The 57,671-nt window shown below is 52.7% G+C and carries 50 protein-coding genes and 2 pseudogenes (1 of these 52 running past the window's edge); 25 read left to right on the top strand and 27 right to left on the bottom strand.

Annotated elements, in window-relative coordinates; all coding sequences use genetic code 11:
* Positions 1-297, top strand: the 3' portion of a protein-coding gene (locus P8N76_12175; GenBank protein ID MDG2382418.1) for a D-2-hydroxyacid dehydrogenase. 660 nt of this gene lie to the left of the window's left edge; 297 of the gene's 957 nt are visible here — the last part of the coding sequence; the start codon falls outside the window, past its left edge; it ends in the stop codon at positions 295-297.
* A 16-nt stretch (positions 298-313) separates the two neighbouring features.
* On the opposite strand, the gene nadC is transcribed toward P8N76_12175, so the two are convergent.
* Positions 314-1,240: a carboxylating nicotinate-nucleotide diphosphorylase gene (gene nadC / locus P8N76_12170; GenBank protein MDG2382417.1), complete on the bottom strand. Its 927-nt coding sequence runs from the start codon at positions 1,238-1,240 to the stop codon at positions 314-316.
* 134 nt (positions 1,241-1,374) lie between these two features.
* On the opposite strand from nadC, the gene P8N76_12165 reads away from it, so the two are divergent.
* From P8N76_12165 to P8N76_12155, 3 genes are all read left to right on the top strand, one after another.
* Entirely contained in the window at positions 1,375-1,926 is a 552-nt protein-coding gene (locus P8N76_12165; protein MDG2382416.1) for a hypothetical protein, read from the top strand.
* Entirely contained in the window at positions 1,923-2,618 is a 696-nt protein-coding gene (locus P8N76_12160) for a (5-formylfuran-3-yl)methyl phosphate synthase (GenBank protein ID MDG2382415.1), read from the top strand. The genes P8N76_12165 and P8N76_12160 overlap by 4 nt, the downstream gene beginning before the upstream one ends.
* A gap of 222 nt (positions 2,619-2,840) precedes the next feature.
* Positions 2,841-3,089 carry a hypothetical protein gene (locus tag P8N76_12155; GenBank protein MDG2382414.1) on the top strand — a complete coding sequence of 83 codons (249 nt, stop codon included), beginning with the start codon at positions 2,841-2,843 and terminating at the stop codon, positions 3,087-3,089.
* A 31-nt stretch (positions 3,090-3,120) separates the two neighbouring features.
* Here P8N76_12155 and P8N76_12150 read toward each other — a convergent pair whose 3' ends face one another.
* Positions 3,121-4,128 carry a hypothetical protein gene (locus P8N76_12150; GenBank protein ID MDG2382413.1) on the bottom strand — a complete coding sequence of 336 codons (1,008 nt, stop codon included), beginning with the start codon at positions 4,126-4,128 and terminating at the stop codon, positions 3,121-3,123.
* A gap of 154 nt (positions 4,129-4,282) precedes the next feature.
* Here P8N76_12150 and P8N76_12145 point away from each other — a divergent pair, with 154 nt between their 5' ends.
* Positions 4,283-4,585 (top strand): polyhydroxyalkanoic acid system family protein, encoded by a 303-nt coding sequence (locus tag P8N76_12145; GenBank protein MDG2382412.1) that lies wholly within the window; start codon positions 4,283-4,285, stop codon positions 4,583-4,585.
* Between the two features lie 69 nt (positions 4,586-4,654).
* Here the strand turns inward: P8N76_12145 and P8N76_12140 are convergent, their stop codons facing one another.
* On the bottom strand, positions 4,655-5,689 hold the full coding sequence (locus P8N76_12140; protein MDG2382411.1) for a hypothetical protein: 1,035 nt from the start codon (positions 5,687-5,689) through the stop codon (positions 4,655-4,657).
* A 227-nt stretch (positions 5,690-5,916) separates the two neighbouring features.
* On the opposite strand from P8N76_12140, the gene P8N76_12135 reads away from it, so the two are divergent.
* The 3 genes from P8N76_12135 to P8N76_12125 all read left to right on the top strand — a co-directional run bounded on the left by P8N76_12135 (position 5,917) and on the right by P8N76_12125 (position 8,644).
* The gene (locus P8N76_12135; GenBank protein ID MDG2382410.1) at positions 5,917-6,588 is read left to right on the top strand and encodes a hypothetical protein; all 672 of its coding nucleotides are present in this window, start codon (positions 5,917-5,919) and stop codon (positions 6,586-6,588) included.
* Positions 6,589-6,806: 218 nt separating this feature from the next.
* The gene (gene glpK / locus P8N76_12130) at positions 6,807-8,300 is read left to right on the top strand and encodes a glycerol kinase GlpK (GenBank protein MDG2382409.1); all 1,494 of its coding nucleotides are present in this window, start codon (positions 6,807-6,809) and stop codon (positions 8,298-8,300) included.
* Entirely contained in the window at positions 8,297-8,644 is a 348-nt protein-coding gene (locus P8N76_12125; GenBank protein MDG2382408.1) for a DUF971 domain-containing protein, read from the top strand. Before glpK ends, P8N76_12125 begins: the two co-directional genes overlap by 4 nt.
* Here P8N76_12125 and P8N76_12120 read toward each other — a convergent pair.
* A complete protein-coding gene (locus P8N76_12120) occupies positions 8,615-9,841 on the bottom strand; it encodes a thioredoxin fold domain-containing protein (protein ID MDG2382407.1) in 1,227 nt (408 codons plus the stop codon). The two genes, P8N76_12125 and P8N76_12120, sit on opposite strands and share 30 nt — an antisense overlap.
* An 812-nt stretch (positions 9,842-10,653) precedes the next feature.
* On the opposite strand from P8N76_12120, the gene rho reads away from it, so the two are divergent.
* From rho to P8N76_12100, 4 genes are all read left to right on the top strand, one after another.
* Positions 10,654-11,946: a transcription termination factor Rho gene (gene rho / locus P8N76_12115; protein MDG2382406.1), complete on the top strand. Its 1,293-nt coding sequence runs from the start codon at positions 10,654-10,656 to the stop codon at positions 11,944-11,946.
* Positions 11,947-12,007: 61 nt separating this feature from the next.
* Entirely contained in the window at positions 12,008-12,433 is a 426-nt protein-coding gene (locus P8N76_12110) for a helix-hairpin-helix domain-containing protein (GenBank protein ID MDG2382405.1), read from the top strand.
* 130 nt (positions 12,434-12,563) lie between these two features.
* Positions 12,564-14,630 (top strand): excinuclease ABC subunit UvrB, encoded by a 2,067-nt coding sequence (gene uvrB / locus P8N76_12105; GenBank protein ID MDG2382404.1) that lies wholly within the window; start codon positions 12,564-12,566, stop codon positions 14,628-14,630.
* Positions 14,631-14,988: 358 nt separating this feature from the next.
* Positions 14,989-15,408, top strand: coding sequence for a hypothetical protein (locus P8N76_12100; protein MDG2382403.1), 420 nt, complete (start codon positions 14,989-14,991; stop codon positions 15,406-15,408).
* Between the two features lie 100 nt (positions 15,409-15,508).
* On the opposite strand, the gene rpsU is transcribed toward P8N76_12100, so the two are convergent.
* Positions 15,509-15,706, bottom strand: a complete 198-nt coding sequence (rpsU, locus tag P8N76_12095; GenBank protein MDG2382402.1) for a 30S ribosomal protein S21 — start codon at positions 15,704-15,706, stop codon at positions 15,509-15,511.
* Between the two features lie 233 nt (positions 15,707-15,939).
* Between rpsU and P8N76_12090 the strand changes: the two genes are divergently transcribed.
* A complete protein-coding gene (locus P8N76_12090; protein ID MDG2382401.1) occupies positions 15,940-16,215 on the top strand; it encodes a hypothetical protein in 276 nt (91 codons plus the stop codon).
* An 8-nt stretch (positions 16,216-16,223) separates the two neighbouring features.
* Here the strand turns inward: P8N76_12090 and P8N76_12085 are convergent, their stop codons facing one another.
* Positions 16,224-17,912, bottom strand: coding sequence for an AarF/ABC1/UbiB kinase family protein (locus P8N76_12085; protein ID MDG2382400.1), 1,689 nt, complete (start codon positions 17,910-17,912; stop codon positions 16,224-16,226).
* 285 nt (positions 17,913-18,197) lie between these two features.
* Between P8N76_12085 and typA the strand changes: the two genes are divergently transcribed.
* Both typA and P8N76_12075 read left to right on the top strand, forming a co-directional pair.
* On the top strand, positions 18,198-20,018 hold the full coding sequence (gene typA, locus P8N76_12080; GenBank protein MDG2382399.1) for a translational GTPase TypA: 1,821 nt from the start codon (positions 18,198-18,200) through the stop codon (positions 20,016-20,018).
* A gap of 248 nt (positions 20,019-20,266) precedes the next feature.
* Positions 20,267-20,692 carry an NUDIX domain-containing protein gene (locus P8N76_12075; GenBank protein MDG2382398.1) on the top strand — a complete coding sequence of 142 codons (426 nt, stop codon included), beginning with the start codon at positions 20,267-20,269 and terminating at the stop codon, positions 20,690-20,692.
* On the opposite strand, the gene P8N76_12070 is transcribed toward P8N76_12075, so the two are convergent.
* Positions 20,682-21,749 carry an ABC transporter ATP-binding protein gene (locus P8N76_12070; GenBank protein ID MDG2382397.1) on the bottom strand — a complete coding sequence of 356 codons (1,068 nt, stop codon included), beginning with the start codon at positions 21,747-21,749 and terminating at the stop codon, positions 20,682-20,684. The genes P8N76_12075 and P8N76_12070 overlap by 11 nt on opposite strands.
* Positions 21,750-22,660: 911 nt before the next feature.
* On the opposite strand from P8N76_12070, the gene P8N76_12065 reads away from it, so the two are divergent.
* Positions 22,661-25,075 (top strand): fatty acid cis/trans isomerase, encoded by a 2,415-nt coding sequence (locus P8N76_12065; GenBank protein ID MDG2382396.1) that lies wholly within the window; start codon positions 22,661-22,663, stop codon positions 25,073-25,075.
* A gap of 310 nt (positions 25,076-25,385) precedes the next feature.
* Here the strand turns inward: P8N76_12065 and P8N76_12060 are convergent, their stop codons facing one another.
* From P8N76_12060 to P8N76_12010, 11 genes are all read right to left on the bottom strand, one after another.
* The gene (locus tag P8N76_12060) at positions 25,386-25,835 is read right to left on the bottom strand and encodes a hypothetical protein (protein ID MDG2382395.1); all 450 of its coding nucleotides are present in this window, start codon (positions 25,833-25,835) and stop codon (positions 25,386-25,388) included.
* A gap of 104 nt (positions 25,836-25,939) precedes the next feature.
* On the bottom strand, positions 25,940-28,720 hold the full coding sequence (locus tag P8N76_12055) for a M1 family aminopeptidase (protein MDG2382394.1): 2,781 nt from the start codon (positions 28,718-28,720) through the stop codon (positions 25,940-25,942).
* 266 nt (positions 28,721-28,986) lie between these two features.
* Positions 28,987-29,910, bottom strand: a complete 924-nt coding sequence (locus tag P8N76_12050; GenBank protein ID MDG2382393.1) for a CAAX prenyl protease-related protein — start codon at positions 29,908-29,910, stop codon at positions 28,987-28,989.
* A gap of 128 nt (positions 29,911-30,038) precedes the next feature.
* Positions 30,039-31,085 carry a hypothetical protein gene (locus P8N76_12045; GenBank protein MDG2382392.1) on the bottom strand — a complete coding sequence of 349 codons (1,047 nt, stop codon included), beginning with the start codon at positions 31,083-31,085 and terminating at the stop codon, positions 30,039-30,041.
* Positions 31,086-31,128: 43 nt separating this feature from the next.
* Positions 31,129-31,722, bottom strand: coding sequence for a 3-isopropylmalate dehydratase small subunit (gene leuD / locus P8N76_12040; protein MDG2382391.1), 594 nt, complete (start codon positions 31,720-31,722; stop codon positions 31,129-31,131).
* Positions 31,723-31,759: 37 nt separating this feature from the next.
* Positions 31,760-33,175, bottom strand: a complete 1,416-nt coding sequence (gene leuC, locus P8N76_12035; protein MDG2382390.1) for a 3-isopropylmalate dehydratase large subunit — start codon at positions 33,173-33,175, stop codon at positions 31,760-31,762.
* Between the two features lie 327 nt (positions 33,176-33,502).
* On the bottom strand, positions 33,503-35,119 hold the full coding sequence (locus tag P8N76_12030) for a serine/threonine-protein kinase (protein MDG2382389.1): 1,617 nt from the start codon (positions 35,117-35,119) through the stop codon (positions 33,503-33,505).
* 191 nt (positions 35,120-35,310) lie between these two features.
* On the bottom strand, positions 35,311-35,871 hold the full coding sequence (locus tag P8N76_12025) for a hypothetical protein (protein MDG2382388.1): 561 nt from the start codon (positions 35,869-35,871) through the stop codon (positions 35,311-35,313).
* A 129-nt stretch (positions 35,872-36,000) separates the two neighbouring features.
* Positions 36,001-36,681, bottom strand: coding sequence for a hypothetical protein (locus tag P8N76_12020; protein MDG2382387.1), 681 nt, complete (start codon positions 36,679-36,681; stop codon positions 36,001-36,003).
* 198 nt (positions 36,682-36,879) lie between these two features.
* A complete protein-coding gene (locus P8N76_12015; protein ID MDG2382386.1) occupies positions 36,880-37,542 on the bottom strand; it encodes a DUF1570 domain-containing protein in 663 nt (220 codons plus the stop codon).
* Between the two features lie 223 nt (positions 37,543-37,765).
* On the bottom strand, positions 37,766-38,563 hold the full coding sequence (locus P8N76_12010) for a hypothetical protein (GenBank protein ID MDG2382385.1): 798 nt from the start codon (positions 38,561-38,563) through the stop codon (positions 37,766-37,768).
* A 290-nt stretch (positions 38,564-38,853) separates the two neighbouring features.
* On the opposite strand from P8N76_12010, the gene P8N76_12005 reads away from it, so the two are divergent.
* Positions 38,854-39,855 carry a ketoacyl-ACP synthase III gene (locus tag P8N76_12005; GenBank protein MDG2382384.1) on the top strand — a complete coding sequence of 334 codons (1,002 nt, stop codon included), beginning with the start codon at positions 38,854-38,856 and terminating at the stop codon, positions 39,853-39,855.
* Here the strand turns inward: P8N76_12005 and P8N76_12000 are convergent.
* From P8N76_12000 to P8N76_11965, 8 genes and pseudogenes are all read right to left on the bottom strand, one after another.
* The gene (locus P8N76_12000) at positions 39,852-40,406 is read right to left on the bottom strand and encodes a YqgE/AlgH family protein (GenBank protein ID MDG2382383.1); all 555 of its coding nucleotides are present in this window, start codon (positions 40,404-40,406) and stop codon (positions 39,852-39,854) included. The genes P8N76_12005 and P8N76_12000 overlap by 4 nt on opposite strands.
* Before the next feature lie 157 nt (positions 40,407-40,563).
* A complete protein-coding gene (locus P8N76_11995) occupies positions 40,564-41,661 on the bottom strand; it encodes a Xaa-Pro peptidase family protein (protein ID MDG2382382.1) in 1,098 nt (365 codons plus the stop codon).
* A 21-nt stretch (positions 41,662-41,682) separates the two neighbouring features.
* On the bottom strand, positions 41,683-43,116 hold the full coding sequence (locus tag P8N76_11990; GenBank protein ID MDG2382381.1) for a DUF1501 domain-containing protein: 1,434 nt from the start codon (positions 43,114-43,116) through the stop codon (positions 41,683-41,685).
* A gap of 4 nt (positions 43,117-43,120) precedes the next feature.
* Complete coding sequence (locus tag P8N76_11985) at positions 43,121-45,475, bottom strand: PSD1 and planctomycete cytochrome C domain-containing protein (protein MDG2382380.1); 2,355 nt, start codon at positions 45,473-45,475, stop codon at positions 43,121-43,123.
* 2 nt (positions 45,476-45,477) lie between these two features.
* Complete coding sequence (locus P8N76_11980) at positions 45,478-46,974, bottom strand: arylsulfatase (GenBank protein MDG2382379.1); 1,497 nt, start codon at positions 46,972-46,974, stop codon at positions 45,478-45,480.
* Between the two features lie 85 nt (positions 46,975-47,059).
* Positions 47,060-47,266 (bottom strand): annotated as a pseudogene (locus P8N76_11975) (DUF1501 domain-containing protein).
* Positions 47,267-47,322: 56 nt separating this feature from the next.
* Positions 47,323-47,571: pseudogene (locus tag P8N76_11970) on the bottom strand (hypothetical protein).
* A gap of 178 nt (positions 47,572-47,749) precedes the next feature.
* Positions 47,750-48,544, bottom strand: coding sequence for a hypothetical protein (locus tag P8N76_11965; protein MDG2382378.1), 795 nt, complete (start codon positions 48,542-48,544; stop codon positions 47,750-47,752).
* Positions 48,545-48,968: 424 nt separating this feature from the next.
* Here P8N76_11965 and P8N76_11960 point away from each other — a divergent pair, with 424 nt between their 5' ends.
* The gene (locus tag P8N76_11960; GenBank protein ID MDG2382377.1) at positions 48,969-49,250 is read left to right on the top strand and encodes a carbon storage regulator; all 282 of its coding nucleotides are present in this window, start codon (positions 48,969-48,971) and stop codon (positions 49,248-49,250) included.
* 161 nt (positions 49,251-49,411) lie between these two features.
* On the opposite strand, the gene P8N76_11955 is transcribed toward P8N76_11960, so the two are convergent.
* On the bottom strand, positions 49,412-50,497 hold the full coding sequence (locus P8N76_11955) for an aminotransferase class V-fold PLP-dependent enzyme (GenBank protein MDG2382376.1): 1,086 nt from the start codon (positions 50,495-50,497) through the stop codon (positions 49,412-49,414).
* Between the two features lie 303 nt (positions 50,498-50,800).
* Between P8N76_11955 and P8N76_11950 the strand changes: the two genes are divergently transcribed.
* The 7 genes from P8N76_11950 to P8N76_11920 all read left to right on the top strand — a co-directional run.
* Positions 50,801-51,892, top strand: a complete 1,092-nt coding sequence (locus P8N76_11950) for a GTP-binding protein (protein ID MDG2382375.1) — start codon at positions 50,801-50,803, stop codon at positions 51,890-51,892.
* 221 nt (positions 51,893-52,113) lie between these two features.
* Positions 52,114-52,854, top strand: coding sequence for a HEAT repeat domain-containing protein (locus tag P8N76_11945; protein ID MDG2382374.1), 741 nt, complete (start codon positions 52,114-52,116; stop codon positions 52,852-52,854).
* A gap of 472 nt (positions 52,855-53,326) precedes the next feature.
* Positions 53,327-54,925: a hypothetical protein gene (locus tag P8N76_11940; GenBank protein ID MDG2382373.1), complete on the top strand. Its 1,599-nt coding sequence runs from the start codon at positions 53,327-53,329 to the stop codon at positions 54,923-54,925.
* A gap of 132 nt (positions 54,926-55,057) precedes the next feature.
* Positions 55,058-55,993 carry a diadenylate cyclase gene (locus P8N76_11935; GenBank protein ID MDG2382372.1) on the top strand — a complete coding sequence of 312 codons (936 nt, stop codon included), beginning with the start codon at positions 55,058-55,060 and terminating at the stop codon, positions 55,991-55,993.
* The gene (locus tag P8N76_11930; protein ID MDG2382371.1) at positions 55,962-56,486 is read left to right on the top strand and encodes a GNAT family N-acetyltransferase; all 525 of its coding nucleotides are present in this window, start codon (positions 55,962-55,964) and stop codon (positions 56,484-56,486) included. The genes P8N76_11935 and P8N76_11930 overlap by 32 nt, the downstream gene beginning before the upstream one ends.
* A 521-nt stretch (positions 56,487-57,007) precedes the next feature.
* Positions 57,008-57,178, top strand: a complete 171-nt coding sequence (locus tag P8N76_11925) for a hypothetical protein (GenBank protein MDG2382370.1) — start codon at positions 57,008-57,010, stop codon at positions 57,176-57,178.
* 182 nt (positions 57,179-57,360) lie between these two features.
* Positions 57,361-57,671: hypothetical protein (locus P8N76_11920; GenBank protein ID MDG2382369.1), on the top strand; the 311-nt coding region annotated here is incomplete at its 3' end.

Genomic DNA, 57,671 nt, shown 5'->3' with positions numbered 1-57,671 from the left:
AATTTACTGGTCCAATGCAAATCATCGTTGGTCTTGATCAATGCGGGACGCGGCGATTTGATTGTTGAGGCTGACGTGGCCGACGCATTGAATAATGGACTGATCGCGGCCGCAGGTCTCGATGTAGTCTCTCGTGAACCCATCACCGCAGACAATCCCCTACTTTCAGCGAAGAATTGTTTCATCACACCCCATCAGGCTTGGGCGACGCTCGAAGCGCGTCGTCGCCTGATGCAAATCACCGTGGACAACATCTCCGCGTTCGTCGCCGGACAGCCCCAGAATTTGATTACTTAAGTCAGTTCTTCTCGCGTCAACATTGCCAATCCATTCCGATATCCAGCGAGGCGGCCGAATGGGTCAACGCTCCCACACTGATACGATCGACCCCGCTGTCTGCTATCTCCCGAACGGTCTTTAAATTAACGCCTCCTGACGCCTCGAGTTGTACCTGAGGAGCGATCCGATTTCGTCGCGAGACGGCATTTGCCAACGACGACGGAGTCATGTTGTCCAGCAACACGATATCTGGCGCCTTTGGCAACACCTGATCGAGTTGTTCAAGATTATCAACTTCGATCTCGAGAATCATCTCTTCGGCTTGCGTCTTCGAGAGTGTTTCATGGAGGAACTCGCGGGCTGCGACCACCGCTTGAGCAGCAGTGAATGGCTGCCCAAGGTCACTTAATCCGAAATCCAAGTGATTATCTTTGATCAAAACGGCTTCATAGAGACCTCCACGATGATTCCTCCCACCTCCACATCGAACGGCATATTTTTCCAATCTACGGTAGCCGGGCGTTGTTTTTCGCGTATCGTAGATTTTGGCCTCCGTTCCGGCGATGGCTGCTAGGTAATCCGACGTCAACGTCGCAATGCCGGTCAATCGCCCCACCAGATTCAAAACGAGGCGTTCGGCCACCAAAAGATCACGAACGGACCCCCTCAACGAGCCAATTTCATCGCCTTGATTTAGTCGATCGCCATCTGCGGCGAGGGGCAACCACTCTAGCTCCGCATTTAACTCGTCGATAATGATCGGCACCACTTGGCAACCGGCAGCCACACCCGCCTGCCGACTCACCATCCGAGCAGCACCACGACTTTGCTCCGGGACCAGTGCAACCGTCGTCCAATCGAAGGTGCGGTCTAAATCTTCCCGAACGGCCAACCTGATCAAATGCCGACAATCATCTTCGATTGCCGCTGACCATTCAATTTGCACAAACTCTTTTGCCATCTCGGATCCTGCCCTCGAAATTTCGCTGATCGTCACCAACCTAAATGGAGCCATGCCCCATCGGTAACAAGCAGGCGATTTGCTAAAATATAAGATTCAGTTATTTCCCGCTCGCTCCGACCAAGGCCTGCGCCATGGCCCAAGTACTACTACGAAACAACCGTCGAGCTTCCATCGCACTGACAATCCTCGCCGCTCTCCCGAGTTTAGCTGGACTGTTCCTCTTGATGACCAGCCAACCAGGACCGGGAACGCTGAGGCTAATTATAGCGATCTTCGCGTGGTGCCTCCTACTGGGCGGAACTTTCTTATTGGCAAAACAGATCTGGTGGACATGTTTACCTCGTATTTGCTACGAACCGGATGAATTGCTCGTTTACTTGAAAAACGTCAAAGCAATCCGGGTACCACTCGATGCAGTCGAGTGCTTTTTTTTGGGAGAAGGTCCGAGCATGATTCCACTCTCGCTGCAGCAGGATGTAAACAGCGTCACGGTAGTTGTCCGGCTCGCGGAGCGTGCCACCGAGTGGCACCAACGTTCTGTCAACCAATCCTTGGGCAAATGGGCTGACGGCTACATTATTGTGCGGGGAACCTGGACGGAGCCCTTGAACCGAGAAGTAGTGACTCAAATGAATTCGAATTTAGCGGCGATTAAGAGAGCCAGAAAAACAACCAAAGCATGACAGAACTGCTGATTAGCGTACGATCCCCTACTGAATTCAACATCGCAGACCAAGCCGGAATTCGTTTCATCGACGTCAAAGAGCCCGAACACGGATCGTTGGGTGCCGCGTCAATCGATGTCCTGCGTACGATTGTGGCAGCGGCCAAGCCCCACCATAAAGTCAGCGTTGCTTTGGGCGAATTACTCGACGATCAAGCACTTGCCGCAGAAGAGGTTCCCGCACGAACTGATTTTGCCAAGGTAGGCTTGGCGGGCTGCTTGAATGTCAAGGATTGGCAACAACGCTTACAAAAAAAACATCAAGCACTGCACCCACACGTCGATTCAGTTGCGGTCGCCTACGCTGACTGGCAGCTCGCCAGGTCACCAAGAATTGACGACGTATTCCAGGCTGGGCTCGAACTGGGCTGTTCCGCATTCCTGATCGACACTTTCGACAAAAGCCGGGGAAACTTGTTAGCCCACCTCTCCGAGTCTGAGATTTTTCGGTGGATCGAGCGGGGACGACGGGCTAACAAAATCATGGTAGTTGCCGGATCACTCGATCAGTCAGCCATGCGGCAACTGCAACCACTAAGTCCAACAGTGATGGCCGTTCGATCCGCCGCCTGCCGCGGCGATCGCACCCAGAACATCGATGCAGACTTCGTAAGTAAGCTCTGTGAGATCTGTTCGTCACAAGCAGTTTGACGAATCCAGAAGATTCGAATTTCAAACGGACAACTTGAGACGATTGCAACCCAATTCACGGAAGATTCAGGAAATATTTTCAAGCTACGGATAAATGTTGACAGCGGCTACTCAGACTCCAATACTGGTGGCGTGAAATTCGAGGAGGGGAATTGTTCGCACGGAGGCTTCTGATTGACATGCGACTGAGTTGCATACAGCCATTTCGTGGAGGAGCAGGAAGTGCCAAAGTCCGTACTCCAAGCAATTCAATCTGGTGACTGGACCTTCGAACCCGAAACGATGCCGGAACGAGACTTTCGAGCGACTGACGCGTTGCCGGGAAGTGATGAAAAACTTGAAATTCTGGCGCGCCGTATACAGGACGGATTGCCATTGTGGCACCCGTCTGATCGACACACTTACGAAGACAATCTAAAACATCACGAAGAAGGCGCAGGGGTGCTCGGTTTGTTGACAGCAAACGACTAAACCGTGGACACTCCCATGTATCAAACATCGGTCAGGGCTGGAGTTTCATCCATGGGAAGCGTGATTTGAGCAGTTGTTGCTGAACAGCCAGCTTGAATTGTGACAACATTTCGTGATCCGTAGCATCTGCTCGCTGGATCCACCGATCGACGGTTTGCAACATCTTCATCGCCGCAAATAACGGATTCTGATTCGTGACAGAATCCGTTGAGTCTGAAGCCATGAGCAGGGGAATCAGGGGAGACGTTTTCACTCGGTTGACCTGCTCAACAACGAAATCGGCACGAGCATCGACCGGCAAAGCCCAGTGCCGCCGTGCCTGAAGATAGTACCAAGCTTCAAGAAGGAGCTCGCCATTGGCTGTCAATAAATCCGTATCTTCTGGTAGCACCGTGGAAAGTTGCCCCGGTAACGATTCAGAAACCGAATTCAATTCCCTTGTTTCAAGTGCATCAGCTAACATGCCCACCACTTGTTCGCGGGACTGCAGTGACACGTCGCTCAAGTCGTGGGTAGCAAGCCAGCGCAGAAAGCCAGCGGCTAAAGTTGAAACCACGCGAGCCGTTTCATCTTCCGACACGAGCCAAACGTTCAATTGCGTTCCAATCGCATGGGAACCCTCGTGCCAATCCGAATTGCCAGACATGGCTCGCCAGCCCTGAATCGTCCCAATTTGACGATCCAAAAACTCAGCCCGTTGATTCACCGGCAACAGATTGAATTGCTCGATCGCATCCTGAAACCAGAGATCCTGCAACACCTTACGATTCGCAGTCACACGTGATTCGTATCGAGGATCAATTTCAACACTCTCACCCAATCGCTGCTCTTCCATCAAATCTTGAAAACGTCCAACCAACGAGATTTGGATATCCCGTGGCTCCTCACTCAAATCTCGCAAAGCCATCCAACGATAGAGTTGGTCCTGATCACAAACGTCCGGGTGTGGGAGTCGATAAGGCCAAAAGGCCCAGACGGCGGCCAAAAGGCCCAGCATCACCAAGCTACCGACCACCCAACCACCCCGCTGAAATCGCATATCATGTCCTTTACCGACAAAAACCACCCGCTCAAGCTCGACTAAACGACAACCCAAGCTTTTGTTACACTCTGAAACCTAACCTCAGCAGGAACAGGTTCTTCTGAGCACCTAAAATATTGGATTTTTCAAAGAAAATCGACAGAGGTCATCCATGCCTTCGTTCAACGTAGAGGTTCCCCATTCGTTAGGTCAGGCAGCTGCTCAAGAACGAATGGCGTCATTTCTGGAGACGATGGAACGCAAATACAAAGACCAAATCAGCGACATGCAAGGCAGTTGGGCCGACAATGTCCTCACTTTTTCATTCTCCACCTTTGGAATTAAAATCGAAGGAACAATGACAGTCGAAGAAGACAAAGTCTTGTTCAAAGGCGAATTGCCATTTGCCGCCATGATGTTCAAAGGCAAAATTGCGTCCGGAATCCAAGAAGCGCTTGAAAAAGCGCTGGCTTAACAGCAAGCTCCAATGGCGCAACGCCGAGAGTGCCGGTGGCCATTTTGGACCCACGGTTCACTGCGAAAGTTACGGTTGTGTAATGCGCAGCTGATCGCCCTCGCGCCGATAGCTGAGTCCGGCTGGGGAAACGGTCGACGTGAGCAACTCAGACTCCGTCGCATTTTGAACGCGAAAGCTAATCAATTGGCCACGCTTTTCCTGGGGAATCCCCTCAAGATTCAGGCGGAACCCCAGTTGCTGGCAAAGCGACCGCAGGACACCCTCGAGTGGTTGATTTTCGACCGTTAGCGAATAGCGACGCTGAACAAGTGCTTGATCTGCAGTCGCGGAACGCTGACCGGAAAGCCATCGCTTTATTTTACGGTGGGCCTCCGTGGTTCCATTCACGAGCAACTGCATCCCATTCAGTTCCAATGATTCTAGACCAACCAGTTCTTGCAACTCCTGCAGACGATTCCGTTGCGATGGAGTTAAACGGTACGGGTGCTCGACCGCTACCTCACTTGGAATCTTCACGATGCGCCCCGAGCCATCACGATTGAGACTCACGGACAGATCAAAACCGGCGAGTAAAATCGTGATTTGATCCAAGAGCGTTGCGGCAGGCAAACTTCCTTGATCCCATAGATCATGTGGCACTCTGTTCACACCAAGCAGCTCAACTCCGGCTCGGGAAACCCATTGCTCCAGGAGTCGCCTGGGCTCGGTTAATTTAGACCAACTTCTGGAACGAGCCATTTGCCAACCTCGCCGTTGGGTCGGCTTAAGCTTCTTCAAACGGCCGCGATTAATCTCAGCGAGAGTCGAGATTTTTCCTGCGGTAGGCCGTGGTCCCAGATAAACCACTTTGCCAAGCTCACTCACTTGCCAATCATATTGATTCGCCAATTCTTCGAGGCCCAATCTCAAAGAGGAAGCGTGGATTCGAATATCCAACGGCTGGTTGGGATCGAGCCTCCGATCCAAGAAGATCGTAATGGCCTGGGACTCTGCCAATCGGAGTAACGAACGACGCAACGGAGCATTCGCCCAAGTTACCTCAACGGGTGCCTCAAGACGCTTTTCGAATGCGATCGCTGAAGTCTTTGTTTGAGCCCACACTGCAGTCGATTGGTTAAGCAACAACCACCCGGCCAACGCTGCTAGCGTTCGGGCAACTTGACATATCCGGGGCAAACAGTTCGTAAACGCTATAATCGGTACAAACCAACGAGCGTTTTTGGACGAAGATGCAACCAATGAGTTGCTGTGTTTTCCCATAGGATTTAAACTCACATTCTTGCGTACTGCACCGGCAATCAGACCATTTCCTGAGTGAGCCACACCACGTGTCCGAGCATCCCCAGTCTACCGCGCTGCTGTGCCGATTCTATTACCGATTTCTGCGTGAAGGGCGCACAGCCGATTTTATTGCGGCGACGGCCGAGCATTACACACTGGCCACGCTACACCGCTTAACACAAAGTCACAATCCGGCGACCCGTCGCAGCGCGGTTCTCGCCGTCACATTTCTGGGCGGTGAGAGTTCTCTGCCATTTGTCGGCCCTTGTCTTCGAGATACGGACCGGGCGGTGAGACTGATCGCGTCCGACGGCATTCATTCGCTTTGGACGCGTTCTGGCCCTCCGCATCATTGCCACAAGCTGCAATGCTTGTCGAGACAGAATACGACAGGTGAATTCGAAGAGGTAATCGAGGGGTGCGATAAAATCCTTGCGGAACAGCCAGCTTTTGCAGAAGCCTGGCACCAACGTGGAATCGCAGTACGATCCGAGACTAGCATATCCGAATCGATCGATGATTTCGCTCAAGCCCTCAATTGTGATCCCTTTCACTTCACATCGGCGTTGGCGATCGGCGATTGTTACCTCCAATTGGACAATCCCACACTGGCGTTACTTTACTTTCAGTGTGCGGTCGAAATTTCCCCCGATCTTGAATTCGCCCAAATCCAGATCAAACGACTGGAACGTATCATCAGTGAACGGCTTGATCACTGAGCGATTGCAAAATCTTCCCACATCGATTCTTATCAACTGAGACGCGCCTTGACAGGCCGATCGGACACTCTTGCTGGGTACTCGGCCTGTCACTTCTAAAAAACGCACTCTAGGTTCATGCACCGACCGAATGGAATCGTATACACTGTGGTGCCGATGCTTTCAGCCGCTGCAACCTCCTGTACCTTTGCCACTCAAACCCCACTTAGGTGCGATTCATGACTAAGTATGTATTGGCTTTTGATCAAGGGACCACTTCGAGTCGCGCGATGGTGTTCGACCATCAGGGACAGAACATCGGGGTGGCGCAGCGCGAGTTCAAACAGATTCTCCCGTCGCCTGGAATGGTGGAACACAATCCAATAGATATCTGGGAGACACAATACGAAGTCGCGGTAAAAGCAATCGAAAAAGCAGGTCAAACAGCGGAATCGATTGCCGCGATCGGGATCACAAATCAGCGAGAAACAACGATTCTCTGGGACCGCCAGACCGGAGAGCCGGTCGACAATGCGATTGTTTGGCAAAGTCGCATCAGCGCCGGAATTTGCGACCAGCTTCGCCGGGAAGGCTACGAGGACACCTTTCGTGAAAAAACGGGCTTACTGCTCGACTCGTATTTCTCTGGTACCAAAGTCAAATACCTGCTCGACAAACACGAAGGCCTACGAGAACGGGCGGCTCGTGGCGAAATCCTGTTCGGTACGGTCGATACTTACTTGATATGGCGACTGACCGAGGGCAAAACCCATATTACCGACATGAGCAACGCGAGTCGAACGCTGATGTTCAACCTCCACACACTGGATTGGGATGATGAACTATTAAAGATCCTTGGCATCCCCCGAGCGATGCTTCCGGAAGTCGGTCCTTCCAGCGGTAAGTTGGGGGAAGCCACAGTCTTTGGCAAGTCGATCCCGATCACCGGTTGTGCGGGAGATCAGCAGGCGGCCTTATTCGGTCAAGCTTGCTTCCATCCCGGATTGGCAAAAAATACTTATGGCACCGGCTGTTTTTTGTTGATGAACACGGGAGATCAACCTATCCAATCCGGCTCAAACCTGCTCACCACCATCGGCTGGTCAATTGACGGAAAAGTCACTTACTGCCTGGAGGGTTCCGTGTTCATTGGCGGAGCAGTCGTGCAATGGCTTCGAGACGGCTTGGGATTGATCAAGTCATCCGAGGAGATTGAACAGCTCGTTGCCAACGTATCGGATACCGAAGGCGTTTACTTGGTCCCGGCTTTTGTCGGTTTGGGCGCACCCTATTGGGATCCTTATGCCCGCGGCACCATCGTGGGTCTCTCGCGAGGCACCACCGCAGGACATTTAGGTTTGGCCGCTCTGGAATCGATGGCTTTTCAATCGCGTGACGTGCTACAAGCCATGGAGACGGCTGCGGGTGTCAAGCTGGATATGCTCAAAGTGGATGGCGGAGCGAGTGTCAACAATCGCTTGCTCCAATTCCAGTCGGATATTCTGGGTGTGACAGTGCAGCGCCCCACACTTCCCGAAACGACAGCCCTGGGCGCGGCCTATCTCGCAGGGATCGCGATCGACTACTGGGAAGGGATAGACGTCGTTGAGCAGCACTGGCAACTCGACCAAGAATTCACCCCTCAGATGGCGAGTGACGAACGGGAGACGCGTTATCATCGTTGGCAAGAAGCGGTCAAGCGTTCCATGGGCTGGCAACCACACGAAAAATGAAACCACCTACTAAGCTCCAAGCCTCGCGCGAGGCCGGCTGTCTAATGATTTCATGGCCAGACGGGCATGAATGGAGTTATCCCTGCAAATACTTACGGGAAAAGTGCCGCTGCGCCCAATGTGTGCATGAGATCACAGGCGCGTTGCTGCTCGATCCAGATTCCGTCCCTGAGACCATTCGCATTGACGACGCCAAGCTCGTGGGCAATTACGCACTCAAAATCATCTGGTCCGATGGCCACGATACGGGACTCTACACTTGGCCCCGCCTACGTGAACTCTGCGGTTGCTCGCAATGCCGAAACAGAGACAACCTACCGGAAGAGACGGTTGACGGTGCCTGATTCCATCGCCTGGCGAATCGGAGCGGCATAGCTTTCCGGCTCTTGCCAAAACCGTTGCAGATTCTCTTCCGTCGTGAATAGGAAGACGCGTTTTCGATAAACAATTCCATGGGCTCGGCGACCCTCGACCGCTTCACCGCCGTCAGCCAACAACACCGGATCAATGCCAGCAAGTACCGGACTGAAGTCGTCCGGTGTGGCCATAAATTCCTTCTTGGCAACTTCGGAGGTGAACAAGTAAGTCCGGCCACGATGGATGACACCAAATCGCGGATCACCCTTCTTCCAAACGTCACGTTTCAACAACGTTACCGGACAATAGCCATCCAAACCAAAAGGCGGCGTTTCGGAACGTGATACGGCTCGGTCAGCAGACATCGCGACTTGAGCATGACTTGTTCTCGGCGACCGACGTGTGGCAGCCATGTCGATCTGCAGAGGCAACTCCGATTCCGTTCCAGCGCGTGGATCCGACTGGGGTACTTCTCCTGAAAAGCCCGCACGAGAGGGCGCCGACTGAACTGGATCAACCGTCGTGCGACTGGCAAAGCGATTGATCACTTCCCGCGCCTCTGGCTGCGGATCCTCAGTTCGACTCCCTAATTCTGGATCATTGACGCCAATGGGGCCCACATGGTCGATCGGCTCGGATCGGTCCATCCCGATGGGAGGGTCCCCCGGAGGTGGCCCAAGTGCAGATTGATAGCCGGTAGAAGCCTGGTAGCCCGTCTCACTCAGATCGGCAAACCGCTGCTGACGAGGCTTGCGATGCGGCATCATGCCGGACCGAAACGCCACGGCACTGAGCTGAGCAACATATTGGTCTGCATCCTGCGGTGTCGTCATTCGATGCAGCTCTTTATCACCAGGCGTCAAAATAACATCTTGGGGAACGCTGCGAATCCGATAGCGAGCCGCGAGTTGCGGATCATCTTTCGCGTTTATTTTGACGGCTACGAAGAAACTCGACAACGTCCGCCCCACGTCATCACGGTTGAAAACTCGGTTTTCCAACTGCATACAGGGCACGCAATCTGGAGACCAAAAATGGAGCAGCAGCGGCCGATTCTCGGCCTTCGCCATGCGAAACGCCGCGTCCAAGTCGGTCCGCCACATTACCTCAACAGCGGAAACCGTTGAAACAGCTAAAACTCCAGCTGCAAGACAGAAAGCAACAGATCGGGTTAATCGCCGCATCTCAGCTCACCTTCCTCACCATTTCTTCGAATCAATTAGATCGAATGATCTTCCGGAGCAACTATCGGCGCGAAACAGAATCTACAGACATAAAAAATGGCGTCTAGGTCAAGATTACCGAAAAAAACGATCATTACGCCAGCAGTCCTATCACTTCAAAACGGCTAAAATCCTCCAAACAGCCAGTTTCAGACGTAGAATCGGACACAAGTCAACGAAGAATTCCGCAAAGTGGAAATGATAGCTTGACACAGCGGCCAGCATGAGTAACATGCCGTTAGTCAGAGAATATCTGCCTCAGATGTAGGCGCCATGCCCGACTCTCGGGAGTTCGCTTCTTAGCTTGAATGCGAGCGGTTTTTTACCTTGGGCATACGGCGTTTCTCGAGCTTCCTATGATGCTCGGGCCTAGTTGATTGTCGTCGGCGAAGACGATCTCATATAGCGACAATTTCATTGGCCGCTCGGCGACTTGTAGCGAGTGGCGGCGGAAGTTCTGAGCAGACCAAGCTTAAGTTGACACTGCCTTGGATGGCACCCCTCAGAGGGGATCGAGGTGATACAACCTCAGTTAGGAAGGTTTTGTGTCGGCCCAAACAATCAGGGCAGTTTCGTAACTGTTCTCTACTGTGAGTGCTGGATACAAGAGAGTTCTAAAACCCAAACCGTTCTGAAACTCGGTCATCATTTGTAGGTTCGCCGACGGCGTCAAAGACGCTTCGCGGCCTGCGGATTGGCCTATCATCGATGCCCAGAATCGCCTTGCGTTTCTGAGTACTGCTACACCACTTATAAGTCGACCAGGTGAGGAAATGGGGAAGAAAAGGAAGCCAAGAGGATCTCGACCAAACCAACGCGGTGGTGGTGGAGCAGGAGGCGGTGGCGGCCAAGGCCGACCACGAAGACGCCGTCGTCCCAATGATCAAAATGTTCGCCCGGCTCCGGCGGGAGAGATGGAACCCGTCGAGGGTGGCGAAGCGGATTCGCTTCAAGAAGGTTGTGGGATGCTCGAACTGCACCCCAATGGCTACGGATTTCTCCGCAGCTTTTCGAACAATTACGACCGCGTTCGCTCCGATCCATTCGTTCCCGGCACGATGATTGACAAGTACGGCCTGCGTGAAGGGCTGATGGTCAAGGGAATGGTCCAACGGGCCCGCAAGCAACAGGGCCCTCGCTTGCGAGAAATCACCGACGTCGACGGGATGCCACCCGCAGAATACAGCAGTGTGAAGTCATTCGATGAACTCACACCCATCAACCCAGAAAGCTGGCTGAGGCTCGAAACGGGTCCGGAACCTATCAGCACCAGAGTGATGGACCTGATTACGCCGCTCGGCAAGGGACAGCGAGCCCTGATCGTCGCTCCACCCCGTACGGGCAAAACGATGCTGATGCAGCAGATTGCTCGAGGTATTTCGGAGAACTACAAGGACCTCAAGCTGATGGTTCTGCTCATCGACGAGCGTCCTGAAGAAGTCACCGACATGCGGCGAAACGTTGATGGCGAGGTAATTGCCAGCAGCTTGGACCAGGATGTTGAGAGCCATGTCCGCATCTCGCAGTTGGTGATCGAGCGATGCCGACGCCTTGCTGAAATGGGACAGGATGTGTTCCTCCTGATGGACTCTATTACTCGTTTAGCTCGAGCGTTTAACAAATGGGTCGGAAACACCGGCCGGACAATGTCCGGTGGTGTTGACATTAAAGCGATGGACATCCCGAAAAAGCTATTTGCCACAGCGCGTGTGTTCGAAGAAGGGGGCTCCCTGACCATCGTTGGTACCGCACTCATCGATACGGGAAGCCGGATGGATGAGCTGATTTTCCAGGAGTTTAAAGGGACTGGAAATATGGAACTGGTCCTGGATCGAAAACTGGCCGATCGACGCGTCTGGCCTGCACTCGATATTTCACAGTCGGGTACACGCCGAGAGGAACTGCTGCACGACCCAGAAACATTGCATGCTGTCACCATGCTGCGACGCACACTGACCACCATGCATCATGTCGATGCGATGGAACAACTAACACGGCAACTGGGCAAATTCAAAAACAATGCCGAGTTCATCAAGCTGATCAGTGGCGCCAAAGTGCTGGACTAGCGTTTACGAGGCCGAACGACAACAAGATCTCCACGATTCATTCTTCCAAGGATGGGCAAACATGGAGAACTCTAGATCCAAGAATCCGACTCAGTCGCGATTGGCTTGGCAAACCAAAGCTCAACGCCTTTGGCTGGCAGCACTTATCTCGCTTGGCTACGTGCTGATTGCCAAATGGTGGCTTTACGAGGGTGGATTCCGCGGCAGACTTGTTGACATTAACCAAGTCGCTCCACCCCATTACCAATTCAGCATCGACCTCAACGAATGCGATTGGCCCGAACTCACAGTCTTGCCAGGAATCAGTGAAACAATGGCCAGACGCATTATCGGCCACCGCGATCGCCGAGGAGCCTTCCAGCGGATTGAACAACTCCGGGAGGTTCGAGGAATCGGCCCAAAAACTCTCCAGCGGCTACAACCTTTCTTGGAGTGTCATCCGGGGCGCCCCAAAGTGTCATCCGGGGCGCCCACCCACACTCCGTGAGCTTACCACTGAGTCAAACAAGCCAAAGTCGCACGGCCCCCTGCGGACGAAATCGCTGAAAAGGCATAGAATAGGCTCTTCTCACCAATGTCCTACCACCGATCACCTCCTATTCGATTGATACTTTCTAATGTTTCGCTTGGAAAGCCCGTTTGAACCTGCCGGAGACCAACCAGAAGCGATTCGGGCGTTGGCGGATGGAATCACCAACAAACGCCGCAGCCAAGTCTTAAAGGGGGTGACCGGATCGGGAAAGACGTTCTCAATGGCCAACGTCATCCAAGAAATGCAACGGCCCACTCTGGTGATTTCGCACAACAAGACGCTCGCTGCGCAGCTCTATTCCGAATTCAAAGAGTTCTTTCCGCACAATGCAGTTCACTACTTCGTCAGTTATTACGACTACTACCAACCCGAAGCCTACATACCTCAGCGAGACATCTACATCGAGAAAGACGCATCGATCAATCAAGAGATCGACCGCTTGCGACTCGCATCAACCAGCTCGCTCGTCAGTCGCCGAGACGTGATCATCGTCGCTAGCGTTTCCTGCATTTATGGCCTCGGCTCACCGGAGGATTACCGTCAAATGATGGTTCCTCTGATCGTGGGTGAGAGTGTCGACCGTGACGAGGTGCTCCGACAACTGGTCGATATTCAGTATGAACGCAACGATGTCTCTTTTGAACGTAGCCGTTTTCGTGTTCGTGGGGATTGCGTCGAGATCTGGCCATCCTACGAGGAGTTTGCCATTCGAGTCGAACTCTGGGGCGATGAAATCGAACAGCTCTCTCTTATCAACCCACTCACGGGCGAAGTGATAAGGCAAGAATCACAACTTTTCATCTATCCCGCCAAACACTTTGTCATGCGTGAGGATCGGATCGAAAAGGCGGTCACGGAAATCAAAACCGAGCTCGCTGAACAACTTGAGCTCTTCCAAGGCCGAGGCAAATTGCTCGAAGCTCAACGACTTAACGCAAGAACTCGATTTGACATCGAAATGTTGATGGAAGTTGGCTACTGTCCGGGCGTAGAAAACTACAGTCGACCGCTCTCAGGCCGGTCCGCCGGCTCGACACCTGACACACTGTTCAGCTTTTTCCCCAAAGACTTTCTTTTGTTCATCGATGAATCTCACGTCACGATTCCGCAAATACGCGCTATGTATGCCGGCGATCGCAGTCGCAAAACGACCCTGGTCGAGCACGGATTTCGGCTACCTTGTGCGCTTGACAACCGCCCGCTCAAGTTCGACGAATGGGAAGAACGCATCAATCAGGTTGTTTTTGTGTCAGCGACCCCCGGAGATTACGAATTAGAGCAAACGGGTGGTGAAATCGTTGAACAAATCATCCGCCCTACAGGCTTGCTCGATCCGTTGATCGAAGTTGTTCCTGCTCGCGGACAAGTGCCCCATTTGCTCGAACAAATCCGAGAACGATCAGCCGCGGGCGACCGTGTTCTCGTCACAGCCCTGACGAAACGAATGGCAGAAGATCTTTCTGCTTACTTGAATGAACAGGGAGTCAAATGCCAGTGGTTGCATAGTGAACTAAATGCGTTTGAAAGAGTCGACCTGCTGCGAGATCTGCGCGAAGGCAGTTTCGAAGCGTTAGTTGGTGTGAACCTACTACGAGAAGGCTTAGATCTGCCTGAAGTTTCACTGGTCGCAATCCTCGATGCCGACAAGGAAGGCTTTCTGCGCAGCGAAACGTCTCTGATCCAGACGATTGGTCGTGCAGCCAGAAACGTAAACGCCAAGGTCATTCTCTATGCCGATAAGATGACCAACTCAATGAATCGCGCTATCGAAGAAACAGAACGACGCCGAAAAGCACAAGAGGCCTACAACAAACAGCACAACATTACACCAGCGACCGTCAAAAAGAATATTCAAGTCGGAATCGACTCCGAGGCAGCAGCACACCGTAAGGCAAATGCAGCCGTTGGAAAAGACCAAGAAACCGAATACGTAACGCAGGAATACATCAACGAACTTGAAGCAGAAATGATGGAAGCTGCTGAAGCACTCGAATTTGAGCGGGCGGCCAATCTTCGCGACAGAATCACCCAACTGCAGGACTCCATCGGCGAAAAAATTTCAAACGTTTCGGTCAAGCCAGCCAACCAATCTCGGCGTGGAAAACGCAGTCGCAAGGGCGGCGCAAAAATACCGCGCCCGAAAAAACGGTGAGTTCAGACACCACAATCCACTGCCAGACTGGATATCTCACTTTCCCGCTGCGATCAGGCCGAGTCCGTGCCCTTCGCACCGACAAATGTGGCTGAATCCTAAGCTTGACTCACATGAAGATTCAGCCCGATGGGGCCGTTCCGCCACTCGCAAAAAGTGCCAGCGAAAATGAAACTGGCAAATCGCGACCAACGTGCGGGTACTGCCAAGAACGCCGCCTGGCAGCATGCTAGCCGCACAACCGATAAACTCAAAAAAGAGTCAAGAAGCATCCGGCGAAAGCCGCTAATCCAGATTCGCCTCAGCAACCGAATCGATTGATATCCGAAGGCTTTTATTTCCCTGTAAGGATATCGACATGCAACGGACGATTTTGCTCGCCGGCGCCCTGTTCGCCCTTTTTGCAATGAACCCACCTAGCCAAGCTCAACAAAACGCTGGCTTCTCACCGACCACGGATTCCGATCTCTTTGCGAATATCCCCAGCGATGGGAACGTGACGCCGGAGATGTGGTTCTACATGCAGGAATATCGCCGTTATTCCGATCCGAAAGAAGCCGTTCGGCGGAAGGCTGAAATGCGCGGCCAGCAGCGTTTCAATCGATTGACCGCAATGAAATGGTTTGGATTCTCAAACTCCAGGCCACAAGCCAGTCCGGTTCCTCAGATGGGAACTTATTCACCCACCTGGCAAGGCAATTCATGGAACCCTTACGGCTGGGTCGGCTCGGGTCAAACAGCAACCTATTATGTCACTCGACCGAGCAACTCAGATTAAGCACTCCGTCGCGGCGCGAGTCAGAACGGCCGGTTTCAAGCGTAAACCGGCTCAATGGGCGGGGGTGGAAGAATTCGAGACTTTTTAGCCCGTAAGGGGATTACGACGAGCCCGTAAGGGTATTACGACGAGCCCGTCGCTCAGCACGAAGGCGTGCCCGACGTTTCGTTTCACTCGGCTTTTCGTAATATTCGCGTCGACGCATCTCTTTTTTGATACCACTTCGCTCGACGAGCTTTCGGAAGCGACGAACGGCTTCCTGGATGCTCTCGCGATCTCGTAAGACCAGTTTAACCACTTTGACTCCTTAGTATCCTGTGCCTTGAGGGGGGCTCCCTCCTCCAAGCCATCCGTTGTACTGCTGAACAAGCCCATCAGTGTAACCCCTACCACGCAGGGTGTCCACCCAGGTTTACTCCGACCGCCCCCACACCTCGATTTGCCGTGGGAAACCGAACGATCAAACGGAACTTACGGCTTGCTCGCAACCAAATCGCCCGATCTTCATGCCTTAGCTCCAGGAGTTCGCGGATGCCCAACACCCAGCCCAACACCCAGCCCAACACCCTACTGGCAGACGAATCGCAAATCTCACTCCCACTGGCAAGCGAAACGGCTGGATGGGCCGAAGACGCATCGGATGAGACGGCGGCCGAAGACGATTCCGCCCTTACGCTGCTGGAACGTCTCGATCGCCGGCAAAACCAGGTCATGCAAGAGCTCGATGCGCTGGACCAACAGGTCCAGCAATTAGTCAAGGAGTGCCAATCGAAACGGCGCCAGGTTGCCACGGAAGAGGCTGCCTGACGCGCTCGCTACTGCCGCCGATCAAGACGCCCTGACTTCCCAATCGCCCTCAGCAACCGCAAGCCCAACAACAAGCTCAGCATACAGCCACCCAGGCCGAGCACGGACACATCATGCAATCCGAACATCGTTTCGGTCGGGAACAGCACCGGCGGTACCGAGCGACTAAGCATTAACGAGGATCCCATAAACAGGGCACTGGCCAACATCCCCAACACCAAGCGGTTCACGGACGGCTCTAACCCACGATGATCAAGATGAACATCAAAGCGGCCAGCTTGAACCTGCTCAAAAATATCGGTGACACGACTGGGAAGTGTTTCGAGCAGATGCTCAACTTCCACGTAAAGCCGTCGTAGTTTACGGACTCGCCGAGTCGGTGAGAGTCGCCGTAAGATGGCTTTTTTCTGATACCGTTGAATGACTTCCAACAGACTAAACTCGGGCGAAAGGAGCTTTGCGCTTCCTTCGAGCGAAATTAAAACCTTGAGCAGCATGGCGACCTGAGCGGGTAACACGATCCGGAAGCGAAATATCAACTCAATCATCTCTTCCAAGGCGTTGGAGAGATCCAATTTCGAAAGCGACTGAGAGCCGTAATGGGATACGAAGTCCGCCAACTCGTTATGCAGCGCCGATTGATCGAGACCGGCAGGCGTTGAACCAATCCTGACGATCAGGGATGTCAACAAGGAAACATCTCCATTCACGATCGCCATCAGAAGATCCTCAATTTCCTCGCGCAATCGCTCATCAATTCGTCCCACCATGCCAAAATCGAGCAGGCCGATTTTGTTTCCAGGCAAAATCAAGATATTTCCCGGGTGAGGGTCGGCATGGAAAAATCCCTCCACGAAAATCATCTGCATATACAAATCCGCACCGCGGCGAGACAACTCAGACATCTCGTAGGAATCGTCGAGTGAACGGCTGGTGTCGTTCAGCTTTAATCCGGTCAACCATTCCATCGTTAGCACGCGTGGCGTGGAAAGCTCAGTAATCGGCCGCGGAATCCTGATGTGGGGATTGTCTTGGAAGCGGGCTGAAAACTGATTCAGGTTGCGTTCCTCGCGACCGAAGTCCAGCTCGCGTCGCAGAGTTCGTTGGAACTCGGCAATCGTTTCGATCGGACGGTAGGGAGCCAATTCGGGCAATCGCTCAGCCAACTGGGCCAAGCCCCCCAAAACATCTAAGTCCTTCCGGACCGTATCCTGGATCCCCACATGCTGCACTTTGACGGCTACCAGCTCTCCTGTTTTCAAGCGAGCTCGATGAACCTGACCGATGGAAGCAGAGGCCGCAGGGCAATCATCGAATTCGATAAAAAGATCCTCGATCGGCTGCCCCAACTCGTCCTGAACCACACGGCGCACTTCTTCCGGATCATCGATCGAAACAGAATCTTGTAAGCCGCGAAGCTCATTGGCCAAAGTGGCTCCAACAAGATCGGCTCGCGTGCTGAGGATCTGCCCCAGCTTGATAAAGGTAGGCCCTAACTCTTCCATCGCGAGACGAATGCGGGTTTCCCGAGTGTGCCGAGCGAGAGCCTCACCGTCCCGATTCTTGAGCAATCCCTTGGCAAAATCCACATTCAAGCGACTGATCCCATCAGCCAGCCCGTATTTGCTCAGCACCGAAACAATCTCGGTCATCCGATTGACGTTGCGGTAGATCTGCGGAATCGTCGTTATTTTCACGTCAAATTCACGCCTGAAGGAATCTGGGGCAGAGCTTACCGATCCCTCCATCATAGCCTAGAGCCATGATCAACAAAATCAGAGCCGATCCGGGCAGCCTGGCCGATATTTCGAGTTTCGGGAATGATACACAGATGGTAGACTCTGTTGTTCTCACCTAGGGCACCGCGGTCTCGCTCGGTTGGTGCAAGAAACAAAACCTCTAAATTGTTCTTTTTTCGTCGCTTTATGATCTTTTCACATTGCGCGATCCCCGAGCAACCCGAAGCAGTTCAGGATAATCTTGTGTCGAAACGCCGTAACGATTTGCGAAACATAGTGATCATCGCCCATGTCGACCACGGGAAAACGTCTTTGGTTGATTGCTTGCTGCGACAAAGCGGTGAATTCCGCGACAGCCAGTTGCAAGGCGAGCGTATCCTCGACTCGAACGATCTCGAGCGAGAGCGTGGCATCACGATTTTGGCAAAGAACATTGCGATTCCCTACCAGGGGATCAAGATCAATGTGATTGACACTCCCGGCCACGCGGACTTCGGGGGCGAGGTGGAGCGAGTGCTACAGATGGCCGACGGTGCCGTGCTGCTGATTGACGCAGCTGAAGGCCCCATGCCTCAGACACGGTTTGTTCTTTCGAAAGCCCTGGAATGCAATCTTAAACCGATTGTTGTCGTTAACAAAATTGATCGACCAGATGCTCGGCCGCACGAAGTGGTTGATGAAACACTCGACCTACTGATTGATTTGGGCGCCGATGACGACATTGCCGACTTCCCACACATATTTGCCAGCGCCAAAGACGGCTACGCGACGGATGACCCCGAGGTCCGTACGGACTCCATGAAGCTTTTGCTGGACATGGTAATCCGTGAGATCGATGGTCCCGAAATCCAGCGTGACGACCCGATGCAGATGCTAGTGACGACCATCGATTGGTCCGAATATGTGGGTCGTATCGCGATTGGTCGAATTCGTTCGGGTGAAATCCGCAAAGGACAGAATGTGGCCCTCATGCAGCACTCCAATCAGGTTGTGCAAACAAAAGTCTCCCAGGTGTATGTTTTCGAAAACTTGGGAAAAACGGAAGTGGAGGTCGCCGAAGCCGGTGACGTGGCTGCGGTTGTTGGTCTCGACAACGTGGAAATCGGAGACACGGTAAGTGATGTCGAAACACTCCAAGCCCTGCCACGTTTGAAAGTTGATGAACCAACGCTTCAAATGGTTTTTTCCATCAACACATCTCCCTTTGCCGGCCGAGACGGGAAGTACGTCACGACCCGTCAACTGCGCGATCGCCTTAACCGTGAGCTGGAAAAAAATGTTGCGTTACAAGTCGAACCAATTGAGGGATCGGATTCTTTCGCCGTCCGTGGCCGCGGCATCCTACACCTGTCAGTATTGATCGAAACCATGCGTCGTGAGGGATACGAATTGGCTGTTGGTAAGCCACGCGTAATTCTGCGAGAAAACGAAGGTCGTCGCGAGGAGCCTTTTGAGACGCTCATCATTGAGGTTCCCGATGACAAATTAGGCCCCGTGATGGAATTGACGGGAGAGCGACGAGGTGAAGTTATCGAGATGATGCCGCGGGGTGCCTACACCCAAGTCAACTTTCGCATCCCAGCCCGTGGCTTGATCGGACTTCGGACTCGCCTGCTCAACGCCACCCAAGGTACGGCGATCATTCACCACCGATTCGAAAGCTATCGCCCCATGGAAGGTGATATTCCACGAAGGCCAAATGGTGTACTCATTTCTGCTATTGCAGGTAAAGCCGTGGCGTACGGTCTGGATGGACTCCAGGAACGAGCTGAACTCTTTGTCGCACCGGGTGACGAAGTGTATGAGGGGATGATTGTCGGTGAAAACAGTCGCTCGGGTGACATGACCGTCAATCCGACCAAAGAGAAGAAACTCACCAATATTCGCGCCGCTGGATCCGATGATAATATCCTGCTGAAACCCCCACGTGTCTTATCGCTGGAAGCGGCCCTTGAGTACATCGAGGATGATGAATTGGTCGAAATCACACCCAACTTTGTTCGCCTCCGAAAACTGACTCTGAAGGAATCGGATAGGCGTCGTGAAGCACGTAAACGGGCGTAACAGATTCTTGCGATTCGTAAGGCAAACATTCGGCCCTTGCCAACAGCATGATCGCGGATAACCATTCCTGCCCCTGAACAAAATCCGACAAACGTTTGGCGACGCGGCTTTTTTGCCAACACAGAATGATATCCGACTGGTGGTTGAGGCAAATGCTTGTCCTTTGCCACGAGTCACCATTCACGACGCGTTGACGAATCAACGGCGAGCGTTTTCCCAACTTTCAATTCGCGCCGGACGATTTCCGCATGCTGACTTCTGCTGGCACGCTGTTGTATCGACTCACCGAAAACACCTGGGAAGTGTTGTTGGTTCATCCTTCCGGTACTTACAACCGACGCGCCGCATGGAGTATCCCTAAGGGCTTGCTGGACGAAGGCGAATCATTGGAAGCGGCCGCTCGCCGAGAAACATTTGAGGAAACCGGCGTCTTACCGGGGCATTTGATCCCGTTGGGTTCGATTCAATATCGGAGCAAGCGAAAACAAGTACATTGTTTTCTCGAACATGTCGATCAATCGTGCGCTCCCACCTGTGCTTCCTGGGAGGTTGACCAGGTTGAGTTTGTTTCGCTGAAGACGGCCTACCGATTACTTCATGTTGATCAGATTCCATTTCTGGATCGTTTGGTGACGAAACTCGCGACCTTCCCCCCCGAAGCTATTACTGATTGACATTTTCGAGCCGAGACTGCTCGCTGTCACCATCAAATAGATGTATCGCTTCGGTCGGAAACGCCAATCGGACTTGCTCCCCGACTTCGCAATCCGTTGCGCCATCCAAAATCACCCACGATTGTCCGAGCACATCAACATACACAAGTCGGTCCCGCCCGAGAAACTCGATGCGTTTTATTTGTCCCGGGACTCCCTGACTTGGGTCTCGAACAATGGTGAGATCCTCCGGACGGACCCCGAGCACTACCGAGCCCTGATGAGAGAGTCCCCTTATCGGCAAAGTTGCGTCTTGCGATTGAAAGTGTTGCTTGGCAAGCTCCCCCGCGAGAAAATTCATTGGCGGATCTCCAATGAATTCTGCCACAAAACGATTGATCGGTTTTTGATAGATAATCTCCGGTGTATCGATTTGCTGAATTACGCCAGCTCGCATTACGACCAATCGGTCGCCCATCCGCATCGCCTCTCGATGATCATGAGTCACATAGATCATCGTGGCCTCACTGCGTTGTCGCAAATCGATCAATTCGCTCCGCGCCTGTTCCCGTAAAGATGGATCTAGATGGGAGAACGGTTCGTCGAACAAGCAGACATTCGGATGCCGTACAATCGCTCGCCCCAAAGCTACCCGTTGCCGTTGACCTCCGGATAGCTGGTGGGGCAACCGCGTCAACAGCGGCTCCAGTCCCAAACGTTCAACAACTTCGGCAATCAACCGACGTCGCTCTGCAGACGGAATTCGCCTCATCCGCAAACCGAAGCTGAGATTTTCCTGCACGGAACGATGCGGATACAGCGTATCGTCCTGAAAAACCATCGCGACATTTCGATCGGCCGCAGGCGTCATTGTCATCACCTCGCCACCAATCACCACTTCACCCCGCGTTGGTATTTCGAGTCCCGCAATGATGCGCAACGCCGTGGTTTTACCACTTCCGGATGGCCCAACAATGACGAGACACTCACGATCAAGTACCGAGAATCCCACATCGCGCAACGCGATCACTTCATTTGGATAAACCTTCGACACATTTTGAAGACGTACTTCCGACATTTGCACACCCGCCGACATTTGCGAAACCGACGCGTCCAAGCACCATCCCACATCACCAAGCCTTCGCTTACTATGCGTGCGGTCAGCGCAGTCGTCAACCCGACCAGCTTTTCCAGCTTGCCAAAGCTGCCCTCGATGGACTCCCAAAACACCAGACTGCGGGTTGCTAATTTTCTGGCCCTCGGCCCCGCTTTTTTAACACACCTCATGCGGATCAAGAGGAACCGATTCAATGAAAACAGAGCCGCCCCGTTCAGTACCCCACCCTTCAAAACCCGAACAGTAACGAGACGCTTGGAACGTTGCAATTTTTTCCGCGATGGCGTGAAACATACCGTTGCGGAATGAAAAGAGGCTTCTCTGGCGGCACGGTTTATTCGCCAAACTGGGTCATCAGGATCAAGCCAACGTACTTTCCAGGAGGCTGTTTCCGACAATGCGGTTGTCTGGCTTCGTTGCGCCGATCATGACATAGACCCTCGCGCTCGGCAAAGACGACCTTCCCGATACGCTAAGATGAATTGGTCGCAGCCGGAATGCGGCTCAACGTCGGTGGGCTCCACGCGCTCGGTGGAACGGTGGCCAAACGCGAAGTGGCACCGTCGCTGGAGCCCTTCCGGCCCGGGTTCAGGTCTCTCTCCAGAGGTCTTCTTTCTCGTGGTTCAAACAGGCCTCATAAAAGAAGCCGATTCTTCGGCCGAGGAAGGCTTTTTCGTGACCCGCCTTTTCTATCCCGCTCGAGGTACTTCTTCTGGCACTCTCGGGGGGGTTCACGATCCGTGAGGGCATCTGGCAGGCTCTAAATACAATTGCTAGTCTAGACTAGACTGGGGCTGCGCCTGATCCATCGGCTGTACTACTGGAATCCGCTACTTTCGCGAGCGACTTTTTGCGTCAGAGAGTTCACCTGCATGAAATCAAAATTAAAAATCGCTGTAAGTTTGATTGGTTTGACAGTCCTGGTGGCCATTCTTTGCGTGGTGGTTGTGTTCTGGGAAGTGATCGACAGTAGAACCAGCTGGAAGCCCTTTGTCTTTCACCAACCCAGTTATCCGGAAAAAACTGGTTTTGACGAAGGCTTTTATCTCAACCAAGTCCAACCCATTCTTGATCGACGCTGTATTGCCTGCCACGGATGTCTTGATTCCCCATGCCTGCTCAAAATGACGTCCTATGAGGGGGTCCTTCGCGGTGGATTGGCTAAAAACCCAGACGCCAGCCACCTGTTTGCTGAGTCTCCGATTCGACTCAACGACGCACCATCGCTCAGTGCCTGGCGGAAACGCGGCTTTTGCACCGTCATTGACCAGGAAGATCCACCAGAGCAACGTCCCGGCCGTTCCGTTCTTTTTCGCATGCTAGCAGCGGGTGCCACGAATAACCAACCCGGCTTTCCACTCTCGCCGCTCGAGAAGGTTTACAATCAGGTAGACGCTCACGTTTGCCCTTGTTCGCAAAACATCGACGACTATCTGGCCCAACGGCCCGCGGCCGGGATGCCGTTTGGTTTTCCGGCGATCAGCCAGCAAGAACTCGAGGTGTTCTCCCGCTGGATTATCGCAGGCGCTCCAGGCCCTTCAGCGGGTGAAATGGCGCGCAAGAAAGCATCTGCACATCCTGAGGTGATTCGCCAGTGGGAGGCATTTTTAAACCAGGAAGATCAGCGGTCCCCGCTGGTCAGCCGTTACATCTACGAACACGTTTTTCTTGCCACCTTGACGTTTGCAGAGGCGCCCGGCGAATTTTACCGACTTGTACGTTCCGTCACTCCCCCCGTCCCCCCCAACAATTTCAACGGCCAGTCTGATTCGAATCAGTCGCCCATTCAGGAAATCATTACGGCTCGCCCGTTTGATTCACCCTACCTTGATGGTGTCGATAAGTTCTACTATCGGCTTCAAAAAGTCACATCCTCATGTGTACAAAAATCATTTTTTGTGTGGTCGTTAAACGACCAAGCGCGGGCACGTCTCGACGAACTCTTTTACAAAACTGCGTGGCCTGACAATAAAAATACCAACCCAGGATACAGTTCTCATAATCCGTTTCTCGTCTTCGAGGCCATTCCGACTCGCAGCCGGTCTTTGTTCTTACTCGAAAACTCCAAGCTGATCGCCAGCGGAATGATCCGTGGGCCAGTCTGTGTTGGAAACATTGCGACCTATGCAATCAAGGACTACTTTTGGGTCTTTTTTGTGGACCCCGATTCTGATCCGTCCGTCAAGTTTCCAGAACTAGGGCTCAAATCATGGAACGACTTTATGAGCTACGAGATTTGGAAAGACGCCGCCTACGAAAACGCGTACGCAAAAACCCTTGACAGCTATAAACCCAAGGGCTACTCCATTTCGGATATCTGGGACGGGGAAAAGACAAACAAGAATGCATGGCTAACCATTCTGCGTAACGAAACCAACGCAACGGTCATGCACGGCCGTAAAGGAGGAACGCCGGCTACCTTCTGGTTGATGGATTACAGCGGGTTTGAGCGTCTGTACTACTCGCTCGTGGCGGACTACACCTACTGGGGTAGTGTAGAAGAAAAACTTGCAACCTGGGAATTTATGGGATACCTCCGGCAGGAATTTGAAGATAATTTTCTCCGTCTTTTACCAGAGAAAGACCGCAAAGCATATCGCCTCAAATGGACCAAGGGCCTGGGACAAGAATTATTATTCACCATGCCGTTTCCGGGAGAGGCGGCGAAAACGGCAGTCGCCGTTGATGCCCGCGATCCGCTGTCGGGGGCGCTAACCCAGCTGCAACGACACCTCACCGAAAAAGTGAGCGGTCCGCCTGACCTGATCAACGCAGTCCGCAAAACCGATATTTCTCTTAAGGAACCCCTGAAAACGACTTCGGACTGGGTGGCCGCTGCAAATCGGCTGACGATGAAAACTCATCAAAACTTTACGCAGTATCTCCCCAGTGTGACCTTCTTGCGGCTCGATTTCCCGGACCATTCGGAAGTCTACACGTTGATTGCAAACCGATCCTACGCATTCAACGATGTTGTCTTTGACGAAAATGGAGCCCGTCAACCAGAACTCGATACGCTCAGTATCTACCATGGACTGGTTGGCGATTTCCCCAACCTACTAGTGAGAATCCCGGTCGGCAGCGCCTCGGACCTGCTCAGCGACCTGCATGCTGTCGCGAGTGACAAACAATGGGAAAGCTGGCGGCAAAACTATGGAACCCTCCGCAACAGTGCCGAGTTCTGGCCGCTGTTCGACTGGTTTACAGACTGGAATTTTCAGAATCGAATTCCTGCCGCCGGTCATTTCGATCTTCGCTACTACAGCCTGCTCGGTTCCGAATATTAACTCAATTTTCTCGTGCACTTTTAGAGCGTGACACGACAGACGTTCACAACTCCGGCAAATGGAGCCTGAGTTGCATCTTCCAAGGGAAGCGTCGGCCGAGGCGCGAGCTGGAAGATCAGCAAGAGTGACAATATGACCACGCAAATGGCACCTAACAGCGGGACCCTAATACCGCGGAGGCGCAAATTGCCTTTGCAAACGAGTGAGAGCACCGCTTTGACTGAAAGGGCGAAGGTGCAAAAGGGTTCAAGCGGGGTACACAAGACGAACGCGTTTCAAGTTTCGGAAATCGGGGCACCGCAATAGAATTTCACTCGCGCGAAATCCTGGCTTCTATTGCCTCCAGTAACCGCTGAGGCTCATCGGTACCAATCCGTGCAATTCGATGGTCTCGAAGCTCAATTTCAACCGCCCCGAACCCCGAAACATTGTAAAGCCATCCGCCCGAAAACCGCCGAATCCCCCAGCCCAAATACCATGGATTGCAAACCACTCGCGCTGTCCGAACTTGATCTATCTGGAATGTTTTCCGAATCAATCCAACACCAAACCTGAGACCAATCTGTTCGTTCGTCACTCGCACCGTCAAAGAATGAAAGGTGGCAAGGGACATCAACAAGAAAACTGAAGCTCCGGCGTGAATCCAGCGGGCATTGTCCGCCGGGGCAAGCAGCCAGCCCTGAAGCCCAATGAACAACATCGCCGCCGCCAGCGCACCGCGAATTACCACCCCAGGCTGCGAATGTTCGTAGTCATCCATTTCCGGCCAACTCCCAGGCTTGCAGGCCAGTACGTTTTGTACAGGGGCACACGTGGGGCAGGAATCCAGATTCCCCCTGACTTAACCTCACTCCGAAGCACGCCTCATTCGGCATCCGCAGGATCAGCTTGCTGCGACCCCTGTTCTTTCTCAGCGTTTGCTTTCTCAGCGTTTGCTTTCTCAGCGTTTGCTTTCTCAGCGTTTGCTTTCTCAGCGTTTGCTTTCTCAGCGTTTGCTTTCTCAGCGTTTGCTTTCTCAGCGTTGACAGCCGCATCCCGACTCTCAAGCTTCGACTTAAATTCATCGAATTCAGTCCGCAGTTCTTCCGACTTCTTTTTCATTTCGGTTAACTGTTTCCGCAATTCAACCACTTCCGAAGGTGCCGAAGGCTTGGTCTCTTGCAACTGTTTGAGTGCCGACTCGGCAGCGGACGTCACTCGACTGGAAGGCCCATCTTTGACAACCATTGTTTCCAAAACAGTTTGTGCCCTCGGATCTCGCAAATGCCCAAGTGCTCGGATCGCGCCGATCCTCACCTTCTCCTTCGGATGAACGACAAAGGGCTTAATCAACTCAAGCTCAGTGCTTCGATCCTCTTCGTTTTGGCTTGTCTTCGCGAGTGCCTGTAAGGCGGCGGTCAGTACGCGAGTTTGCAACTCATCACCACGCGATTGGATCAATTCAATCAAGGCAAAACGGTGCTTCGGATCTCGCTGCATCTCGATCGCTGAAATCGCTGCTCCCATCAATTCGTCTCGAAAAGATTTCGATTTCAGATTTTCGATGAGCAATTGCCGGGATTCATCGGTACTGTAACGTCCAAGTGATCTAATGGCGGCAACTTGAATGGCCGGATTCTGCTCCTGCTCGAGCAGTTCCTGAAGCAGTTCCAAAGTCTCGGATCGATAGAACTTGCCAAGCTGTTCAACCACTTTCAAGCGAACACGAGCATCCGGCTGGTCGATGGATTTCTTCAAGGCTTGATAGGCACGGTCATCGTGAATCTTCCCAAGCGCCACGGCCGCTGCAATTCGCACTCCAAAGAAACCATCCTGATTCAATGTTGTTTGCAACTCTTCCACAGATTTCTGAGTTTTGCGAGCCCCCAAAGCTTCCACCGCCAACAATCGTCCCATCATGTCAGCTCTATTTTTCAATTGAGCCATCAACTGATCGTCGGACTTTTTAAAGTCCACGGAAGCTAAAACACTGTATTCGGGATCAAAGCGAACGATCGATGGCTGTCCCGGCAACGGCACGAAAAAGTCTTCCTTCTTTTGGCTTACCTGAATAGGAAAATCAATCACCTCGTCACCCACAACAAAGCGCAACGAAGTTGGGAATTCAAATAACAAGAAATGGTCGTCCACAGCTTGGGTCTGTTCGACGGTAACTTTCGCAAGACGATCACCGGACAACCAACGATAGCTGATTTTCAGATTTGGACTGCCTGCATGATACACCCATTGGTCGAAGAAGCGATCAAAGGTTCGTCCCGACAGACGTTCAAAGCTTTTCCGAAGGTCATCGGAAACGACACTCTGCAATTCATTGCGGGAAATGTAATCACGAATGCATTGCCGGTAGAGATCCGGACCCAACTGCGAGCGAAGCATGTGCAGAACCCAACTGCCTTTTGGATAAGCACGAAAGTCGAATTGCTCTTGCGCATTCTTGTAACCCTTAAAGACGATCGGGCGTTTATCCTTACTGCGTGGCAATACACTCCCTTTTGCATCGTTATACAACCCGTAAAGCATCGCATCGTGGCCATATTTATGGCCCTCATAGAGATGGGTGTAATAAGTAGCAAAGCCTTCGTTAAGCCAAAGTTGACTCCAATCCTTACAAGTCAACAAATCACCGAACCATTGATGAGCTAATTCATGAGCGTCAAGGCGTCGCGACTGTCGGATATTCTCTGTCGCCTCGCTGAAAATAGTGCGATGCGTCAATGTCGTTAAGGTGGTATTTTCCATACCCCCCGCGACGAAATCAAGAATCGTCACCTGATCGTATTTCTCCCAAGGAAAGGGCACGCCGATCTCACTCTCGAAAAACTTCATGATCCCAGCCGTATCACGAAACGAATTTACTGCGTGTTCAAAGAGACTTGGCTGGACATAGAACCCAAGCGGTATACCCCGATGCTGCTTCTCCAATTTTTTCAAATGCCCCGCAACGAGACAGATGAGATAATTGACGTGCGGTTTTTCCTGCAGCCAATGCACTCGTTTCAAGCCCGACTCATCAATCGATTCGGAAATGCGACGCCCATTCGAAAGAACCGTCATGTCAGTCGGAACATGACAAATCACTTCCGTTGAAGAACGTTCATTAGGATAGTCAAAACAGGGAAACCAGAATTGAGCCTCATGAGCCTCACCCTGAGTCCACACATGTGTGTCTGTCTCAGGGTAGCCCATTTCGGGCGTACGAAAGTACAGCCCACGAGTCGGTTCTGCCGAGTGATCGATATGCACAATCGCTTCCTTGCCAACTGGAATTGGATTGGCAAAACGAATGAGCAAATGCCGCCCCGTATTCGTTGTTTCAGCAACTGCATCTTCGGAACGAACTTCCCCGATCGTCAGGTCATAAGCATTCAGCTTTAGTTCTTCCAAAGGCTTTGAAATTGGCATGAATCGCAGCGTGGTGGTGCCGGATACCGTCTGTTGCTGAAAATCAGGAACCACATCCAGCTTGATGTGCTTAATGTCAACTTGGCGATCTGGGGCGTACTGCAAACCTCCCTTGTGCAGATCAATCGCGAAGGCAGAGCTGTGATCGTGAAAACGACAAATTCGCTCTTTTTCTTCCGCAAAGGCAGTCACACCGAGTAAACCAAGCAGCACGAAAGACAAGATAGACTTCAGGGCGTTCATCAACTGTTTCTCTCATTTCCGGGCGGAATCGGGTGGGGCAGGAGGGTATCTCGGACTGAAAATAATCCCAGTCTCGAGTAGCAATCAATGCGTCAGGGCGCGTCGATCCCATTGTGTACGTAAATACCCTGACGAAAGTCTACCACCTGGACACTTAAGAAAAAGTGACAAAACAGCTTGTTTGTCGCCCCACCGGCAGCCAAACAGCTGCCGACGCACCAAAGGGTTAAGCTAGAGACCGCGTCTTGGTCGAGGAAATCAATGATCTACCAGAGATACCAAGCTTCAAACTTGAAGATATAGATCCCCAGCAAGAGATTCGTAATCGAATGAGCGATCACACAGTCCCAAATGCTGCCTGTGCGTTTGTAGAGCCAGGTCACCATCGAGAACCAAACTAGTGCGGAAAGGGGTTCGGTCATATGAGCAAAAACGCCGTACAGGGTGGGAACGGCCCAGATCCACGGTTTTTGGGTTTGCCCCAGCGGCAGTTCGTCCCAGTCGGGATCTTCCACATACCGCATCAAGAAACCTCGGACGAAAAACTCCTCGGTAATCGGCACGACGAGTACGAGTCCGAAAAAACGAATCGCAATGAACTGCCACATCCAAGTGGGATCACCCTTCAACTCCTTGAGGGGTTCAAAAGCTTCCCGCGGGGGAATTAATCCGAACATCCAATCGCTTAAATGAAGAAAATTCCTGTCAAGTTCTGCAAGGGCTATCCAAACAACAACCCCTACAACTCCAACCACGAATGAGAGAAAGCTAATGCGAAAAGGTGCTCGAAAATAGCCCCAACCAAAAATCAACATCAACAACGTCGTCCCGGCGATCGTCGCTATGTAGGTGTAGGGGTAGGCGTTCTTATTGAGCGGCAGCACACCAAGGAATTTCCCATCGGGATCAATATTTTTCTCGAGTTCAGCGAGCGGTATTTCTTCCGTCGGAAAGTCACTTCCTTCATGATGCAAATCATCAAGTGTTCCTCGAATCTTACTTTCACGAAGGTTTTCAACGTAGCCGCCCATCATCGAACCGAACAAATAGAAGATAAAGGGCACGGCGACGATCCAAAACGCGAATTTCCCAAACACACGTGGACCGCGTGGGCGAGATGCATCTTGAGTGTCGGAGGCTTCCGACGGTTGATCGTCTGTTTTTTTAGATGGCTGTGATTCGTCAGTCATGACAACAATTGAAGGAGGGGATTTTGATTAATAAAATGAGGGCTCTGACATACTTACGCTAACACAAAAAAAGAAGGCTGTCAGACAGGTCGCGTTTTATTCAGTATTTTCAGGTTGTATCGAATACATCAAAGACCTGGAGCAAAGGTTAGTAGTTTCCCTTGAGGGAGGTCATTCTCCGGCACAGCTCCGAGGATCGTCACGTAAGTGGATCCATTTCCTGCCAGCGTTATTGCCGTTGGATACTGCAACGAGGCCAGTTTGACTGGTCGGACACTCGGCTTGCCGTCGACCATTGCCGCATCGAGACGAAATAAGCCTCCTTCGGTCGGCTGTTCCCAGGCTAGATCTAATGCATAAAGTTGAGCCTTATTGCTGGGCGGCAACAAGGCGCCGTAGGACAAGGCGACGATATCCCGCAGTCCCGTCTCCACGCTCAACAACCGTTCTCCGTTGGTAGGTCGAAAGAAACTGAGCCGACTGTCCGCCTCTTGCCCCAACTGCCCCATCAGACCAACTACGACTGCATTCCGCGGGCTGATAACGATACCAGCAGGCCGGCCCTTCGCCCCGGCTTGATTCGCCAGAGGGAAATAGTTCAGAGGGCCATACGACTTGGGATCGGTGGGATTCTGCTGTTCACGAATCGCTACTTTCACCAAGCCACCACGCTTCTGTGCTCCGGTACCGGTTGCAAAAATGGCTGACTCCGTCGCCACAATACCGTAAAACTCACCCAATGGGAGATTTGACTTCGCATCAGCAGCGGGCTTTAGCTTGAGCAAGTCGGTAGCGTTGAGCGCTGGTTCGCCCGTTTGCGGAACGGATGCCACGTAGATCACATCCTGTCCGGGTGGCTGCCCCGCACCGCCGATCAACAAGGTCTTGCTGTCCAAAAACGTGAGTCCGATGGGGCCTGCTTTGAACCGAAATCCATTTTCAAGTTCTCGCAAGGGAAAGCCGACGACAACCTCCTCCAGCTTGCCGTCGACAAACCGAACCACACGACCTTTGCCACTTTCCGCAACAAACACGTGGTCAGTTTGCGACTGAACAGCAACCCCACAGGGCTGATCGAGTCCCTCGAAAAGGATCTCGGGCTTCAATTCTTCGGCGAACGACGGTCGAAGCACCGCAACAACGCACCAGAACAAACATATTCGCATCTGGACCATAGTTGCATTTCCCGGGTCGAATCGTAATACCAAGTTGAACCGACTAAGCGATACCGTGATCAGCTTCGTACTGGGTGATAAGTTTTTCGCTTTGGAGCGTCATCGCAATGTCATCCAACCCCTCCAACATACGTTGTCGTCGGGCGTTGTCGACTTCAAAATCAACGCACATTCCATCGGAATCGACCACTTGAAGATTCTCGAGACTGACGGTGAGATGGTAGTCTTCCTTGGCTGCAACACGATCAAAGATGTCACTAATGACATCTTCATCTAACACCACAGGTAGCACACCGTTTTTGAAACAGTTATTGAAGAAGATGTCAGCAAAGCTGGGCGCAAGCACGACGCGAAACCCATAATCTTCCAGTGCCCACACAGCATGCTCACGACTGGATCCGGAGCCGAAATTTCTCCGAGCGACAAGAATACTCGCACCCGAAAATTCTTTGCGATTCAGTTCGAACTCAGGATTTTCCTGGCCATCATCGTCAAATCGCCAATCCCAAAACAAAAACTGTCCAAACCCAGTTCTCTCGATCCGTTTGAGAAACTGTTTCGGGATAATCTGATCCGTATCGACGTTCGCCCGGTCCATCGTAGCGACACGTCCCTTATGCATTATGAACGGTTCCATGAAATCACCTTCAATCACTTATCGATCTTATTTGCCATTATTTGAATTCCCACTCTCTCACATCGACAAAATGGCCGCTCACTGCGGCGGCGGCGGCCATCGCAGGTGAGCAGAGGTGGGTGCGTCCGCCTTTTCCTTGTCGACCTTCAAAATTCCGGTTGCTCGTCGAGGCGCAACGTTCGCCGGCTATCAATTTGTCAGGATTCATCGCGAGGCACATGCTACAACCGGCGTCCCGCCAATCGAAACCGGCCGCGGTAAAGACTTTGTCGAGCCCCTCTTCCTCAGCCTGTCTCTTCACCTGGCCGCTACCGGGCACCACCATTGCATCGACCTTTCCGGATACACGATGCCCCCGCACGACCGCTGCCGCCGCCCGCAGATCTTCGATGCGAGCGTTCGTGCAGGACCCAATGAAGACCCGGTCAACCCCGAGTTCCGTCATCGGTTTTCCTGCCTGTATTCCCATGTAGTCTAAAGCCCTTTGAGCAGTTTTTTGTTCAATTTCCTCGCTGTGCAAACTGGGATCAGGAATGGGATCAACGACCGGAATCACTTGCCCCGGATTCGTCCCCCACGTCACTTGCGGGGCGATATCCTCCGCCGCATATGCCTGACTCCGGTCATAGACTGCCCCTTGATCGGATGGTAAATCTCGCCACTCAGCGACTGCCCGTTCAAAATCCACTCCCTTCGGTACGAACTCACGCCCCTCAAGGTATTCATAAGTCGTGTCATCGGGTGCGATCATTCCAGCTCGAGCACCTGCTTCGATCGACATATTACAGACGGTCATGCGTTCCTCCATGCTCAGCGACTGAATCGCTGAACCGGTGTACTCCAGCACGTAACCGGTGCCTCCGGACGTCGAGATCTGCCCAATCAGATACAAAATCAGATCCTTGGCAGTCACACCGGCTCCCAACTCGCCATCAACTCGCAACTCAAATGTCTTCGGAGTTGATTGCAAAAGTGTTTGCGTCGCCAAAACATGCTCGACTTCGCTCGTGCCGATCCCAAAAGCCAGCGCGCCAAACGCACCGTGCGTGGCGGTATGACTATCGCCACAAACAATCGTCATCCCCGGTTGTGTCAGGCCCAACTCGGGCCCGATGATGTGAACAATGCCTTGCTTGTTATCGTTTAAGTCGTAGAGCTTAATGCCGAATTCACGGCAATTTGCTCGCAATGTATCCACTTGTTGTCGCGAAATGGGATCCGCAATCGGCAAATGCCGGTCCGAAGTTGGAATGTTGTGGTCGGGGGTAGCAACAGTGCATTCGGGCCGACGAACTTTTCGACCGGCCGTGCGGAGTCCCTCAAATGCCTGGGGACTCGTCACTTCATGCACGAGTTGTAAATCGACATAGAGAATCGTTTGCTGACCTTGTTCCGCATGAACAACATGCTTATCCCAAACCTTTTGGAACATCGTGCGAGGCGCCGTACTCATCGCCAACTAGATCCCTTCTTGTTTAGACCAACGAACGTCAATCGGTGACTGTAAGATCCGGCCCAATTGACCGGTGACTTTCCGCCCCGTTGTAGCATGGCGTTCTTTTCTACCAAATGGAATCCGTCATTATATCGACTAATGCCAGCTCTGCGAGACTGGCGGTCGTTTTCAACCCTCATTCTGCCCAACGACGCACCGCGAAGAAAAAACGCTCGAACACGAGATAATTGATTCAATCGAGCTTCCCTTCCGAGCTTCGCCCAAAGCCCTCTGCGGGACAAGGCCGGCACGGATGTTTCAAGTGGCTAACGCCGTGGATCGCCTCTAAACAGCCCGCTCGCTTTCTAACCACCAAACAGAAGCGTCTCGTCGTGTCCATTGTCCGGCATCCTGACAGAAACCAAGAGCTTGCGCCAATTCGTCGACCGATTGGAAACGATCTGCCGGGTCTTTAGCTAAACAACGTAAGAGAACAGCTTCCAGGTCATCTGGGATTCCTTTCTGCAACGCAGAAGGGGGTGTCACCGGCTGATTCGCATGAGCGAAAATCACCTTTAATGGTTTGTCACCCTCAAAGGGTGGACGACCGGTCACCAAGTAGTAGCCGACAGCACCCAACGAATAAATGTCACTTCGAGCATCCACTTCGTCGGCTCCCAACCCCTGTTCTGGCGCCATGAACCGCGGCGAACCCGAGATCAGCCCATCGGCAGACAATTCGGCCGATGAATTGCTGATTAATGGCTTGGCGAGTCCAAAATCGAGTAATTTCGCCACGTCGTAAACCCCGCCACGTTCGGCGGCAAAAATGTTGGCCGGTTTAAGGTCTCGGTGAATCAATGCCTGCCCATGAGCTTCGGCGAGCGCATCGCAAGTTTGCACCAACAGATGAATCGCACGCGAGGCGGGCAAGGGCCCATGCTTTTCTACCAAATGCTGTAAACTCATGCCTGGCAAGTATTCCATGACATAATAAAACGTCCCGTCGTTAGTCCGCCCGTAATCGTAGATGTCAACGCTGTTGCAATGCGACAGCTTCGAGATCGCCTGCACTTCACGCTCGAAACGAGCCAGCGAACGAGGATCGCCAGCCCGGTCCGATTGAATCACCTTGACTGCACAGGGTCGACGCATTAGCTGGTGCTCTGCCAGATAAACGTCTCCCATTCCGCCTCGCCCAATAAGTCTTCTCAAATGGTATTGCCCCAGCTGTCGAGCCTCGAATGCTTCGTACCGTAGCAGTCGGAGTGTTCGTACGCCCACCACAGCAATCACCGCACCCAACAGAAGAGAAAAGAGTTGGTTCGTGACGTAAGTCGAGCCTCCGTTTTGAGCCTGTTGACAGAATGGATCGGTTGCCAACAACCAGACAATAAGACCACTCGGGGCAACGACCATGACACCCAACACACACGACGCAATCCTCCAACGATTCGGGACAAGAAATGCGTAGGTAAACATCAGAAGCAGCCAGCTACTGACAACCGATGGCAGGAACCCCTGTCGGGCAGATGCGGTCATCTCAGCGTATTGCAAACAGAATAAAAATATGGCCGGTAACCCAAAAATCAAAATCTCTTTTACCCTCAAGCTGACCATCGACACGGAGCAAGAGCGACACAAGGTCAAACCAAGGGCACCTAACATCACCGTCACAAGACCGTGGAAAACCCCAAAAGAGAGGGAGCTGTTTTGACTGCCTGGCCAAAGGAGATTTCGGGCGAGAAAAATTCCAAACTCAAAAAACATCACGAAAGCGGCTAGACGCAGACGGCACTGCCGTTGATGTTGAATCTCGCCAGAAATTGCAGGCCCCGAACCGTCAATGAGAGCCACACGACGATCCAACGCTTCACTTTCATATCGTCCAGGCGAATCGATCGTGACGTCGTGTTCGTCGTGTTCGTCGTACGTGAACGAGACTCTGTTTGGATCATCCATTCAATCAACCTCGCCTGGGCAGTCAATCCGCTCCCTACGACTACCAACACGGGAAGGTTCATCCTATTTGAATGAGTCGATCACCTTTGTCGATTGCTGTTTTTTTCCAAAGCAGCAATCGCCAGTAAGCCACTGCCCCGCCATCCACTGATGGTGGGACCGCAGGAGACGCCCAAAATCCACCAAGATAGCTAGGCTGCCTTTCGTTCGCCGCGACCCGCGGTGTCGGCTAAACGTTGAATTTCATCCGGCAAGACAGGCCGATAGCTGTTTTGGTTCGCAGAATCCGGCGAGGATTGAATGAAAAGAGAAGCTTTCTCAGTCAGCATGCGCGGGACGTAGTACCAGGCGGCTTCAAGACTCCGACTCATACGATGGGAAATGATCAACAATTGCGTCCCGCCCAAATGATTCGCATAGCGGGAGAGCGCACCGGTCGGTTCGCCTGGAATCAGACGAACGCTAGCACCCATTTGCGCCAACGATTGATGCGTCCCCTTCAACGTCATGACTGCTTCATCGGCTTCACGGGCCTCGAAGAGGTCGATTCCGGTGTAACGCACCTCGTATTCGCCATTTGACGCGATTTGTGCCATCCTGATCAGTCGTTGCGATCGTTCGACATCGCGGAGCCCAATCTCGACCAGCTTTGAGATTCGCTGTTTTTTCACGACCCGGAATAACGCACGATCGCACTTGGGCTGTGAAAACCAAGTTAAATAAATCGAATCGAAAATATTCCTAGCCGACACGGCGCGTTTCCTTTGCATTTGATGACCGACACGTCCGTAGATCTATGTCGGCAAAAAAAAAGCCGCAAATCGAGAAGAAGCGAGGTGCCTGCCTTAGTTTGCCTGCTTTGCCTCGGCGCCGATGGGCGATCAAGCTGCCTTCGGCTTATCCCGCATCGACCTCGAAAGGGCCGACAACGAGGCAATCGGCACGTCACCCCAATCCGAAGCGGCGAGCGTGTCAGTTTCCGCGAGGCAGATTGTCTTCCATCCCAGTCGTCGGGCCAGCCAAAATGTCTGATTTCGTCGGGCCGCCAGAAATGTGCATCGTTCCGGACCAATGCCCGAGCAGTTTTGAATACTCATCATTGCTCGCGGATGGGGCAGTCGGAACCCGCACCCCCAATAATCTGGAAAAACAATGCGGTCGACCAAGCTCTCCAGCCGCAAACTCAAACACTTGGCCTTCTGTTCGACAAACGGCCCGTCTGCCAGCATTGTCAGCACGACCACCTGCCGTAACTCTTCCAACGCACGAACCGTTTCCGACGGCAGGAGAGCGGCAGGCTGAGAACGAATGAAACAGGTCGCAAACTCGGCAACCAACGCCTCCGAAGGCTCGCTGACAAACCGCGACAAAAGGGAGTGAAAGAAGGGAACAATTTGCCCCACCGTCGCAAGCTCCCAGCAATGATCTTGAAAGCCGAGAAGCCCGAGGCGTTCTTGGGCCAACCGATCAACGGCCGTGAAACCATTCTCTTGGAAATCGCTGCTCAGGCCGAGCGTTTCTTCCAATTCGAAGACGACGATTCGATGCGCATTTCGCCCCATGACGAATTCCTGCCTGCTTAATAAACCCGCTTTAATTCCGTTCGTCAGACAGGAATTTCGTCAGACAGGAATAATAAAGCGAAATGCAACTTTTGCTTTTTGACAGCCAGTTACTCTATGCACTTTCTGTTATCGAAAGTTTCACTCGATGTCCAGATCAATCTCCCGGGCAGGAAACGCTATCGACTTGGCATGACATCATTGAAAGTGCTCAACGAAACGTTGATTCAGGTGAGGGAGCTTGCGACCGAGCCGATCAGATAAACGGCCGGGTGGAACATGATTTTGGATATCCAGCAGATAGCTTCTCAACTCGGTTCGCACCGCATCAGGTCCATGGAGCATGAAGTGTACCCAAGCCCAGGCGTCTCGATAGTCGTCTCTTTTCATTTCCGAGAGCTCACTAAGCTGCTCGAGCCGCCGCAGATCAGGCACTTGTTTCAGTCGCATCCGCCAACGTACACTTCGGGCGTGCGGGTTCCGCTCCAAACGATCGTCCGCTGGAACCTCGAAGTATTCAGCCAAGCCTTCATCGAGCCAGAGCGGCACCATCGGCAAGAAGGAATGCAAGATCGCGTGGGTTGACTCGTGCCGCACGTCGACCGCAAATTCTTCACTCCGATAGGCAAAAACCATTCCGGGGCCACGTTCCTTGATAAACAACGCACGACGACCAGGAACTCCAGGGAAATGGTGGCCCATATATTTTTCGTAAATCTTTTCATCTGAGAAGAGATAGAGATAGACTTCATCTCGTGCCGGCTGCAGGCGTAAGCGACGAGGGATCTCAGCTTGGAGAACGGAAATCTCTTGCAGGAGCTGCTGATAGGGCTCCAGCGAAAAATTTGCGTGATACAACATTGGCCCGACTCGTTGTCGATCGGGCCAATGTGATTGAGCTGTAACAGGGCACGAGACTGCTAGCAGAACGAGCAACGTCGTGGTTCTCAGAAGGAGAACAATCGTCAGGCGACCAGGATTGAGCACTTGGCCAGGGCAGTTACGAATCCGTTTGGCAAAGCACATGGCATTCCTAGGCGGTCATTTTCGAAGTGGTCGTCATTGACCAATCACATACAGGCAATCAGGTGGAACGAGCCAGTCCAAACCAACGTCGACGAGAACGATTTTTGGGTTGTCGGCCAGCCTGCACAACCTCCCCGTCAAAGATCCGACGAGGATTAATGCAGCACAGTTGGGCGGCAGATTCCTCACCGATCAGCGAAACAATCTTGTCATAGGCACGGCTCATTTTCGGACGTCGCGCGTTGACCCCGTGTGCATCCGTGGCAACCAAGTGAATAAGGCCATCGCGCAACATCGATTCAGAAAGATGTGCCGCCTGCGGCCCAAAAGCTCCCGTCACACTTCCAGCGGTCAATTGCATCAGGCAACCAGCATCGACGAGTCCGGATACAACAGTCGGATTCGCCACAATCCCTTGATTTCGTTCGGGATGCGACAGAACTCCGGTCAGCCCTTGACGTTGAAGACGTGCAAGCAGAGGTTCGAGCGGAAAATACAACTCGTGCGGTAACTCGAGCAGCACGTACTGTTTTCGATCGGCTAGCGTCAATACACAATCATCATCGAGACGTTCGGCGATATCAGGTTCGATGCGCACATCACCACCCACGGCAAGATCCAGCTCAATCTGAGCCTCTTGCAAGCGTCTCCGAAACTCACTTGCCTGCTGCCGAATACGAGCGGCCGTATTCTGACGATAGCCGCCCAGTTGATGAGGTGTGAGAATTGAATGAGTGATCCCATCGTCAACGGCGATCCGCGCCATCTGCAGGGCTTCACTCCAATTATCAGCGCCATCATCTAGCTCAGGAAGCAAATGGCAATGAATATCGACAAAAGCTGCGTGTCTTTCCAAATCGCCACCAATGGAAGCTCGAAACAGACAGGTAGGAACGCTCGGGCCGATATCGGCAGATTCCGCCCTATCATGCTATGGGATTACCTCGCGGGCGAAGTGTATCGACGCGCCCGGATCCGGGTCAAGAGATGCTTGTGGACGTCGATTAGCGTATCGGTCTATTCAAAATTAGCTACAATAGGGCCTTTCGCTTCCAATGACGGATCAACGTGCGGCCTGTTTTCGATCAGCGAAGTCGATTTGCCGCATCATAGATATCGTGTTTTAACTTAGCGGCATTATCTGACGTGCAATACGCTTCAATCGGCCCAATCGCTGTCCATTTCCCCTCGCGGGTAGAAACGAATGAACAGCTGGCAAGTGAGTTTCCCGAATGGAATTTGGACTTAATCTATACGAAAACGGGAATTGCTCAACGATACATCGCTGCTGACGACGAATGTGCGTCCGACTTGGGTGTCAAAGCCGCCCAAAAGCTCATGGAAGAGCAAAACATCGATCCGAGTTCGATCGACTTTTTGCTGCTTTGCACCCAAACTCCCGACTACCCGCTGCCAACGACCGCCTGTTTGATGCAAGAGCGACTTGGCCTCCCGAAGCAGACAGGCGCGATGGATTTCAATCTCGGCTGCTCCGGATTTGTTTACGGCACGGCAATCGCTGACGGTCTGATTCGAACCGGCGCTGTGAAACGCGTTCTGCTGATCACCGCGGAAACCTATTCCAAATACATCGTTCGAAACGATCGCAGTCTACGCACAATTTTCAGCGACGCGGCCGCAGCCACCCTGATTGAGGCTTGCGACGAACCAACGCTCACCGGCTTTCAATTTGGAACGGACGGATCGGGAGCTGACACTTTGCTGGTGACTGAAGGGGGCGCACGTCCTCCCGAAGACGCGCACCGCCCGCGTCATCGCAAACGATGGGACAGTGCGTTGTATATGGACGGCCCGAGCCTGATGAATTTCACGATCGGAGCCGTTCCGCAGGTGATCACCGATATCCTGGCAAGTGCGCAGCTATCCCGAGACGAAGTCGAACTTTATTTGCTGCATCAGGCTACGCTAAAGATGCTGCAGCAGCTTCAGCAGCGACTTCAACTCGATGATCAGCAGATGCCAATCTGCCTGGAGAATTGCGGAAACACGGTTAGCTCGACACTGCCCATTTTAATCTCTGACTTGCGTCGCCAAAACAGAATCCGATCCCAACAGCACAACATCCTGATTGGATTTGGTGTTGGCTGGTCCTGGGCAGGATGTATCTGGACGCCCAGAGAAACCTAATTGCAGGTTGGATCAGACGGGATGTGTTTGAGACCGAGAGCAGATCGCGTGATCTCTTCACCGATCGAGCTCGTCACGGTGTCCCAGAGCGTCTCTTCTTCGATTTCAAAGATGTGACGAGCGTCAGCTTTCATTGTCAGCCATCCTCCCACTCGCATCTCTTGATCTAACTGCCCGCTGCCCCAACCCGAGTAACCACTAAAGATCCTGCAGATCGAATCATCACGGGCCACCAACGCTTCTAAAACATCCCGTTCCGTGGAAAAGAAAACGCCAGGCACCACTTCGTATCCTTCCAAGTCTGACTCCACGTGCAAGACCATTAAGGGTCCCTCGACAGGCCCTCCGACTCGCAATTGGTCTCGCATCACACATTTTGAATCACAAGCAGACTGCCAAACGTCCTCTAAACGACTCGTTCCAACTCGGTTGAGGACAAGCCCCAACGCACCATCCGATTCATGTTCAACGATCAACACAACCGACCGATAGAAATTTGGATCTGGTAGATGCGGCGACGCAATTAACAGTTGACCATCCAGCGAATTCATGGATTTGCTCCTCCGATGCCAAACATGTCTTCGACAGCGTGAAACTCAATCTATTCGATCCCCTGCCTGCGGTCGAACCCCTGGTAGAATTTTCCTCAAAAAAGCAGACCCACCGCATCGTCTGAGATCATCTTTTCGTCTCCGTATTCTGAGAATTCTAAAGCTTTAATTCACGTGGACAGTGACTCAGTTTTTCAACACCCGATTGGGTCACGACATAATCGTCCTCAACGCGAATCCCTGCTTCAAGCTGAGGATCATACAAACCGGGCTCAGCCGTAAACACATCTCCCTCTTCAAAGGTGTCATCCCAATTTGGATTTAGATGCGGTGACTCGTGGGGAAACAGGCCAATCCCGTGGCCCAAATGATGGTTAAAGGCACCGACTGGACTCGCGTCAAGGATCTCCTGCGCTTCCTGAAACAGCTCTCTTGCGCTTTTGCCAGGTCGTACAACCTGTTGAACATGCTGCAAAACCTGCTGGCAATATTCAAAGGCCTGGCATTGTGAATCAGTAGGTGATGTCACAGCAATGGTGCGCGCGTTGTCAGCAAAGTAGCCGCGATACGCCGGACCAAGATCGAGAATATAAAGTTCTCCCGCTTGCGCGGGTCGATCACGAGGTGGTCCCCCCCGCGCTCCACATCGATAATCATTCCCTGTTCCCGTCAATGGCTCACCGAACTCGCGTACGGCGGCTGACTGCAATTCGTTGAACACATCAATTTCATTCACGCCAGGTCGGATCATCTCCCGGGCCTTTTGATACATCCGGTCGGTGCCACGAATGGCCATGCGAAGACGAGCGAGTTCATCGGGATCTTTTCGTCGTCTCAACTGCCAAAGGTAAGGCTCGATGTCAAAACCCAACCCTTCCCAAGAAAAGTAGCTGGTAAAACAGCTAAACTCGTATCCCAAACGTCGTACACGGGACATCTCGAGCACATCCTGGAGGATCTGCGTCGATTCGTGACGCTGGTCATTTCGCAACGTCGAATGCCATTGAGCCTCGTAACCGATCAACTCATCTGCCGCATGAACTTCGGGCAGGCGGCGTTCGGGGGCTACCAACGTCACCCGACCATCCGCTGCCAGGGCAACCGCCGGCTGAAACATCCAACCAAATCGCGGCCCCACTAGATACTGAACGTGCTCGATCATCGTCACGATTACCAAGTCGACTTGGTGTTGATGCATCACATTCAGTAATCGTTGCTGCCGACCTCGACAGGCCGCCACATCGATATCTAACATCCTCGGACCTCTTGCTCGATTTCAGGCAAGGATTGGGTTGATCACCTCGCCGTGGACATCGGTCAAACGAAAATCGCGTCCTTGATGGCGAACGGTGAGTCGCAGGTGATCGATTCCTAACAATCGCAACATCGTCGCATGCAGATCATGTACATGCACACGATTTTCAGCCGCATGGTACCCCAGTTCGTCCGTGGCGCCATAGGTCATCCCTCCCTTGATTCCCCCCCCCGCCATCCACATCGAAAACGCACGAATGTGGTGATCGCGTCCAGGCTGCTCGCCTTTCCCCTGAAACATGGGTGTACGACCAAACTCACCGCCCCACACAATCAACGTATCCTCCAACAACCCTCGACGTTTGAGATCTCGCACTAACGCAGCACTTGGGCCATCGCAGAGCCCGCTGCAGGTTTTCATGTAGCGGACAAGATCCCCATGATGATCCCAACCTCGATGATAAAGTTGAACGAAGCGGACACCGCGTTCGACAAGTCGGCGAGCGAGTAAACAGTTCGAAGCATAACTACCGTCCGCTCCTTCCGTCCCATACATCTTGAGCGTGTCGGCAGATTCATCGGAAAAATCCATTAAATCAGGCACACTGGCCTGCATGCGAAAAGCCAATTCATACTGTCGAATTCGTGTGGCAATCTCCGGGTCACGAACCAACTGATTGCGCATCCGATCCAACTCGGAGACTCCCTGCACGATACCACGTTGCTGCTGATCAGAGACACCCGCGGGCGATCGAATGTAGTGGACCGGATCACCATTCGCATAGAACTCAACACCCTGAAATCGGCTAGGCAAGAAGCCACTGTGCCATTGCCGCGACGCGATCGGCTGGGGATTACGGCCCCCAATACTGGTCAAGACAACGAACGAAGGCAAATCGCGATTTGCTGTCCCTAGACCGTAGGAAACCCAACTGCCCATGCTCGGCCGCCCAGAAACCGAAGTTCCCGTGTTCATCACAGTGTGGGCTGGATCATGATTGATCTGCGTCGTGTGCAAGGATCGAATGATGCAGATATCATCTGCAATGGACTGAATTCCAGGCAACACATCAGAAATTTCCTGACCACTCTGACCGACACGTGAAAAAGAAAATTGAGGGCCCAAACATTTAAGCTGTTGCCCCTGCAACTGGGCGATCGGTTGGCCCTGCGTGAAGGATGACGGCATCGGCTGACCATCCATTTTGGCCAACGCAGGTTTGTAGTCAAAGGTTTCTAAATGGGATGGACCGCCCGCCATACAGAGAAAAATCACTCGCTTAGCGCGGGCAGGAAAATGCAGCGGCTTAACCACTCCTTCTGACATTTCACCAGCTCTGGCTTGCGTTCCCTGAGCTCCGAGCAGTTCAGCCAAGGCAACGGCACCGAGCCCCCATGACGACTGAGTCAAGAAACTCCGTCGAGCAAGGATATCTTTTTGATTGTCATGAGACATAGCTTTAGTTCCTTGTCAGTGTCTCACCAAGGTTCAGTATTGTGCGAGCAACCGCAGTCCAGGCCGCTATTTCGATCTGCTGCACCGGCTCAATCTCTGCCGGCACCAGTTCCGCTGCTGCTGCCGGATGTTGTTGATAATAATCCCGATTTTCCCCGAGCACTCGCCTCAGAATTTTCGTCTCCTCCGGAAGAGGCTTTCGAGAGAGAGCCTCTTGCCACATCCAGGCGATTCGGTGAAGTTCACGTTGATCGCTCACCGAATCGCCAACATCTCTTTGCCTCAAGGCACAGACGGCAAAACCAACCGCGGCCTCCACCAAACAGGGGTCATTCAAAAGCGTCAACGCTGCTTGCGGCGTATTGCTTTGACTACGTTGTGGCGTGCATTCTTCACGAGAGGGCGCATCAAATGCCTTCAACATCGGATGCAAAAACTGTCGCTGCCAGTGCATATAGACTCCGCGACGATATTGACTGGAGTTCTGGTCGGGCTCGTAACGGCGCGGGGGAAAATTCAAATGCGCATAATAACCGATAGGCTGCAGTGGCCTGGCGGAGGCTAGTTGATCGTCGAGTACTAACAGGTCACTGACTGACAAGAGTGTGTCTCGAACCAGTTCTGCCGAGAGGCGAAAACGCTCAGCCCTCGTAAAAAATCGATTATCAGGGTCGTGTGCAAGCATCGCAACTGTCGGCACCGAGCTTTGCCGATAAGTCTTAGAGAGCACGATCTGACGGACGAGATGCTTAACATCCCAGCCACTCTGGACAAACTCCGTCGAAAGCCAATCCAGCAAATCTGGATGGGTCGGCCATTCACCCTGCGATCCCAAGTCCTCCAGATCTCGCGAAATCCCAACACCAAATAACAAGCTCCAAATTCGATTTACAAATACTCGAGCGGTCAACGGATGATTGATACTGGTTAACCACCGTGCCAAGTCAAGCCGCGTCGCTCGCCGTTCCAAACGGGGCAGGTCAGGTAGCGCCACGGGAACTCCCGGAGCCACTACTTCTCCAGCATCATCCATCCAATCTCCGCGATCTAAAACGCGAATGACTCGAGGTTCGATCGCCTTGGTTACCATCGTTCGCGTGCCACGAGATTGCAATTGCTCCAGCGTTTCTTGCAGTTCGGCCAGCCGTTCATCCGCCCCATCGTCCGCGGTCTTTAAAAGCTCAATTCGTCGCAACAGATGATTCGAACGCTTACGATCCACGCGTGATAGGACGGTCAATTCGGGCAAGCGTTGCGTGGGCGTAGAATTGGATCCTCGAAATGTTTGCAGGTCATCGACGTCAGCAAAGAATGCAGCCAATCGATAGAAGTCTCGCTGCGGAAATCGATCAAATTTATGATCGTGACACTCAGCACATCCCAGCGTCGCACCCATCCAAGCCGCCGACACATTCCGCACTCGATCCGCTGCATACTTCGCCAGATACTCTGCTTGCTGAACACCCCCTTCGTGGCTCGTTTGCAGCAAACGATTGTAACCGGTCGCGACCAGTTGATCCTGGGTCGGATTCGGCAGTAGATCACCGGCAAGTTGTTCGATTGTAAACTGATCAAAGGCGAGATTTTCGTTAAACGAAGCAATCACATAATCGCGATACGGATCAATCGCATGCTCTTGATCTCCGTGGTAGCCAACCGAATTGGCAAACCGGACTAGATCAAGCCAATAGATTGCCATCCGCTCACCAAAACGCGGAGAGGCAAGTAACCTTTCGACAACCTGCTCGTAGGCTTGCGGATCTTGATTGGCAACAAAAGTGGCAACCACTTCAGGCTCAGGTGGCAGGCCGATCAGATCAAAATAGAGGCGACGGAGCAACGTAACACGATCCGCCATTTCGGATGAAGCGAGACGATTCTGTTCTTGCCGAGCGAGGACAAATCGATCGATCGAATTCGCACACCAATCAATCGCTTGAACAGTCGGAAGTGCAGGGCGTTGAGGCGGTGTCAATGACCAATGAACGTCGTATTCAGCACCTGCTTGCAGCCAACTTCTCACGCGAGTCAATTCCTCCGCTTGTAAACGTGGCTTGTTCGACTCGGCTGGTGGCATTCGATAATCATCGTCCCCACTCGTGATCCGTTGCCACAATTCACTCTCGTCCACGTCCAGCGAGAAAACGCCCGCAGCCATGGCGGCTTGTCGATCATCCAGACGCAAATCGGCTTCACGCGCCTCGGCATCCGGACCGTGACAACTGAAGCATCGATCTGCGAGTAGCGGACGAATATCTCGATTAAATTTCGGCTTCACAACTTGTTCAGCAATGACTGGAAACGCAAAAAGCCAGCCTAACAGCAGAGAAGCCAAAGCTCGATTCGAGCAACCCAGCATGATTATTTCCTCTTCCGATCGGTCGCGCCGACCCGGGCTCTGTTCTTTGCCGGTGAGCCCTTGGGTTTTGGAAATTGCCAACGGTCCGATGCTTGATACTCGGCGGTCATTTTTTGTTTCAATCGCTCAACCACCTCCGGAGACTGATCGGCGAGATTCGTGGTCTCCCCAAGATCTTTCGACAAATCATAAAGGCGCACCGGAGTCTGGAAAGGCTGTTGGATTACTTTCCATTTCCCCTCCCGCATCGCTTGAGCACCCCCGCCCTCGTAGAAGGCCCAATAAAGATGTTCGTGATCGGGTTGACTCGATTCCTGCTTCATGGCCGGAACGAAAGAAATCCCATCGATCTCTTGTGTAATTCCTTCCTCACCACCGGCCAGTTCCGCAAGAGTCGGAAGCACATCTTGAAAACCGCCAATCCAGTCATTCTCTGTTCCCGGCGTCAAGTGCCCCGGCCAGCGGACAATCAACGGAACACGAATTCCACCTTCAAACAAAGAGCGCTTGATCCCGCGCAATTCACCATTCGAATTGTGAAAATCTGGATCGTTTCCGCCCTCTCGGTGCGGTCCGTTATCAGAAGTAAAAAAGACGATCGTGTTTTGATCGATCCCCAATTCCTTCAATTTATCTAGCAAACTGCCGATATCGCGATCCATGCGGGTGATCATAGCCGCATGCCCCTTTTGAGGTTCAGGCCAGTCCATCGCGGCGTAGGGCCCCAAATCGGGTACTTCCATTCCCGCTTTCCTCGCTTCGTTGTTCGCGTGAGGAATGGTGAGAGCCAGGTAGAGAAAGAAGGGACCGTCCTTGTGATTTTCTACGAACTGCAATGCTTCGACTGCCATCAGATCATGGCTATACACTTGCTTTTGCTTTGCGACACCTTGCCCCCATCGCCCTTCGTTGGGAACCACATTCGGTAACGAGACTCGTTCTTCGTTGCGGACAAGGAAAGACGGATAAAAGTTATGCGCGTGGTGTTGATCGAGATAGCCGAAGAAGTAATCAAAGCCTTTGCGTGTCGGTAGTCCGGTCGATCCTTCGTGGCCAAGTCCCCATTTCCCTATCAAGCCCGTTTGATAGCCCGCCTGATGCAAAACCTCAGCGACGGTTAAGTCATCAGGTCGCAAGTTGTCCTTTCCATTGCCACGAATAAAGCATCGCCCCGTGTGCAAACCCGTCATCAACACGCAACGGGAAGGAGCACAAACGGTGGAACCAGCGTAGAACTGTGTGAATCGCATTCCCTCTCGCGCCAATTCATCCAACCTGGGTGTTTGAATGACTGACTGCCCATATGATCCCAGATCACCGTAACCCAAATCGTCAGCCATGATAAAAATGATGTTGGGTGGATTCTCTGCCGCAACAACTTCGGCAGCCAACCAAGCCCAACTGAAGAGCAGCAACAAAAGGCAATTCCACCGCAAATCAACGAGCGGACAAGATTCCAGTCGCAAAATTTTGCTGCCTGCCATACGCCATTTTTTCATTTCAGTTTTCTCGTCTTATTCCAGAGGAAACAATTGCCGTGTTTCGAACAAGCCCGCTACCAACCACGTTCATGGTGAATCCTGACTAGGAGAGAATCTCATGGATCACATGTCCACCGACATCAGTCAACCTCATGTCACGGCTACTAAATCGAAAAGTGTTTCGTTCATGATCAATCCCCAACAGGTGCAACATCGTGGCGTGCAGGTCATGAATCTCAAGCTTTCCCTGGACGGCCTTGTACCCCCACTCATCTGTACCCCCGTAGGAAGCTCCGCCCTCGATCCCACCGTTCCAGCGTTTTTGACTTCTACTGGAGAGAGCTTTCTTCGAGAAGGCATCTCAAATGATTCGTATCGAACGGCCGAAATTAACAGACTCTCGTCAACATTCCCCGGCACAACCGCTGGACCCGAATCGCCACCCGACAGAATGTCAGCTCCGTTGTCGAGATAGAGATTCGCGTGCAATTTTTCCGACTGCCCACTGTGACATTCGTAACAATGTTGCACCAACAAGGGACGCACCTTGCGCTCGAAAAACTCCCTACGTTGGGCCGTGACTGCCGATTCCTGAGCCGCACCCAGCGAACTCATTATCATGACCAACAAACAACCGCTGATCAAAAACTTCCAACGCGGAGGGCAAAGGGCCATTAAATGCACCCGTTCACTGAAGGATTGCGATTGGCAAATCGCGATAAGGCAGAGAATCACAACGTCCATAATCTGCTCCATTATAGCAAATTACGCGTTCAGCGATGTCAAAATGATGCTACGGCTGAGAATTCGACGCGTCCGACTTTCGACGAGATTTTGCGTGGACTCGGGCGACGTCCCACATGTAGTTGTCATTTCGATGTTTTTGGGCGGCTGTCTCAAGATATTTTCGCGACTGATCGAGTTCACCTTTCGATTCGTGATACAACCCCAGGTAGAGGTTCGCGTACATCAATCGATCGTTCAGCTGCTGAGGCGTTGGATTTCCTCGCCGTGCGGCCCGCATCACATCCTCTGGTTTGCCCTCGCCACGAAACAGACGATAAATGTCCATCATCGGAATTCTCGCGTCAAATTCGATCGGCAGCATCTTGGACTGAGCCTGTTCAAATCCAATTGAGGGAGCCAGACAGACAACGTGCCAAACTGCATTCTCCACGTCATTGCCGTGGTAAGTTTGGTAAGCACGAAACTGATCAGCACCTGCTTGAAATTGCTTCGCGTAGTAGCAGGCAATGCCTCGCTCCCATAAACGCGACGCGACCGCCGGACGCAGGATTCGATATCGGTCAAAATCGGCCACCGATTTTTGAAATTCACCAAGCCTTAACCGCTCACGTCCTCTGAGATAAAAAGCGATTGGGTCGGCTGCGCCGGTTTCGATCGCTTTCGTTGCCCAATCAACCGCCTCCTGTGATTGTCTCGCTTTGGCGGCGTCGGCCGCTCGCGTTAAAGCTTTCTGAGCATTGGAAGAGCCCCCCCGAATCGTGGCCTCATCGCCCGCTGCAGACAAAGAAAGGAAACTCAAAATAACACAGGTGGCGATCGCCGGACTCATGCGTCTTGTCATGCGGAAATCCTGTTAGTCAAAGGCATCCGACCCACGCGGACTTAACCCCGTAAACATCGGAATCTCGAGTAATCGATCGGCTCGATCCGTCCGCTCAGCGCTCGCTATCAGGGATAAAAGCCGTTCATGGCGACTGCGGGAGACACCTCCCAATCTCAAACTGAGACAAACTGTCGCTTTTTACTGCATTGTTGTTACACGGCGTCTGGATAGCAAGCACCATGCTAGCGTGCGAAAAATAGATTTTTTTTTGGCGGATTTCGCGGGATATTGACGCGGTTTCTCTAGGCGTGACCAAACGTGGCACGTTGTTTGCGAAAACACTTAAGCCGGCAGGGCGTTCGACACCAATCCAAAAGCTGTTGACGAGCCGGCATGACGAGGTTTCTTTTCTTCCCACGAGGATCATGGAGGAGGACAAAAAATGCTAGTACTAAGTCGAAAATCTGGTCAAGAGTTGGTCATCGGTGACAACGTTCGGATCACCGTCAACCGCGTCAGTGGCAATCGAGTCACGCTGGGCATTAGTGCTCCAGAAGAGGTTCGAATCGTCCGCGGAGAACTCGAACCCATCATGAAGTCTTTCGAGGTCGAAGTACCAATCGAAGACGCGGAGAGCGAAGAATCCGTAGCCACTTCTGTCGCTGCCCCTTGGGTAGCTCATGAAGGCGAGCTGCACGATCCGATGCCTCGCCAACTCCATTAGACGTCGCATGTCGCCGCACGGAAAAAGCCGCTACTCACGTGGGATCTGGTACGAGTGATCACTCATCTTCCCAAACAGTGAAGTAGCCCAAGAGCCGAGGATCGTGCGGCGACGCAATGAGTGTGTTCCACGAATGTCACTCGCTCAACCGTCTCTCTCAGTCAGCGATCCATCGCTAGGATGATCGCGTCGCGAATCGTTTTGGCCAACTCGCAGACGTGGTCGTCGTCACCCAACAAGTCGGCATGGTGCAAGAGTAGTGTGCAATCCGCCGCGATCTTGCTATTTTCCAAGTTGCCAACCGATCGACAGCGGCGGCTTGATCGACGGTAGAAGCCGCGAAATCCAGCGCCGACGGATACCCCCATCTGGCTGAGCAGCGAAATAAGCTCCTCTCGAGAAGCCGTTGGCTGGGAGAGATTGGTAACGAACCAACCGAGTTTAAAGAAAGCTGGCAGGAGGTCGTCGGTGCAACCGTTAGGCGTCCTCCACGGTAAATCTTGTAAATGAGTGCGTAGATACTGTACATTCAGCCAGCGCTTTTGATTTCGGAAATCGAGTTTTGTGAGTTGGGGTCGTAAGACGGCAGCTTGCAGTTCGCTCAGCGGATAGGCTTCATTGCCCCGTTCGTTATTGATTCGCACTCGCTGGGCAACTGCGGGAGAGTCGGTGAGCACAGCGCCCCCTCGCCCAGCCGTAATCAACTTGCTGCCACCAAAGCTCAATACACCCACATCACCAATCGTGCCAGCACGTCTTTCGCCAATCTGAGCACCCACCACCTGGCAGGCGTCTTCGATCAACCCGATCCCCAATCGTTGACAAACATTAGCAATTTCTTCTATCGGGGCGATATCGCCATGAAGGTGAGAGGCAATCACGGCCTTGGTCTGCGTGGTAACCGCTTCTTGAATTGAGTCGGCCGATAGAGTCCAACGTCCCTTTTCTAGATCAACGAGAACGGGCCGAGCACCAAGATTCTCAATCGCGCGAAAATTCCCAGGAAAATCATAACCGGCTAAAATCACTTCATCCGACCGAGTAACTCCCAAGCCCCGCAATGCGAGTTCAACCGCAATCGTTCCCGAAGAGCACAACAAGGCATGCTGGACACCGTGATACTCCGCCAAATCCCCTGCCAATCCTTCACATTCAGCACCGTGGTAACGGCCCCAGTCACCCGACGCAAAAGCTCTTTTTAACGCCTCAAGCACCTCAAGGTCGTTAATCGGCCAACCAGATGACATGAATCGTTTGCTCATTTTACCTCACGGTCGAGGAAGCGGGTCAGTGCCGAAATCAGCAGAAGTCAAGGATTCGAAGCTTTCGGAACGGTTTCATAAAGGGTCAACATCCTGCGCCGTCAATACACCATTCTTCGGGCGGAGGATTTCGAACGGCCTCTACGATCAACTCTCTAATTTAAACCAACCTGTTAAGGTCATCCTACACCTCGACGAACAAGTCGAACCCTTCTATTCTAACAATGAGGGCTGGTTCTCAGCATGGCCTATTTGACCAGTGTGTCTGGAAAGTTTCGGGAAATCTCAATGTCGCGCACCAAGTTCATCATGATTGGCGGGTTCCTTGGAGCTGGTAAAACCACAGCGATTGCTCGACTCGCCAAACATTACACCGCGCAAGGGCAAAAGGTCGGCCTCATTACAAATGACCAAGCCAATGGCCTCGTCGACACCCAGGCCTTGCGTGCCCAAGGATTCCATGTAGGGGAGGTACCCGGCGCTTGTTTCTGCTGTAAATTTGATGACCTCCTATCCACGATCGACGGCCTCAAAAAAGAGCATCACCCCGACATCGTAATTACAGAGCCCGTCGGTAGCTGCACCGACTTGGTCGCGACAGTGATTGAACCCTTGCGCCGTTTCCACGATGGCAATTACCAGATTGCGCCGTTGACGGTTTTACTAAAGCCAGAACACGGTGCAAAAATTCTGAGTGGCGATGGAGCATCGGGTTTTTCGCCTCAGGCCGCTTATATCTTCCTGAAACAAATGGAAGAGGCAGACCTGATCGCGATCAACAAGATTGACAAACTGTCGGAGGATCAAAAACAGCAGCTCAAGCGACAAGTCGAACAACGGTTCCCAGATAAAACAGTTACGATGGTCAGTGGAAAAGATGGCACTGGATTCGATCGTCTCACTCAAACGCTCGAAGAAAGCAGTCCACTACGCAAACGGATGATGGACGTGGACTATCAACGCTACGCAGAAGGCGAAGCGGAACTTGGCTGGCTCAATGCGTCCTACGAACTAACTGCAAAAAATCAAGACAGTTTCTCCATCGACCGCGTCGTTGTCGAGCTGATGCAAACCATTCGAGACAACTTGTTGGCAACCGGCGCGGAACCGGCTCACCTAAAGATTCTATGTCAGTCAAACGACAAATTTGCCGTTTCTAATCTCGTGGGGTCGGATGTCGATGTTGAACTTTCCATCGCATCTCATGCCTCAGTCCCGACTGCCACGTTGTTCGTCAATGCACGAGCTGTCGTCACCCCCAATCAACTCGAAGCAAGCATCAGTGACAGCGTAGCAACACTAGCAGAAGTCACCCCTACTCGGATCAGCCTCCAGAGCTTTTCTCCAGCTGCCCCCGTTCCCACCCATCGCGTTCAATAAAAGTCTGGCATCAGCACCCTAACTTCTCCCCGCAAACACACTCAACGCAACGCGACTTGAAATCGCTCTATCCAGATTTGATTCGGTTTGCTACAGTTCCCGCCGAAATTCCATCTATTCACACAACCGCGAGCGACTTTTGCGGGCAAGTTTGTGGCAAGTAAACCACAAGCTCAGATCGCATAGATCAAACGCCTCTCCGCTGAGACACTGAATTGACCATGTTGCGGGAACGAATTACCAAACACGTCAAATACGGCTCACTTCAGCTCGCCTTCTGTGCCATCCTGACGCTCATTGGGATTGTCGGGTGTGCCACGGATCGATTCAGCTGGCGTTCCCCCTTCAGCTTTTCCGAAGCTCCACTTCCGGGCAGCGACCAGGCTTCCATTTCAGCCAAAATCGAGCGGCTGGAAGGCTTGAAAAAGCGAGTCAGCCGAATGGAACCCGCTGAACAAAGCGAAATCGCAAGGACGATCTCTTCAGCGTATAACAAGGAACCTGAACCGGCTGTCCGCCACGCCATTGCAAAGACACTCGGACTATTTTCAACCCCGGCTGCGATTCCCGGCTTGGAAGCTGCACTCGAAGATGCAAACCCAGACATTCGCATTGAAGCGATTCGGTCACTAGGACGCATCGGATCACCGCAAGCCTTGCAACTCTTGATCGGCGTTAATCGCAGCGATTTAAATCTCGACGTCCGACAAGCTGCAACGCAGGAACTCGGTCAGTTCGAGAGCCTTGAAGCAACCGCCGCACTCGGGCAGGCCCTCGATGATGCCGATCCGGCAATTCAATATCTCGCCATGCAATCACTGCGAAAAAATACCGGTAAAAACCTGGGAAATGACGTCCGACTCTGGAAACAACTCGTGAACAGCACAGCAGCCCCAACCACGACAGAACCAGAAGACGAAAATCCCGAATCAATCGCCGGAAGATCACGTGAACTCCAGTAGCCGCCCGCCAGCTCAGATCACAAGATTTAGGGTCGGTCACGGACTAACTGCCGACCGGCAACCAGCCCCCCAACAGACTATTCAGTCCCCCCCCCCCGACTCCGCAGCGCTTCTTAATTCTGTTTTCGATAAATATCAGTCAGTTTTTCTCAAAGCACGCAACTGGTCGATGCCCAATAAATCCGATAGCACCCGAATTCTTTAGAGCAAGAAGGTCGGCTGATTCTTGATTGGGTTTGTGGAATGTAACGGCTAGAGCTTTCTACCCGTCGGTGCAGCCGACAGAAACTGTCCATCCGCTCGTTCCACATCGAAACCAATCGCGGATCCGCCAACGGCTATCAACTGATCGAGGAACAAGTCCGATACCACAGCAACACGCCGTTGGGTCCACAACGCCCACGGGAGCAAGCAAACTGGCGCATTGTCAAACCATCCCCCCTATCTCCCACGCCCGCCCAGATCGTTAACCATGACGCAGCTTACATCGACCTTCATCCAGACTCTCAACATGAAAACCTGGACGTACGCTATTTGCGCGTCCATCGGCCTACTGGCGTCCTCAGCCTGTTTCGCGGAAGAGTCTACCCGCTCGCTAGATATCGTTGGCTTTCTCTGGTTTTCCCCAGAAACAGCCGACCTCCAAACCCACATCTCAAAAGCCACAGCAATCACTTCGGTAGCCTCGCATTCGCAAGAAATTGCGAAAAGCACGCCGAAAACGGATGAGCTGGAAGCAGTCTTCGGTGATGTGCTGAAAGAAATTGGCTTTTTGACCAATCAAGAATCAGCTGATGTCAGCACTGACAGCGAGCAACTCAGCACCGAGCAACTCAGCACCGAGCAAATCAGCACCGAGCAAATCAGCACCGAGCAAATCAGCACCGAGCAAATCAGCACCGAGCAAATCAGCACCGAAAACTCGATTCAAACTGCGGAGCAGCTCACTGCGAAACCCCAACCTTTAGTACCCCGCAAAATCGCTGACAGATTGAGCAACTTGGCAGCAACCACTTCAGAAGACACGCAGCCCCCAGCCCGTGTGATTCCAGCCCGTGTTGCGAATTTGCGTCGCCCCATCGAAAATTGTCTTCGCGTCTATGAGCCGAAAATGCTGAATAGCGGCGAACACAGCTGCTGGTCAATGATGCACTCCTTCCTCGGCTGGGGTGTCGACTCACAGATTCGTATCGGCAGTGAGCGGGGAAAACGAACCGGCGTTCTCAAGTGGCTCTGCAGCAACCAATCCTGCGCAGGAAGGCGACTGTTTTACGTTTCCGATGGACGCATCAAGGGCCGTGAGGGCCCCGGCTATCAAGGCCATTCAGGGCAATTCCTGGCGATGGCAGCTCAGACCGATACCCCACGAGAATATGCGATTCGGGCCCAAGGTCACGACTTCACGATTGAACAGCTTGTCAAAGAAGAGCAACTAACTTGCCGAGAACCGATGGAGCTTACTTTCAAGCTGATTGGGCTCTCACACTACCTCAGCACCGACGCCAAGTGGAAGAATGAACGAGGTGAAAAGTGGGACCTTCCTCGTTTGATTCGGGCAGAGTTAGCTCAGCCGGTCAATGGTGCCGCCTGTGGTGGAACCCATCGCATTATGGGCCTGTCTTACGCCGTCAAAAAGCGAAAAGAGGCTCAAAAACCAGTCGAGGGGCAATGGTGGCGAGCTGAAAAATTCGTAAACGAGTACTACAAGTATGCCATGTCACTCCAAAATCGCGACGGCAGCTTCAGCAGCGATTGGTTCAAGCGCCGAAGCGACTGGGGAGGGAACGACCGAAAACTACAAACCACCGGGCACATTCTTGAGTGGATCGTGTTCGCGTCGACCGACGAGCAGTTAGTTGACGACCGCATCACCCGATCGGTGGCATTCCTAACCAACCTGATGGTGCAACATCGCTACCATGATTGGGAATATGGGCCAAAAGGGCACGCTGTCCGCGCACTGCGTCTCTACCACGAGCGAGTATTCGAGACGAATTGGAAACAACCGGCAACTCTTGTTCGCCGCGGAAACGAGCCGACTCCGTCCCGTCGTTTTCGACAACGGCGTTAGCTCCTGTGCTCGTGCTCTTATTGTTTTCGTCTCCGAAATAGTTCGGGTTGCGAGCGGGCCGCAAACAGTCTACGATTCGGTCATCGTGTTAGCTCATCTTTTGTTGCCTCTTTGCCTGATTGCATCTCGCGCATGACTGCACAAAAGTCGCTGGAACCCGTTGATCCAATCTATGAACTCGCAGTCCAATTGGCCAAGTCCATCGAGGCTGACGCGATTCTCTTGCTGGTGGAGTTACCCGCCAATCTGGAAGGTCTTCGAAAGCAAGTGGGCAAGCGTCGAAAGCTAATTATTGCGGGCGATACGGACGCAGAACTGGCTACTGCGAAGGAGCTAGAGCTAGAAACGGTTCAGCTGAACATGCCAGGAGCTGCGGTGTACGATAAGCTTACGCACGCTTTGCTCAGTGCTGTAGCCAACGAACAACTGGCACCCGGCGCCGATGTAATCGCCTTATACAGCGGATTCGAGGCTGGACGGGTCGATTCGATGAGCCACATCCGACTCGACGAACATCTGGGGCGGCTGACGGCCCGCGACCTGCGCAAGCTGGGCACAAATGTACCTCTTGAAACGCTCAAGACCGTGATGGACTTGGCAGTCGAGATTGGACGGGAAGGGCGAGAAGGAAAGCCCGTCGGTACAATCCTGGTGGTGGGTGACAGTCGTAACGTAATAAAAAGCAGCGAGCCATTGGGCTTCGATCCGGTCAAAGGATACAATCGCAGCGACCGCAATATCCAAGATCATCGCGTGCGAGAGGCGATTAAGGAAATCGCTCCGCTAGACGGTGCGGTAATTGTAGCCGCCGATGGAACCATCGATGCAGCATGCCGTTACTTGAATGCCACTGCGGCAAACGTCACGCTGTCCAAGGGCCTGGGTGCGCGACACTGGGCCGCAGCAGCAATTACCAAAAAAACAAAAGCTGTTGCCGTCACGGTCAGTGAATCCAATGGAACGGTTCGCCTATTCCATAAAGGCGAGGTTCTGTTAAGAGTGGAACCGTTTCGACGCGCCATGAAATGGAAAGACTTTGAGTACGAACCCCCCCTCAACGAAGAGTAACGGCGAACAATTCGCAGAGGTCAACATTCTGCGAGCAAATCTCGACAAAGCCGAACATCAGTCGTGGTTCCTTGATTTGCTGGATGCGTACATGCGACATCCGATGGGCGACAGTCGTCCCATACCAGCTGAAAATCGGGAAAGACTCGTTCACGACCTGCACAAGAACGAGGCGAGTCAAATTTTTTTCGCGATCGCCCCAGACCAAGCCGTGGGGATGGCCGTCTGCTTTGTAGGTTATTCAACCTTCTATGCTCGGCCACTCGTCAACATCCACGATCTGTTTGTGCAAGAACCCTATCGCGGCAGTGGTGTCGGCCTGCAATTACTTCAAGCCGTGGAGTCTTTGGCCGTTGAACTCGGCTGTTGCAAAATGACGCTCGAAGTTCGAGACGATAACACGCGAGCTCAAGATGTTTACCGTCGTTATGGATTTGACAGCGGCACACCCCCATTCGAGTTCTGGACCAAGCGATTAACCTCGACCTCTTAAAGGGAGTTGCGCCATGGCAACAAATGAAGCGGGGGAATTTAAGATGCAATGAGGGGCTTATTAAGCCCCCCCAAAAATCGGCCTCTCGAAGCTTCGAAAGGCCTTTCGCATTTGACAATCGAATCGAATGCTAAATTAGCCATGACGACGGCGAGTGAGGCCGACTAGGCTAACGAGAGCCAGAACGATGCTGGACGGCTCGGGCACAGCTGCAACCGCGACTTTCGGGCCGGCGTCATAGCTACCATCGGCGAAAGCGGCCCCCAAGTCACCACTCAAGAAGACGCCATTACCATCCCAGTTGTCTTCTCTTGCTGTGTGAAGGGCGGCGGGCTTTTTTCAGTTAGGCAGAGCTAATGCATAAACGATTTAAATACGTGGTCATCAGGCCACCAACTCGACCTAGATATTCAAAGTGATCGTTGGCCATTACCACGGGGTCAACGATTGCTTCCCACCGGACGGCTGTAGAATTGCTACTTCAAACTTTCAGCTGTTCGGCTTTGATAAAGGGGCAGCAAATGAAAACCGAACTCAAATATTACAGCCGCCTGGACGAGCACGCTGAACCAATCATCGTCGAAGACAAATCATTTCGACTGTTGGCACTACTGCTCACATCTGCTGGATTCTCGCCCCTTGGAATCGAATATGATCAATCGACCCACCGGAAAGATATGATCTCAATTTAGACGGAAACCGCCTCGCAAGACGGCGATTGACGCACCCTTCCACGAAAAAAGGGGGGGGGGAATCAGGTTTTTAATGATTGTTTGCGTTGTAACGGCTGTCTAGAATTAAATTTCATTATTCCCCCGCTCCCGTCCCAAATTCCTGATTGGCGTTTGTTGGCTCGTCGATGAAAGGCTTTCCGATGCTGTTTTCTCGATTTGTCCTTTTGGCCTCTGTCGGCTTCTTGACGCTTCTCATCAGTCAGCAAGCCGATGCGAGCCTGATGGTGACGGTAGGCAATATCAATAACGCCGCCGATGACACCGGTTATGGTGCGGTCGGTTATGAATACCAGATCAGTGCCACCGAGGTCACCAACAGCGAGTACGCAACGTTTCTGAATGCTGTGGCCGCCACCGATACCTACAGCCTTTACAACTCAGATATGTCGTGGGTTAGGGGTGGCATCAGCCGAACCGGACCGTCCGGTAAGTGTGGGGTGTGGCGCGAGTG

It is taken from the genome of Pirellulaceae bacterium, from assembly GCA_029243025.1.
Taxonomy (GTDB): Bacteria; Planctomycetota; Planctomycetia; order Pirellulales; family Pirellulaceae.
The sequence above is the reverse complement of the archived record's forward strand: the minus strand, read 5'-3'. Positions and strand labels throughout refer to the sequence as shown.

Excerpts from the sequence above, each read along its gene's own strand:
- P8N76_11950 (MDG2382375.1), top strand. The coding sequence starts at position 50,801 with ATGTCGCGCACCAAGTTCATCATGATTGGCGGGTTCCTTGGAGCTGGT.
- P8N76_12065 (MDG2382396.1), top strand. The coding sequence starts at position 22,661 with ATGAAATCAAAATTAAAAATCGCTGTAAGTTTGATTGGTTTGACAGTC.
- glpK (MDG2382409.1), top strand. The coding sequence starts at position 6,807 with ATGACTAAGTATGTATTGGCTTTTGATCAAGGGACCACTTCGAGTCGC.
- P8N76_11925 (MDG2382370.1), top strand. The coding sequence starts at position 57,008 with ATGAAAACCGAACTCAAATATTACAGCCGCCTGGACGAGCACGCTGAA.
- P8N76_12020 (MDG2382387.1), bottom strand. The coding sequence starts at position 36,681 with ATGGGGCGAAATGCGCATCGAATCGTCGTCTTCGAATTGGAAGAAACG.
- P8N76_12150 (MDG2382413.1), bottom strand. The coding sequence starts at position 4,128 with ATGCGATTTCAGCGGGGTGGTTGGGTGGTCGGTAGCTTGGTGATGCTG.
- P8N76_12145 (MDG2382412.1), top strand. The coding sequence starts at position 4,283 with ATGCCTTCGTTCAACGTAGAGGTTCCCCATTCGTTAGGTCAGGCAGCT.
- P8N76_11995 (MDG2382382.1), bottom strand. The coding sequence starts at position 41,661 with ATGTTAGATATCGATGTGGCGGCCTGTCGAGGTCGGCAGCAACGATTA.
- rho (MDG2382406.1), top strand. The coding sequence starts at position 10,654 with ATGGGGAAGAAAAGGAAGCCAAGAGGATCTCGACCAAACCAACGCGGT.
- nadC (MDG2382417.1), bottom strand. The coding sequence starts at position 1,240 with ATGGCAAAAGAGTTTGTGCAAATTGAATGGTCAGCGGCAATCGAAGAT.
- P8N76_12100 (MDG2382403.1), top strand. The coding sequence starts at position 14,989 with ATGCAACGGACGATTTTGCTCGCCGGCGCCCTGTTCGCCCTTTTTGCA.
- P8N76_11935 (MDG2382372.1), top strand. The coding sequence starts at position 55,058 with ATGACTGCACAAAAGTCGCTGGAACCCGTTGATCCAATCTATGAACTC.
- leuC (MDG2382390.1), bottom strand. The coding sequence starts at position 33,175 with ATGAGTACGGCGCCTCGCACGATGTTCCAAAAGGTTTGGGATAAGCAT.
- P8N76_12015 (MDG2382386.1), bottom strand. The coding sequence starts at position 37,542 with ATGTTGTATCACGCAAATTTTTCGCTGGAGCCCTATCAGCAGCTCCTG.
- P8N76_12055 (MDG2382394.1), bottom strand. The coding sequence starts at position 28,720 with ATGAACGCCCTGAAGTCTATCTTGTCTTTCGTGCTGCTTGGTTTACTC.
- P8N76_12060 (MDG2382395.1), bottom strand. The coding sequence starts at position 25,835 with ATGGATGACTACGAACATTCGCAGCCTGGGGTGGTAATTCGCGGTGCG.
- P8N76_12160 (MDG2382415.1), top strand. The coding sequence starts at position 1,923 with ATGACAGAACTGCTGATTAGCGTACGATCCCCTACTGAATTCAACATC.
- leuD (MDG2382391.1), bottom strand. The coding sequence starts at position 31,722 with ATGGAACCGTTCATAATGCATAAGGGACGTGTCGCTACGATGGACCGG.
- P8N76_12165 (MDG2382416.1), top strand. The coding sequence starts at position 1,375 with ATGGCCCAAGTACTACTACGAAACAACCGTCGAGCTTCCATCGCACTG.
- P8N76_12030 (MDG2382389.1), bottom strand. The coding sequence starts at position 35,119 with ATGGATGATCCAAACAGAGTCTCGTTCACGTACGACGAACACGACGAA.
- P8N76_11955 (MDG2382376.1), bottom strand. The coding sequence starts at position 50,497 with ATGTCATCTGGTTGGCCGATTAACGACCTTGAGGTGCTTGAGGCGTTA.
- P8N76_11945 (MDG2382374.1), top strand. The coding sequence starts at position 52,114 with ATGTTGCGGGAACGAATTACCAAACACGTCAAATACGGCTCACTTCAG.
- P8N76_12075 (MDG2382398.1), top strand. The coding sequence starts at position 20,267 with ATGCTGACTTCTGCTGGCACGCTGTTGTATCGACTCACCGAAAACACC.
- P8N76_11960 (MDG2382377.1), top strand. The coding sequence starts at position 48,969 with ATGCTAGTACTAAGTCGAAAATCTGGTCAAGAGTTGGTCATCGGTGAC.
- uvrB (MDG2382404.1), top strand. The coding sequence starts at position 12,564 with ATGTTTCGCTTGGAAAGCCCGTTTGAACCTGCCGGAGACCAACCAGAA.
- P8N76_12000 (MDG2382383.1), bottom strand. The coding sequence starts at position 40,406 with ATGAATTCGCTGGATGGTCAACTGTTAATTGCGTCGCCGCATCTACCA.
- P8N76_12110 (MDG2382405.1), top strand. The coding sequence starts at position 12,008 with ATGGAGAACTCTAGATCCAAGAATCCGACTCAGTCGCGATTGGCTTGG.
- P8N76_12070 (MDG2382397.1), bottom strand. The coding sequence starts at position 21,749 with ATGTCGGAAGTACGTCTTCAAAATGTGTCGAAGGTTTATCCAAATGAA.
- P8N76_11940 (MDG2382373.1), top strand. The coding sequence starts at position 53,327 with ATGACGCAGCTTACATCGACCTTCATCCAGACTCTCAACATGAAAACC.
- P8N76_11990 (MDG2382381.1), bottom strand. The coding sequence starts at position 43,116 with ATGTCTCATGACAATCAAAAAGATATCCTTGCTCGACGGAGTTTCTTG.
- P8N76_12125 (MDG2382408.1), top strand. The coding sequence starts at position 8,297 with ATGAAACCACCTACTAAGCTCCAAGCCTCGCGCGAGGCCGGCTGTCTA.
- P8N76_11965 (MDG2382378.1), bottom strand. The coding sequence starts at position 48,544 with ATGACAAGACGCATGAGTCCGGCGATCGCCACCTGTGTTATTTTGAGT.
- P8N76_12120 (MDG2382407.1), bottom strand. The coding sequence starts at position 9,841 with ATGCGGCGATTAACCCGATCTGTTGCTTTCTGTCTTGCAGCTGGAGTT.
- P8N76_11980 (MDG2382379.1), bottom strand. The coding sequence starts at position 46,974 with ATGAAAAAATGGCGTATGGCAGGCAGCAAAATTTTGCGACTGGAATCT.
- P8N76_12090 (MDG2382401.1), top strand. The coding sequence starts at position 15,940 with ATGCCCAACACCCAGCCCAACACCCAGCCCAACACCCTACTGGCAGAC.
- P8N76_11985 (MDG2382380.1), bottom strand. The coding sequence starts at position 45,475 with ATGCTGGGTTGCTCGAATCGAGCTTTGGCTTCTCTGCTGTTAGGCTGG.
- P8N76_12050 (MDG2382393.1), bottom strand. The coding sequence starts at position 29,910 with ATGACTGACGAATCACAGCCATCTAAAAAAACAGACGATCAACCGTCG.
- P8N76_12045 (MDG2382392.1), bottom strand. The coding sequence starts at position 31,085 with ATGGTCCAGATGCGAATATGTTTGTTCTGGTGCGTTGTTGCGGTGCTT.